Genomic DNA, 56,595 nt, shown 5'->3' on the forward strand with positions numbered 1-56,595 from the left:
GGCATCGCGTTGCAGATCCGTCCCTACCGCTATTGGGACCCCCAAGGGCTTCTGGACGCGGCGCTGGCCGGCGAGAACCCGCCGCTGATCATCGCCCTGGACGGTGTCACCGATCCGCACAACCTGGGCGCCGTCGCCCGGTCGGCCGCGGCTTTCGGCGCCAACGGCCTGCTCATCCCCGAGCGTCGTGCGGCCGGTGTGACCATGGCTGCGTGGAAGACCTCGGCCGGGACACTGGCCCGGCTCCCGGTCGCCCAGGCGACCAACCTGACCCGTGCCCTTGAGCTTTACAAGGAGAACGGTCTGTTCGTGGTCGGCCTCGACGCCGACGGCGACACCCGACTCGACGAGCTCGAACTCGCCACCGGCCCCTTGGTCGTCGTGGTCGGTTCCGAGGGCAAGGGGTTGTCCCGCCTGGTGCGCGAGACCTGCGACGCGGTGGCCAGCATCCCCATCAGCGGAGCGGAGTCGCTCAACGCGTCCGTCGCGGCCGGTGTGTCCCTCTACGAGGTCGCCCGCCGACGCTCGTCCGCGAACTAGGGCCTTAGCCTGTACCATTCCACTTGGTGTTCCGACACCGGCCGGCGTGGCTCAATTGGCAGAGCAGCCGCCTTGTAAGCGGCAGGTTAGGGGTTCAAGTCCCCTCGCCGGCTCGTCGGACGGGGCCGGCACCCTGGTCGGCGATTCCTCGCGGAGTCGTCGACCAGGGTGCCGGCCCCGTCGTTTTTTCGGTGGGTCCCCGGTGAACGGTCCTGCACCGGAGTCGCGTCGGTGCCCGGTCAACGTGCCCGGGGCAGCCGCTCTCGGACTACGGCCGCCCCGACGTCCCCATCGTGCGTCCCGGCCGTCAGAAACCGGTCGGAGCCGCGCTCGATGCCGACGGCCGCGGCCCTCGGAGACCTCCTCAACGGCTGCGGAGCGCTCTTCGATGTCCCATCCGGCCGACCTCCATGATCATCGTGCGACGACCGGCGCCCGAGCCGCTCGCGCGGAAGATCATTTCACCGGTGCTCCGCGGTATGTCGGTCCTTGCCGTTCATGCTGATCAGAGGTGTTCTGATCGATGATCGAAGCGGTCCGTCCCTTGTCATCGCCGGCGCCGCTGTGCCGGCACGGTTTTTATCGGGCTGAAAAGGTCTGTCCGAATTTTCTCGTGGTGAGACGCAACCTCCCCCCGGGTATTCGAGTTGGTGGGGCTGGTCGAAAGCAAGGAGAGCGTGTGCGGGACGGCGATTGGGTTGCGCAGACCAGCACGGAATTGCGTGGGGTGCTGAAGGTCATGGTGGACGCCGGATGGCTGCCCGGTGGGGCGGCGGTGGTCGGTTCCGGTGGGACATGGGAGTTCGTTTCGGTCGGGCAGGTCGGGATCGAGTGTGGGGAGGCTCCGACCGCCCCTGACGTTCACTACGACGTGGCGAGTCTGACGAAGGTGATGGCGACCTGGGCGCTGGCGGGCCGGGCCGTCACAGAGGGACTCCTCGACCTGGACACGCCTGTAGCGGCCTACTACTCGGGGGGACCCTACCCGGGCGGCGGTGTCACGGCTCGGCAGATCCTCACGCACACGTCCCGGCTCAACCCGGTGACCTGGCTGGAGCGCTATGCCGGGACCGAGCAGGACCTGGCCCTGGCGATCCTCGCCGAGGAGTTGGAGGAGCCGGGCTACCGCTACATCGATCGGGGTTTCATCCTGCTCGGACTGCTGCTCGAGCGGTTGCACGGACAGCCTTTGGACGTCCTGGCCGGTGAGGTGTGGAGCGCCGCTGAGATGTCGGCGACCCAGTACGGGCCGCTCCCGCGCTCGGTGTCGGTCGCGCCCACCGAGCGCCGGATTCCCGGAGCAGCCGCCATCTGGGGGGTGGTGCATGACGAGAGCGCCGCGTTGATGGGGGGCGTCGCCGGGCACGCCGGAGTTTTCAGCACGGCCACCGACCTGGGTGTCTTCGCCCGCGACCTGCTGTCGCGCTACTCCGGGGAGCACGGTGCCAACGCCTTCACCAGCTTCGTCCGGCAGAGCTGGCGACCGCACGAGCGCGTGCACAAGGACTACTCGCGCGGACTGGCCTGGCTGACCACCGACGACGGGCTGGTCTACCACAACGGCTATACCGGGACCAGCCTCTACCTGCATCCCGAGACCGGACGCTACGTCGGGATGCTCACCAACGCCGTGCACTTCGGCCGCCGCCGCCCGGGACTGTTCGATCTGCGGGCGACCATACGGGGAGCGTTCTTCAGCGACTGATCCGGCGTCGTCCGCCGCGCGGGGGACGGGGGCGGCGCTCCGGCTCCGGCAGCGGTTCGCGCGGGGGCAGGCCGTAGGGGTTGGACATGCGCTTGCGCAGTACCAGGATCCACACTACGACCAGGACGCCCAGCAGCACGGCGCCGCCCGTCCACAGCGCCCACACCGGCACGAGCGGTTGCTCGTCGGCCTCCTGGGCGAGTTCGGGATCGAACGCGGGTGTCTCTGCGGCGATCAGTTCGGCGGCCGCCAGCGCGCCCGGCGCGTTCAGGGTGCCCGACGCGTCCTGGGTCAGCGCTTCGACGACCTGCTCGGGGCGCAGTTGCGGATGCGCCGAGCGGATCAGTGCGGCGACCCCCGAGGTGAATGCCGCTGCTGCGCCGCTGCCGGTGACGGTGGGGTACGCGCCGTCGGTGCCCGTGGTGACGATCTCCTCGCCCGGTGCGGTCAACACGACGTGGTCCTGGCCGGTGGAGACGGCCGAGGGCTGACCGTCCTGCCCGACGGAACCCACCGCCAGCACGCCCTCGTAGGCGGCCGGGTAGGTCGGTCCCCCGGATTCGTCGGCGCCGCCGTCACCGCCGGAGGCGATCACCACCACACCGCTGGTGAGGGCGTAGTCGATGGCGGACTGCTCGGCGTCGTTCCCGCCGGTGGTGGTGTTGGAGTCGGCCAGCGGGATGCTGATGACCTGCGCGCCCTCGGAGACCGCGGTGCGGATGCCTTTGGCCAGTGCTTCGGGGTCGGGGGCCTGCCCGGTGGCGCCCCCGTCCTGGGCGACCCGGATCGACAGGATCGCGGCCTGGGGTGCGGCGCCGAGGACACCGCCGGTGTGCTCGATACCGTGCCCGTTGGCCGCGATGATCCCGGCCATCGCGGTTCCGTGTTCCCCGTAGCCCGCGCTGCCCGGGGCGAGGTCCTGGCCGGTGAGATCGGGGCCCACGGTGACCCCGGCGAGGTCGGGGTGCTCGGTGTCCACGCCGGTGTCCAGAACGGCGACGGTGACGCCCGCACCCCGGCCGGTCGACCATGCCTCGGTCGCGCCGATGGAGTCCAGTCCCCACTGGTCGTAGGCGAGCTCGGTCGTGTCGGCGGACGCGGGGACCGCGGTGAGGAGGTGCCCACCGAGCAGTGCCGCGCAGGCCCCGAGCCCGATGGACGTGCCGGTCAGTGTGCTGCGCATGGCGACGCATCCTCTCCGCGTACGGCCCGGTTGACCCCGTGCGACCTGGCCGAAAAGCCGCTCGGACGCTGGTCATTGTGTCATGGGGCCCACGTGGTGCGCGGGCGCGATCGGATGGTGCGGTCCGCGGGGCCCGGGAGGTCAGACGGTGAGGTCCACGGGGTCACCGACCGACAGGTCCAGGGTACGGGCGGCGTCACCGCCGTTCACGGCCAGCGAGAGGCGCCCGGCGGAGTCGGTCAGCACCAGGGGAGCCCCCGGCTCGACCGCGCCGAAGGTCGGCGCCAGGGGCAGTGTGTGTGCGCTGCCCGGCAGGCCGACGGCGAGGTGTTCCGGTTGCGGCGAGCCGGCCAGGGCCGCACGCAGGTCCTGCGCGCTCAGCGACAGTTGACAGTTCCCGAAGCGGTCCACCGCGTGCACCTCGCCGTACGCGGCTCCGGGGCGGACCTCGCGGCGCGGGCGGGGCAGGCGCACCAGATCGGTCGGAGCCAGGGCGCGCCCGACGTCGGCCAGGGGGGTACCCGCGGCGATCTGTGCCCCGACCGGCGCGTAGACGTCGCGACCGTGGAACGTCGTCGACACGGGGTGGCGCCATAGCGTCTCGTTGGTGAGTTCGTGCACCGCTGCGACCCCGCCCAGGGCTTCGGCAGCCCAGACCAGGAGCCCGTTGTCCGGGCCGACCAGGACGTGCCCTCCGGCGGCGACGGCGACACTGCGGCGCCGGGTGCCGACCCCCGGGTCCACCACGCACACGTGCACTGCCCGGGGGAGTTCGGGAGCGGTATCGGCGAGCACCGTCGCCCCGCGTCGGATGTCACCGGGCGGGATCTGGTGCGTGATGTCGATCACTCGTAGGGCCGGGGCGTAACGCAGCATCTGTGCGTGGCAGGCGGCCACGAAGCCGTCGGTATTGCCGTAGTCGGTCAGAAAGGACAGGCAACTGTGGCCCTCCGGGGCAGTCATCGGGATACTCCTCCTCCTTGCTCAGCTTCAGTCGCTACGATAAGTCGCGCCAATCCGGACGAGGAGGCGCCCAATGTCAGATGTCGGGCCAATAGACCAAGAAGCGTCCGATGCGTCGGCCGTCGGCCCCAACAGTGTGGACGAGACCGGCCTGAACGAGCGCGAGCGCCGCATCCTTGAATTCGAGGGTCAGTGGTGGAAGTTGGAGGGCTCCAAGGAGCAGGCCATCCGCGACCGGTTCGGCTTCTCCGCGACCCGCTACTACCAGCTCCTCAACGGTCTCATCGAGCGCCCCGAGGCGCTCGTCTTCGACCCCATGACCGTCAAGCGGCTGCGCAGGCTGCGTGCCGACCGCCGCCGTCAGCGCACCGCGCGTAAGCTCGGCCTCCAGCTCTAGCCGGACGGCCGTCCGCGGGAACGCGCAAGCCCTCGGGCGCCGCACGGTCGTCCTCCACCTCTTGTCCCAGCATCCGACCGGGAGCCGAGCATGACCGTGTCCACCCCGACGACCGAGGACGGCCGTACCGGTCTCCACCGCATCCGCACGGAGCCAGGTCGTGCCCTCCTCGCTTTCGACTTCGACGGCACCCTGGCCCCGATCGTTGCCGATCCCCGGGATTCCAGGGCGCATCCCGGGGCCGTTGCCGCGTTGAGCGCACTGGCCGTGCACGTGGGGCGGATCGCCGTCGTCACGGGGCGCCCGGCGGGGGTCGCCGTGGAGTACGGGGGCCTCGACGCGGTCCCCGGTCTGGTGGTGCTCGGCCAGTACGGCCGGGAGCGCTGGGAGGACGGCCGCCTTACGGTTCCTCCGGCTCCGGCCGGTGTCGCCGAGGTCCGTGACGCGCTCCCCGGGATGCTCCAGGACCTCGGCGCACCAGAGGGGACGTGGGTCGAGGACAAGGACCACGCGATCGCGGTACACACCCGACGCGCCGCCGACCCCGAGGCCGCGCTCGACCTGCTGCGCGCTCCGTTGGCGGATCTCGCCGAACGGGCCGGACTGGCGGTCGAGCCGGGGCGAATGGTCATCGAACTGCGCCCGCACGGCATGGACAAGGGGGCCGCGCTGACCGCCCTGGTCGGTGAGGTCGGCGCCGCCTCGGTTCTCTACGCCGGCGACGACCTCGGCGACCTTCCGGCTTTCGCCGCTGTCGAGGAGCTGCGGGCCACCGGGATCGAGGGAACGAAGGTGTGCAGCGGATCGACGGAGGTCGCCGAGCTCGCCGAGCGGGCCGACCTGGTCGTCGACGGTCCCGACGGCCTGGTGGATTTTCTGGTCGAGCTGGCGGGCGCACTCGACGCCTGACCGAGGTAGCGAGGTGCGGTCCGGCACACGGATCGCATCGAACGGCACGGGGCCCCGACCGGGAAACGATCGGGGACCCGTATGCGGACGAATCCGGGGATCAGTCCAGCGCGCGCAACTGGTCACCGAACCAGCGCTGCGGGGGCAGCGCCACCGCGGCCTCGACCAGGCGAGCGTTGCGTTCCTGGCGCTCCGCGTCCTGCATGTTCAAAGCGTCGTGCAGCGCCTGGGCGGTCTCAGTCACGTCGTAGGGGTTGACCAGAAGAGCGTCGGAGCCCAGGTCGTCCGCCGCGCCGGCCTCGGTGGACAGCACCAGCGCGACCCCGTTCTCCGAGAGCACCGGGCCTTCCTTGGCGACCAGGTTCATGCCGTCGCGGATCGGGTTGACCAGCAAGACGTCGGCGATCTGGTAGGAGGCCAGTGAACGCGCGTAGTCGTCCTTGACCTCCAGGATCACCGGTGTCCAGTCGTCGGTGCCGAACTCGTCGTTGATCTCCTGGGCGGTCCGGCGCACCGCCTCGGTGTAGGCGCGGTACTCCGCCACGTCGCCACGGCTCGGGTAGGCGAACGCCAGGTGGGTGACCGCCCCGCGCCACTCCGGCCGGTCGCGCAGCAGTTCGCCGAACGCCGCCATGCCGCGCACGATGTTCTTGGACAGCTCGCTGCGGTCCACCCGCAGGACCAGTTTGCGCTCGCCCACCGTCTCGCGGAGTCGGGACCGCCATTGGGCCACGTCCTCGGCCGCGGCCCGTTCGCGCAGTCCCTCGGCGTCCGCGCCGAGGCCGTGCACGCCCACCTCCACGACGCGGCCGCCGTAGTCGATGGTCCGGTTGTCCCAGTTGACGTCGGCCCGCAGGAAGGTCGCGCAGCAGCGCAGGAAGGCATCGGCCCAGCGCGGGCTCAAGAACCCGATGTGGTCGGCGCCGAGCATGCCCTCCAGCAGTTGCCGTCCGACGTCGCCGGGCAACATGCGGAAGTACTCCGGAGGGGCCCACGGGGTGTGGGAGAAGTGCGCGATGCGCAGGTCGGGTCGGCGGCCGCGCATCATCCTGGGCACCAGAGCCAGGTGGTAGTCCTGCACGGCCACCTTCGCGCCGTCGTCGGCTCCGGTCAGCAGGGCTTCGGCGAACGCCGCGTTGTAGGTGCGGTAGTCCTCCCACTCGGCCCGGAAGGCCGCGTCGAAGTGCGGTTTGTTGGGGGTGTCGTAGAGCATGTGGTGGACGAACCACAGCGTTGAGTTCGCCACGGAGTTGTAGGCGTTGGTGAAGGTCTGCTCGGGGATGTCGAGCATCCGCACGCTCGCCCCGCCCAGGTCGTAGCCGGCTCGGTCGAGTCGCCCCTCGGGGGCGGCCGAGGCGGCCTTGCGGTCGGCGTCGGACAGTGCCGCACACACCCACAGGGTGTCGGTCTCGGCGGCCACGGAGCTCAGCCCGGAGACGAGCCCGCCGCCACCGCGCCGGAAGTCGATCGTCCCGTCGTCCCCGATCGAGAAGGACACCGGTCCCCTGTTGGAAGCGACGAGGATCTGTGCCTTGTCCACCTCTTGGTCCACCTCTCCACCGATTGAGCGCGAACGTCCATTTGACTACACCGCCCGTATGTCAACGAGAGGCGGGGCGGTTGATACTGCCGTTCTCGCCCCGTGCGGTGGACCGCAAACCCGTACTTTCCGCCCGGCGCGTCTTTTCGGTCGGTCGCAAGGGTGGTATCAGGGCAGGTGGGTGGTGCGGGAAGCCGGTCGGGGCGCGGCATGGTGTCAGGTGGCTCACCCCGGCTGGAGAATCGGACAGGCCGTCGGTTACAGTAACCACCAGGTTCGGTCACCGGGCCGTTGACAACTTCATATTGCTCATCCAGAGGGGTGGAGGGACCGGCCCTACGAAGCCCCGGCAACCATCTCGGTACACGTTTCTCGTCAGGTGCGAGGCGGCCGAGGCAGGTGCCAACTCCGGCCTGTGCCAAAGCGGCTCAGGCGAAGATGAGGGGAGACGCCTCATGGCGATCGTTGCCGAGCAACCCAGCACATCCGCCACCCACTCCTTCGGCCCCGCCGTCGCGCTGTCCTGTCGCGAATGCGGCGAGCGCTACGAACTCGGCCCGCGCTTCGCGTGCGATTTCTGTTTCGGCCCTCTTGAGGTCGCCTACTCGTTCGGCACCGTCACCCGCGCGTCCATCGAGCAGGGCCCCAACAACATCTGGCGCTACGCCGCCCTCCTCCCGGTCCCGGCCAACGTCCGCGACCTGCCCAACATGAACCCCGGCATGACCCCCCTGGTGCGCGCCGACCGTCTCGCAGCCGAGCTCGGCCTGCGGTCGCTGCACGTCAAGGACGACTCCGGCAACCCGACGCACTCCTTCAAGGACCGCGTTGTGGCGATCGCGGTCGAGGCCGCCCGCACCTTCGGTTTCACCACTCTCTCCTGTTCCTCCACCGGCAACCTCGCCGGCGCGGTCGGCGCCGCTGCCGCGCGGGCGGGCTTCAAGTCCTGCGTGTTCATCCCGGCGGGCCTTGAGGAGGCCAAGGTCGTGATGGCCGCGGTCTACGGTGGCCGCCTGGTGGCCATCGACGGCAACTACGACGACACCAACCGGTTCTGCTCCGAGCTCATCGGCGACGACGCCGGCCAGGACTGGGGTTTCGTCAACGTCAACCTGCGCCCCTACTACGGCGAGGGTTCCAAGACGCTGGCCTACGAGATAGCCGAGCAGCTGGGGTGGCGCCTCCCCGCGCAGATCATCATCCCCATCGCCTCGGGCTCGCAGCTGACCAAGATCGACAAGGGTTTTCAGGAACTGATCGCGCTCGGCCTGGTCGAGGACACCCCCTACAAGATCTTCGGGGCGCAGGCCACGGGATGCTCACCCGTCGCCAAGGCGTGGGAGAACGGCCACGACGTCATCCAGCCGGTCAAGCCCGACACCATCGCCAAGTCGCTGGCGATCGGCAACCCCGCGGACGGCCCCTACGTGCTCGACATCTGCAAGCGGACCGGCGGCGCCGTGGCGCACGTCGACGACACCGAGATCGTGGACGCCATCCGGCTCCTGGCCCGCACCGAGGGCGTCTTCGCCGAGACCGCGGGCGGTGTCACCACCGGGGTGCTGCGCAAGCTCCTGGCGGACGGTCTGCTCGACCCCGACGCCGAGACCGTGGTGCTCAACACCGGTGACGGTCTCAAGACCCTCAACGCCGTCCAGGGCGCCGGGGTCACCGCCACGATCAAGCCCTCCCTCGACGCCTTCCGGGCCGCCGGACTCGCCTGAGTCCGCCGCCGTACCCCGACCCCGTTCTCCGACCCGAGCCAAGGAGTCCCCTAGCCATGAGCGTCAGCGTTCGCGTGCCCACCATCCTGCGGACCTACACCAAGGATGCTGCCGAGGTCGCCGCTGAGGGCGCCACCCTCACCGAGGTCCTCGCCGACCTGGAGGCGAACTTCCCGGGCATCCGGCCGCGCATCCTCGACGACAACGGCCGGATCCGCCGCTTCGTCAACGTCTACGTGGGCGACGAGGACGTGCGTTTCGCCCAGGGGCTCGACACCCCGATCCCCAGCGGGAGCCAGATCTCGATCATCCCCGCGGTCGCGGGCGGCTGCTGAAGCCGGCCCCGCGGCACCGGGGGCACCGACGGCCGGAGCGCGCATCGCGCCTCCGGCCGTCTCCTTTTTGCTCGCAGAAGTGCCAATCTCGCTGGTGGACGCCTGATTTCGGCGCTCTGACCTGCGGGTAACTCCCTGTGGAAAACTCCGTGGGCGTTTGCACTCGACAGGGGAGAGTGCTAAAAAGAAGACCGTTAGCACTCTCATTAGTCGAGTGCTAATCGCGGATCGAGACGATGAGGTCGCGGCCTCCGGCAGACGGGTTGCCGGTACCGGGCGCGGCCGTCCGTCGCGGGCGTCGCCTCGTTCCTTCGCGTATCAGCCCGGTCCCGGGAGGACAAACTCTATGGCAGCCAAACTGATCGCGTTCGACGAGGAAGCCCGGCGCGGCCTCGAGCGCGGCATGAACCAGCTTGCGGACGCCGTCAAGGTGACGCTCGGCCCCAAGGGTCGCAACGTCGTCCTGGAGAAGAAGTGGGGCGCCCCCACCATCACCAACGATGGTGTCTCCATCGCCAAGGAGATCGAGCTCGAAGACCCGTGGGAGAAGATCGGGGCCGAGCTCGTCAAGGAGGTCGCCAAGAAGACCGACGATGTCGCCGGTGACGGCACCACCACCGCCACCGTGCTCGCCCAGGCCCTGGTACGCGAGGGCTTGCGCAACGTCGCCGCCGGCGCCAACCCGGTCGGCCTGAAGCGGGGCATCGAGGCTGCCGTTGCCCGCATCAGCGAGGAGCTGGCCAACCTCTCCAAGGACATCGAGACCAAGGAGCAGATCGCCTCCACCGCCTCGATCTCCGCCGGCGACCCCCAGATCGGCGAGTACATCGCCGAGGCCATGGACAAGGTCGGCAAGGAAGGCGTCATCACCGTCGAGGAGGGGCAGACCTTCGGGCTCGAGCTCGAGCTCGCCGAGGGCATGCGCTTCGACAAGGGCTACATCTCGCCCTACTTCGCCACCGACCTGGAGCGCATGGAGACGGTGCTGGAGGACCCCTACATCCTCATCGCCAACTCCAAGATCTCCAACAACAACGAGTTCCTGCCGGTCGTGGAGAAGGTTCTCCAGGCCGGTCGTCCGCTCGTCGTGATCGCCGAGGACCTTGAGGGCGGCGCCCTCCAGACCCTCGTGGTCAACAAGATCCGCGGCACCTTCAAGTCCGTTGCCGTCAAGGCCCCGGGCTTCGGCGACCGTCGCAAGGCCCAGCTCGGCGACATCGCCGTGCTGACCGGCGGCCAGGTCATCACCGAAGAGGTCGGCCTCAAGCTGGAGAGCACCGAGCTGGAGCTGCTCGGCCGCGCCCGCAAGGTCGTCGTCACCAAGGACGAGACCACCATCGTCGACGGCGCCGGTGAGGCAGCCTCCATCCAGGGCCGGGTCAACGAGATCCGCTCCGAGATCGAGCGCACCGACTCCGACTACGACCGCGAGAAGCTCCAGGAGCGCCTCGCGCGCCTTGCCGGCGGCGTTGCCGTCATCAAGGCCGGTGCCGCCACCGAGGTCGAGCTCAAGGAGCGCAAGCACCGCATCGAGGACGCCGTCCGCAACGCCAAGGCGGCCGTCGAAGAGGGCATCCTCCCCGGTGGTGGCGTCGCGCTGCTCCAGGCCAGCGTCCCGGCCTTCGAGAAGCTGGAGCTGACCGGCGACGAGGCCATCGGCGCCGAGATCGTGCGTCGCGCCGTCGAGGAGCCCCTGAAGCAGATCGCGATCAACGCCGGCCTCGAGGGTGGCGTCGTCGCGGAGAAGGTGAAGAACCTGGAAGCCGGCGTCGGCCTGAACGCCGCCACGGGCGAGTACACCGACCTGTTCAAGGACGGCGTCATCGACCCCACCAAGGTCACCCGCTCCGCTCTGCAGAACGCTGCCTCCATCGCGGGTCTGTTCCTGACCACCGAGGTTGTCATCGCCGAGAAGCCGGAGAAGGCCGCTCCGGCCGCTCCGGGCGGCGACATGGGCGGCATGGACTTCTAAGTCCGCGCCCGCTCCACCGCCTCTGAGGGCGGCTCCCGTTCGCGGGAGCCGCCCTTTCGGTCTTCCCGGTCCCGACCGTCAAGCGGCCAGTAGGCCCCGGGCCGTCAGTTCTGCCAGGACCCGGACCCCGGCGGGCGCACACCGGTCGGCGTCATCCGGGCCGAGCCAGGCCAACTCGGCGATCTCGGCGCTGGGAACGGGATCACCTGCGGCCTCGGCCGTGTAACAGGCCAGTCGGACCCTGGTCCCGGCCGGATAGCCGTGTGCGGCCTCGTCGATCACCGTGAACAGCGCGATGGTTTCGGGGTCGAGGCGCACCGCCAGTTCCTCGGCGACCTCGCGCACCAGCGTCTGGGCGTCGGTCTCACCGGGTTCGCGTTTGCCGCCCGGAAGGTAGAAGGCGTCCTTGCCGTGCGCCCGGACGTTGAGCACCCGGCCCTCCCGCACGCGCACCCAGGCGATGGCGTCGATGACCGGGGCGGAGGGGAACCGATCGGATGGTGTCATGCTTTCGACTCTAGAGCGCCTGCTTGACCGGGGACGGCCGGTTCTCACGTGAGCCGCGCCATGGCCGCGCGGTCCTCCCGCCCGAACTCCTCCTCCAGTTCCTCGGGGGCCGCGTCCACGTCGATGTGCTCCACCGGTATGCCGCGGGCGGTCCCGATCGCACCGAGCCTGCGCGTCGCGCGGTCGACCGCATAGCGCGTCAGCTCCCCGGGTGGCAGCCGGTGGGCCGCATCCTGCTGGTCGTCGGCCTGTCCGCCGTCGTACTCCACCGCACTCGACAAGTGCGGCAGCAGCTCTTCGAGGCGCTCGTTGACCACCTGCCAGTTGGCGTCGTCGGCCGCGACGTGCCGCCGGCAGGTGAAGGTGCCCCACGCCATGTGGCGACGCTCGTCGTCACCGATGCGTCGAACGATCTCCCGCATCCCGGGAAAGATGTCGCGGACCGTGCAGATGTGGTTCCAGGTGTAGTAGCCGGTCAGCGCAAGAGACCCTTCGATGACGTGGTTGTAGGTCACCGACGCGCGTACCTGGTTGCGCGGGCTCGGATCGCGGTTCAGCGCGTCCAGTGACGAGGGCAGCTCCTCGTAGAACAGTGCCCGATAACCGGGACTGCCTTCGACGTAGGAGTTCAGGTCGTGCTCGACGCCGATCGCGTCCAGCCAGAGACGGAACACCTGGGTGTGTCGGGCCTCCTCGAATGCGAACTGGGTCAGGTACATCTCGTCGCCCAGACGTCCTTCCACGGCCATCGCCCGGATGAACGGTTGGATGTCCTCGGTGACGGCCTCCTCGCCGCCGGCGAACTGTGCGCACAGCCGCAGCACCTGTTGCCGAGTGGCTTCGGGCAGTGCCGCCCAGTCTTCCCGGTCCCGGTCCATGTCGATGTCGGCGGGGTCCCAGAACCGGGCGTTGCCCTTGGCGAAGAGCCGAAGGGGCAGAGAATCCCAGTTCAGGCCGCCCGCGCGCAGAGAGTGGAATCCTCGGCCCTCTCTGCGGGTCCGGGCAGGGACGGTCGACGCGCCGATGCTGGAATCGGGCTGGCTGATCATCAGGGCACCCTCCGGATTGGTGGACTCCTCTCATGATCATCACTGATCGTGCTCGCGTAAACACTCCTTCGGCGATGGCTCGTGGTCCGGCCGATGCCGGCCCTGTGGGGAAGCCGTTCACGGGCTGCCGAATACCGGCCGGAAGCGGGTACGGTCAGGGGGTGCTGTCCGGGCGTGGTCGTTTCGGGCCGACACGGGCGGGGAGTGCCGCCGTGCTCGGTGCCTTGGCCGTGAACGTTCTGGCGGCGACGGCATATTCGCTGCTCGTTTTCACTGAACCGGGAGACAAGGTGTTCTGCGGCGACCCGCTGACCCAGGGCTATGAGAAATGCGTCGACCAGATGGCGCTGTTCGCCATCGCCTCGCTGATCCCCGCGATGCTTGCCCTGATCCTGATGATCGCCGCATTCGCCACCCCCGGTGTGCGGGAGCGGCCCGGGCTGCGCGCCCAGACGCTCGGCTACTCGCTGGTGGCCTGGCTCATCGCCGGCGGCACGCTCGTGATGGGCGGGCTGCCCGCCATCTGACCAGCACGGCGCCGGCGAGGCGCAGTGAGCCGTCGTCCGCTGCGCCCGGTATCCGGTCAGTGCTAGATCTCGTTGCCCGACAGCACGTCGTGGGCGTCCACGATCCGGTAGGCGTAGCCCTGTTCGGCGAGGAAACGCTGCCTGTGGGCGGCGTAGTCCTGGTCGAGGGTGTCGCGGGCGACCACCGCGTAGAAGCGGGCGGTGCGCCCGTCGGATTTGGGGCGCAGCACCCGGCCCAGGCGCTGGGCCTCCTCCTGGCGGGAGCCGAAGGACCCCGAGATCTGGATGGCCACCGCGGCCTCGGGCAGGTCGATGGAGAAGTTGGCGACCTTGGACACCACCAGGGTGTTCAGCTCTCCCGAACGGAAGGCGTCGAACAGCCGCTCGCGCTCCTTGATCCGGGTCTCGCCCTTGATGACGGGTGCGTCCAGTGCGGCCGCGACCTCGTCCAACTGGTCGATGTAGGAACCGATCACCAGGACCCGTTCGTCGGGGTGCCTGGCCACCAGTTCCCGCACGAGCGTGGTCTTGGTCGCGGTCGAGGAGCAGAACCGGTAGCGGTCCTCCGGTTCGGCGGTTGCGTAGGCCAACCGCTCGGACTCGGTCAGGTTGACCCGCACCTCCACGCAGTCCGCCGGGGCGATCCACCCCTGCTGCTCCATCTCCTTCCACGGAGTGTCGTAGCGCTTGGGGCCGATCAGGGAGAACACGTCGCCCTCGCGGCCGTCCTCGCGCACCAGGGTCGCGGTCAGCCCGAGCCGGCGGCGGGCCTGGAGGTCGGCGGTCATCCGGAAGATCGGTGCGGGCAGCAGGTGGACCTCGTCGTAGACGACCAGGCCCCAGTCACGCGCCTCGAACAGTTCCAGGTGCGTGTACACGCCTTTTCGGCGTGCCGCCATCACCTGGTACGTGGCGATGGTGACCGGCCGGATCTCCTTGCGGGTCCCCGAGTACTCGCCGATCTCGTCCTCGGTCAGGGAGGTGCGGCGCAGCAGCTCCGAACGCCACTGGTGGACCGAGACGGTGTTGGTGACCAGGATCAGCGTGGTGGCCTTGGTCATCGCCATCGCAGCCGCGCCCACGATGGTCTTGCCGGCCCCGCAGGGCAGCACGACCACGCCCGAACCACCGGCGTCGAAGCTCTCGGCGGCCTCGCGCTGGTAGCCGCGCAGCTCCCAGCCGTCCTGGGCCAGGTCGATCGGGTGTGCCTCGCCGTCCACGTACCCGGCGAGGTCCTCGGCCGGCCAGCCGAGCTTGAGCAGCGCCTGCTTGAGGTTGCCGCGCTCGCTGGGGTGCACCAGCACGGTGTCGGTCTCGACCCGCTCGCCCAGCATCGGCTTGATCTTCTTGGCCCGCACGACCTCCTCCAGCACCGCCTGGTCCACGGCTTGCAGAGCCAGGCCGTGGACCGGGTGGGCGAGCAGCTTCAGGCGGCCGTAGCGGCCCATCGTCTCGGCGATGTCCACCAGCAGCGAGTGCGGGACCGGGTAGCGGGAGTACGTCAGGAACGCGTCCACCACCTGCTCGGCGTCGTGCCCGGCGGCGCGCGCGTTCCACAGCGCCAGCGGGGTGACCCGGTAGGTGTGCACGTGCTCGGGTGCGCGCTCCAGTTCGGCGAACGGGGCGATCGCCCGGCGGCACTCGTCGGCCGACTCGTGGTCGACCTCCAGCAGCAGGGTCTTGTCTGACTGGACGATCAGGCAGGACACGCGTGCCTCCCGAGGGGCAGAGGAAACTTCCTGTTGGAGTGTACGCAGTGACCAGGTCCGACGGGGCGCTCTCCCCTGCCGCGAGCGCGTCCCGGGGCGGGTCAGCTGTTCGTCAGGCTCAGGAAGAGGACCAGGAGAAGGATCAGGATGCCGATGTGGATGAAGTTGCTCAGCCACGCCCAGCGCGTGTACTTCTCGAACTCGACCGGGTCCTGCTCCTTGCTCAACGCGATCGCGGCGAACACGATTCCGATGATGTTGGTGAATCCGAAGCAGGACAGCGTCACGATGATGGCGATGATCAGTGACAGGATCGCGTTTCCCCGGGCGGGGGGCGGGCCGGGGTGCGGGGGGTAGCCCGGGGGCCGGCCGTAGCCGGGCGGGGGCGGTGGCGGATAGCCGGGCTGCCAGGGCCCGCTGGGTTGGCCGTATCCGCCGTCCCAGCCGGGTGGGCGCGGTTGTCGCGGGTCGCCCCAGTAGTCGGGTGGGCCAGACCACTGGCTGCTCATGAGCTCCTGCCTTTTCTACGGTTCACGGACACGCGACCAGGACCACGGCACCGCGGGGGATGGGGGCGGGTCAGTAGTTCAGCCCGGGGTTGACTCCCTCGAACCACGAACCCGCCTGGGTGAGGATGACGAGAAAGGAGACGGCCATGACAACGAACATCACCGCCGCCGCGCCCAGGCAGTACCAGGAATAGCGGGTGAGGGTTTCGGCCTGAGTGTAAAGCCCTCGATCGCGTTTGTGTGCGGCGCGGACCGCGAAGACGATCCCGACGATCCCGAACAGCCAATTCGCACAGCACAGAAACGTCAGCGCGTGCACGATCAACGCCATGGTGGAGCTGCTCGCACCGGTGGCTCCGGCCTGCGGTTGGTCGCCGCGGGTGGTGGCCTCCCGGTCGTGGCCGCGGGGCCGGCCGGTCGGCTCGTCACGGGGGGCCGACGCTCCAGGGGGCAGCGACTGGTTGCTCATGGGGGAGAGGGACCTCTTTGTCTTCCGTGCTCCGAATGGCAGCCTCTATCTCACCAGAAGGCGGGCCCCCGTGACGAGGGCATCGATACCCACGACTCGGCTTTTCCGTCCGCCTCGGGGTACCCGGGATCTACCGGGCGGGCTCGGAGTCCAGCGGGGAGACCCCCGTTATCCGGTGCACGGCGAACCGCCGAACGGCGGCCTTGGTCGCGTCGTAGGCGGTCAGGTATCCACCGTCCACGCTCGCGGGCTCGACGATGCTGCTGCTGGCGATGCCTTCGGAGTCCAGATAACCGATCCACACCCGGCCGCCGGCCCGCGCCGCCGCGCTGAGCACGGCCAGGGTCGTGGCGGTGGGGGAGCGCGGCGGTTCGGAGCCGGGGGTGTCGACAGGGTGGCGCACCGCGGTCTCGGCCTCGTCGCCGGCCCGCAGCGCCCGTACCGCAGCCATCCGCAGTTCCGGGCCGGGAACGGGCGGTCCGGCCAGTTCCGAACCGGCGGCCCGTCCCACGGACCGACGCGCCTGGGGGTGGCTGATCTGCACCGATCCGTCGACTGCCTCGGGCACCGGGTGGTAGCCGAGTTCGCCCAACCGGTCCAGGAGGATCGGTCGGCTGGCCCTCGACGCGACGACCGTCGGGGCGAGCCCGAACAGACCCAGGTCGGTTGCCCGGCGGTCGCTGAGGAGTTCACTGAGAACAGCGGGATCGTCGCAGCGCAGGTAACTGGACGCGGTTCCCACACGCAGTCGGCCGTGCTGGCGTGCGACATCGGCCACGAGGTAGCGCAACGGCTGGGGCAGCGGCGTGCGCGAGTGCCGTTCCAGCAGCTCGACGAGTTCCTCCGCGCCGCGCCCGGCATCCAGGGCACGGCGCACCGACGCCGCGCTGAACCGGTAGACGGTCGCCCCGCCGGTGGACTCGACGTCGGCGGCCAGGGCGAGTTCGCGGGCCAGCGCAGGGACGAGCGGTCCGGGCGCGACCGCGGTCAGATCGCCCTGGAGCAGGAAGTGGTCCAGGGGGACGGGGAGTTCGGCTGCCAACCGGGCAGCCGTTACGGAATCCGCTGCTCCTGAGGGGGCGGAGGCGAAGGAGTCGGCGGTCGCCTCGGCCGCGACGGTGACGGCGAAGGGCGCGAGGACAAAGCGCCCGGTCAGTCCAAGCGTCTCGGCCTCGGTCAGTGTGTCGCGCACCAGTTCGTCGAAGGCCGCTCCCTGGCGCCGCGGCCGTAGCCAGGCCAACCGGGCGGACACCGTTTCGGGGTCGGGGGCGCACCCCGCGGGCGCACTGGACAGGGCGGCAAGGACGTCCAGGCGCACCTCGGGTGCGAAGCGGCGGTCCAACCCCTCGCCCAGCACGTTGCGGGACCGGCCGCGTGCGTCCTTGCCCCGACCCAGGCCGGCCGCTCGGGGGGACCGCAGCCAGGCGCCCACCAGCCACAGCCAGCGGCGTGCCGGATCGCATGCCCGCCAGACGTCGTACTCGACGGTGGGCAGCCACTCCCCGTCCACCTCGCTGCCGGGGGCGATCAGGCCCCCCGCACGGGCGGTCTCCATGAGTAGGGCAGCCCCGGCCTCGTCGGTGTCCATGAGGTGAGCGGCGCGCTTGAGATCGCGCACCCCCAACCCCCCGTTGCGCAGCACCCCGGGCGGGTCCGCGGTCCAGGCGTCCAAGAGCTCTTCCAGCGAGCGGAGCACGGTGAACACCTGCCCGGCCGCGGCACGGGTCGCCAGCGCTGCGTCGACGATGGGGCCGGACACGGGGGGTGGTTCGGCTTCGGTCGGGGAGAAGAGCCGTCCGTCGCGCAGGTGCAGGGCGACCTCGCGGGGCAGGGCGACGGTGTGGTCGTCGGTGCCGATGATCAGGCCGAGGGCCAGCAGTCGGTCGATGGGGGAGACCGCCGTCGCCAGGCTGGTCTCCCGCTGGGCGTTGGAGACGCTGCCGTGTGCGGGGCCCCAGGCCATACGGTCCAGGACGGGACGGGCCGCGTCACCGGCCACGGCGAGCAACTCCTCGATGCGGCCGGGGCGGGTGAGGTCGGCGCCGATCCGCTCGGCGGGCGCTCCGTCGGCGTAGCCGGTGGGCAGGCCCAGATCGGCGGCCAGCCGGTTGAGCCGGTCCAGGGGAAGAGCCCCGATCAGCGCCGTCACCGGTGGGCCCAGGGCCGCAGGTTCGACGAGGATGTCGCGCAGGATCGCGATCGGTCGCAGCAGGCCCGCGTCGTCCCAGACCAGGGCAGTCGTTCGCAGTTGGCCGAGGGGTGCGTCCAGTGCGTCGCACGGGACGCCCAAGGCGACGGCGAGCTCTTCGCGACGGGTGCCCTCGGGGGTACCGGAGAAACGTGGATCGCCCAGCGCCAGCAGCCCCTCCAGGACCTGGAGCCCGAACCGGTCCAGTTGATCCAGCGCGCGCAGCACGGTGGGCTTGGAGGTGGCGCGTGCCGCCAGGGCGGCGATTCCTGCCGGCACGGGGGCCATGAGGTCGGGGCGTGCCGCGAACAGTGCTGTCAGTTCCGGGTTGGAGAGACTTCGTAACCAGGAGGTATAGGTCAGAGCGCGCCCCGATTCCAGGCGCGCCGCGGGCCCTGCGTCGTCGGTCATCGCAACCAACGCTAATCCATACCGGGACCTTCGGGGGGCGCCCGTCCCCGGCCCCCGGGGCAGGCCCCGCACCCGTCGCGGGGCGCCCACGCCGGGGCCGAGGGCGGACGCAGGGGTCCGTCGACCTAGCCGGGGAAGGTGACGCGGGCCGAGCGCACGCCGATCAGCGGGGGAATCCACTGGGTCTCGTCGAAGCCGAAGCCGAGGACCTGGCCGGTGCAGTCGGGGCCGCCGTAGAGCAGGTACTCGCCGTTGTTGCTGGCCTTGGCCAGGGTCACGATGCGCGAGTCCAGTGCGTAGCAGCCGCTGCCTCCTTTGACCTCCTCGTAGCCGGGGAGGGAGTGGACCGCGAAGGAACCGGTGGCGGCGTTGGCGGGGGCTGCTGAGGCCAGGGTTCCGCCGATCGCGGCCGCGGCCACGAGGGCCACGGCGGTGCTGCGCAGGCGCATGGTGCTCCTTGAATCAGAGTCGGGTTGATCGGGTTGTGCGGGGGATCACTTCCATCCTTTCAGTACTTAAAGTAGTGGCGCCAGCACTTTGGGTTATGTGGTGGATTCCTTTTCGGCGGCCCGCAATTTCTCGCTATCTGTTGGGAGCTCCCATTCCCGGTTGTGCGGCACGATGGCCCAATGACCCCTCGTGCGGAACAGTTGGTCTTGGAGTACCTCGCCAGGGTCGGCGGTGTCGCGTCCGCTCACCTGCCCCCGACCCGGCGCACCGTCTACCTCTCCGGGCTGCGCGCGCGGATCACCAAGGACTGCGCCACGGCCGGGGCGACCGAGTCCGAGCAGGTGGCACGCGTCCTGCGTCGGCTCGGCGATCCGGCCGAACTCGTGCTGCGCGAGTGCGGGCCGCAGGGAGAGGACGTCCCCAAGGAAGAGGTGGAGGAGCCGAGCACCGTCGGTGGTCTCACCCGCCCGGCCGTCTACCGTCGCGACCCCCCGCCCTGGCGCGGTGGCCCCCGGCGCGGACGGCTGCGTCGGCACGTACCCGCGCGGGGGAGCGGCACGAGTGTCGCCGGCGGGAGGGCACCTGCCGCCAAGAGCACCGCTTACTGGATCCTCGCCGGCTCCCGGGCCAATCCGCTCGAAGCCGCGGCAGTGCTGCTCTACCTCGCGAGCGGCCTCTCCGAAGCGGTGGTCTTCCTCTGGCTGGTCGGTGTGGTGCAGGTGGGATTGAGCCGGGTGTGGAGCACCCGCGACAAGTGGGCGGGCGTCGCCATTCCGCTCCTGGGGACGGTGATGGGAATGGCGACCTGGCGGTCCGATGTCGTCTACATCTACATCGACGAGATCATCGGACTGTCCCTCATGGGGCCGGGCCTGGTCGGTATGCGGTTCGCCGCCTTCGTCGGCGGTTGCTACCTGCTGGTGCGCCTCTCCCGTATCGCCCGCGAGGACGCGTCCTGACGGCGGATCCGCGTGGGTCATCTCCTGGCAAACGCTCGGGAATATCGTCGTTGACCTGTGTTTTTTGTGCGTGCGCACCTGTTTCTCTCGGGTGATGATGGCATCAAGTCCCGCCGCCGCTCGTAGGCGGGGCGCGATGGCCGGCCGGGGCAAACCCGTCATCGGAGGGCCATCTACCGAGACGGTGTCCCGGACCGCTGGGTCCCGTCCCACAACTCCGCAACCAGCGGTGCGCGGGATGCTGTTGTTGAGGAGGCCCGGGAACACCGTCCCGGGCCTCCTCGTCGTGGGGAGCGCCTGCGTTCGCCGGTCAAACCTGGTTCCCCGGTCCTCTCGCTGGCCGTTTATGGCCCGGTGTTTTGCGCATTTTTGTAATGATTGGCGGATTTATTAAGTCGCCTGTCCGGAGTGTTCCGCACTAGCCTGAAACAGCCCCGATGCGATACCGGGGCAGGAAGCTCAGCGTCGTGTGAGTCCCTTCGAGGGAGAGCGCGAGCGGGCTTCTTTCGTGTTTCGACGGTTAGCGAGCGAGAGCGAAGAGGTCACACGTGCCCACCGGCAAGGTCAAGTGGTACGACGGGGACAAGGGTTTCGGCTTCCTCACCGATGACGACGGCGGTGATGTCTTCCTGCATTCCTCCGCACTCCCAGCCGGCACGACCACCCTGCCCCCGGGGCAGCGGGTCGAGTTCGGCATCGTCCAGGGCCGCAAGGGCGCGCAGGCGCTGCACGCCCGGCTCCTTGACGCACCGCCCTCGATCGCCAAGGGGATGCGCAAGAAACCCGAAGAGATGGTTCTGATCGTCGAGGATCTGATCACGCTTCTCGATCGGGCCTCCAACTCCTATCGTCGTGACCGACATCCCGATCGGCGCGAGGCGGCGAAGATCGCGCAGGCGCTGCGCGTCGTGGCCGATGACCTGGAGGCATAAGGCTTCCCGACATATGCCGCGGTCCTGTTCCGCGGGCATGGCGCGCCCTGTCGCGCTGTCGTGACAGGGCGTGCGATGCTGCCCCAAGACACGTAACGGTCCTCTATCGATCGTCAACATGGTCAACTTGGTGCCGGTAATCAGCGAAAATGGAACCGTGAGCCGTACCCGTCGTTCTCCCACACCAGATCAGGCATGTATCGAAGCGGAAGGGCAGGCACGCGCCGCCGCCGCCGAGATCGGGCGCCCGGAGTGGGTTGGTGAACGTATCGAAGCGCAGGTAGAGGGTGATCGCTTGGTCACCCACCTTTTCGCATGCCTCGATCCCGCCTACCCCGGTTGGCACTACGCCGTCACTGTGGTCCGCGCCTCGCGGGCCAAGCACGTCACGGTCAACGAGTCGGTTCTGCTTCCCGGCCCCGAGGCCCTGCTCCCGCCCGAGTGGCTTCCCTGGAAGGAGCGGCTGCGCCCGGGCGACCTCGGCGTGGGCGACCTCCTGCCCAGCCCCGAGGACGATGAGCGCCTCATGCCCGGCTACGCCCAGGTCTTTGCCGGCAACGAGGCCGACGAGGACGGGCACGACAAGCAGATGGTCTGGGAACTGGGGCTCGGACGCGCCCGGGTCCTCTCCGAGTCCGGCCGCGAGGCGGCCGCGGAGCGCTGGTACACCGGAGAGTCCGGTCCCGACAGTCCCATCGCCAATGCCGCACCCGGCAAGTGTTCGACCTGCGGGTTCATGACCCCGCTGGCCGGTGAGTTCCGTCAGATGTTCGGGGTGTGCGCCAACGAGTTCGCACCCGACGACGGCAAGGTGGTCTCGCTGGACCACGGCTGCGGAGCCCACTCCGAGGCCGAGGTCCCCGTGACCCAGACCGAACCGCTCACCCCGGTCGTCGACGAGATGGGCTACGACGCCCTCGTCTTCGACGAGGAGACCGAGCCGGTCGAGCACGACACCACCGACCGCGAACTCGTCGCCTTGGGTTCCCCCACGGAACCCAAGCCCTGACCGACAGGCGACAGCGCACGGGACCGCACCGGCGGCCGAAGCCGGGTGTCCACCGCTTCTCGACGCCCGTGCCCGATTCCGGGACACCCGGACCCGGGTACCCCTGGACCGGGCGCAGGCAGGGGCTGACCCTGACCGCGTTCCTGCGGTCACCGGTCGAAGCCGACCAGCAGCGTGCGGCCGCCCGCGGCATCCCGCTGGCGTTGTCGAAGGACGGCACCCCTGCTTTTCGGTCGGGCGTCGCCGCCGGACTCCGCACACGTCGGTGGTCCCACCGGCCCGGCCCGGTTGCCTGGGGTGAAAGATTCCTCGGGCCTGCCGGGGCGGTGGAAGAACTGCGCTCCCCGCTCTCCTCGCCCCGGACCGAGCACTGCCCCTTTGCGGACCGGCCCTTTCCACCGAGTCCCCGCCGGGCCGGGGACCGCCCCGGCCCCGATAGAAAACACCCTTTTCCCGGTCCGGGTGCGGCCTGCCCCCGGATCGTAGGGTGGCGCCCGTGACCCTCGATCCCGACGTGGCCCGTGCCCGGTTCGCCGCGGCGCGGGTCGCCCGCCTGGCGACCGTGTCCGCCGACGGCCGGCCTCATCTCGTGCCCGTCACCTTTGCTGCCTACGGCCACACGGTCGCCGTCGCAGTCGATCACAAGCCGAAGTCCGGGACCGGTCTCAAACGGCTCGCCAACATCCGGGCCAACCCCGAGGTGTGCCTGATCGTCGACGAGTACAGCGACGACTGGCACCGCCTCTGGTGGGCCCGCGCCGACGGTGTCGCACGTGTCGAGCACGAGGGAGCGGACCGGGCCGACGCCCTCGCCCGGCTCGCCCGGCGCTATCCCCAGTACCGGGAGAATCCGCCGAACGGCGCGGTGATCCTGATCGGGGTCGTCCGATGGCGGGGGTGGTCCTTCGGCTAGGTGCGCCATCGGCACGAGGGCAGCGGAAAAGGGCATAAGGATGTGGAACGTCGTGAACCGGTTCAAGTAGCGTTCTGGGCATGCCGCCTACGGAGACCCGTGAACTCACCGATCCCGCTCGCCAGCACGCCGCGCGCAGCGGCCCGCGCCCCGTGCGGCTGCACCTCTGGCGGCCCGCTGGGACCAGGGACCCGCGCCCCACCGTGCTGGTGTCCCACGGCACCGGTGGTTCGGCCGGGCAGATGGACTGGTTGGCCGAACCGCTGGCCCGGGCCGGGTTCCTGGTCGCCGCGGTCGACCACCACGGCAACAACCACGTGGACGGCTACCTCGCCACGCAGTTCGCCGCCCTCTGGGAGCGGGCCCGCGACCTCTCCTTCGTGCTGGACCATCTGGCCAGGGGAAACGAACTCGGTCCGGTCGGTGCGGCCGGCTTCTCCGCCGGCGGCTACACCGCAGCCGCGCTGCTGGGCGCCCGGATCAGCGAGGAACGCTACCGCGCCATGCTGGACCTGAAGGTTCCCGTCCCGGAGGTCCCCGAGTACCCCGGTCTGATCGGGGAGATCCGCCGGCTCCCCGACGCCGTCCTGCACTCCTGGCCGATGACGGCTGCCGCCGACTACTCGGACTGGCGGGTGGAGTGCGCCTTCCTGATCTGCCCCGGCGCCGGGCCGTTGATCGACGAGAACAGCCTGGAACGAATCAACCGCCCCGTCGCCGTGCGCTGGGGCGACGCCGACGACGTCACCGTTCCAGAGGAGAACGCCCGGCACTATGCCCGGTTCATCCCCGGCACCGACGCCAGGTCGGTCGGGTTCGACGTCGCCCATTACGACTTCCTCGGTTCCGAGCCCCGTGGGGGGAAGATCCGCGTCGAGGTCGCTTCCGAGGCCGTCGCGTTCTTCACCAGGCACGTCGGCGCCCCGTTCCCCTGACGGTCACACCTCAGTGGCATGATCCCGATACGGAACCCGGGCGGGTTCTTTGACGTCGAACGACACGTCCACGAACGCGGTACCACGAGTAGGAGCGACACTATGCGCAGCAACCTGTTCCAGCAGGCCCAGGAGTCCCAGCAGCCGGGGATGAGCCTGCAGAACCCGCGCATGCTGCGCGTCGGCTTCAACGGCGAGTTCTACGCGCGACAGGGCGCGATGGTCGCCTACCAGGGCAACGTTGACTTCGCCTACCAGGGCGCGGGCAGTATCGGCCGAATGTTCAAGAAGGCGTTCACCGGTGAGGGCCTGCCGCTGATGAAGGTCAGCGGGCAGGGCGACGTCTTCCTGGCCCGCGACGCCTGGGAGATCCACATCATCGACCTGGAGGGCGACTCCGTCACGGTCAGCGGGGAGAACGTCCTCGCCTTCGAGCCCACCCTGGGCTGGGACATCCGCCGTGTCGAGGGGGTGGGCATGGTGGCCGGCGGCCTCTTCAACACCGTCTTCACCGGGCACGGGCGTCTCGCTATCGCCTGCCACGGCACCCCCGTTCTGTTGAACGTCGACCAGCCCACCTTCGTCGACACCGACTCGGCCGTGGCCTGGTCCACTTCGCTGCAGACCAGCGTGCGCAGGACCGCGAAGATGGGCGCGCTGATCGGCCGGGGCAGTGGTGAGGCGTTCCAGCTCGCCTTCCAGGGGCAGGGCTTCGTCCTGGTCCAGGCGTCCGAGGGCCCGCAGGTCGTCCAGCAGTCCTCTTCCTGACGCGGCCGTCGGGGCGCTGTTCAGTCCAGGTCGGCCTCGGCGAGCAGTTCCGACAGGGTCTGCGGGTCGCGCAGCAGTGCCGCGACGAGGTGGCGGCGCGGCCACTGGCCCGCGGACCAGCACAGCGCACGCGCCAGACCGTCCGGGGTCGAGGCGTGCAACTGGCCCCCTGTGTCGCGCCACTCCACCGACGACCCGCCCAGCAGCAGTTTTTCGTGGTGCAGGTAGGTCAACGGCCCGGTGTCCAACAGGGACTGCACTTCGCCGGGGACCGTGCGGACCTCCCCGGAGGAGGTCACCCGGCCCTCCACCGATTCCGAGGCGAGGTCGAGGTCGAGCAGATCGGCCAGGGCGGCAGCGCACCCGGCGGGCGCCAGGACCACCGGCCGCCCCACCAGCAGAGGGAGTAGATCGGGGGTGTCCAGTACCACGGTGTCGTCGGCGTCGGCCACCACGATCGAACCGTCGCGTACCGCGCGCACCGACGAAGGGGGCGAGACCCGATCGGTCGGAACCTCGGCCAGGGCAGCCCAGATCCGGCGCAACGACTCGCGGGTGACGTGCCGCCGAGGGTCGCCCAGGCGCTCCAGGAGGTCGTCAGCGCCGTCGGGGTCGGTGAGCAGTTCCGTCAGGTCCGTGTGCACCCCCAGCGCGCGCGCCAGCTCAGGATCGAGCGCGGCCGGGGCCTCGTCGTACAGTCCGGTCAGCGCCGCATCGGCGTCGGCGGAGCGCAGCTCCACCGGGGCCTGCCCGTCCAGGAGCGCACCTGTGCGCAGCCACCACGCCGTGTAGGACGGGACATCCACCGAGCGCCCGTCCGGCCCCAGGACCCTGGTGGGCTCGGTCACGATGGAGCGCGGCCCGGGGACCGACAGCAGCTCCAACGCCCGCTCCCAACGGTCCTCCCGCACGAACTCCAGGTCACGCACGCCGGTGAGCTCGGGGACCACCGGCGGCAGTGCGGGGTCGCCCAGTCGCGCCGACACGTCGGCGGCCCATTCCTCCAGGCTGTCCAGCGGCAGCTCGTCCTGGGCGTGGACCAGGGCCTCACCCAGTGTCACGTCCTCGGCGCGACACACCGCGAACAGTCGAAGCACGCCCACGGCCTCCAGGGTGCCGGGGTCGTAGTCCTCGGCCAGGTCCTCGGCCAGCACCCCGAAGGGCGCGTCGTCGGTGAAGACGTCCAGCAGAGGACTGTCGGGCAGCAGCAGCTCGCTCGCGGGGCCGTACTCGCCCTCGTCGTCGCGCAGCGCCAGCTCCGCCAGCCACGGCGCGTCCTCCAGGGTGGTCCCCGAGGCCGCGACCAGTTCCAGTACGGCGCGGGCGATCTCGTCGGGATCGTCGGCGTCCAGCGAGTTCTCCACCGCGGCGCGGGTGAGCGGATCGGTGAGTACGGCGCGTTCGTTGGCCTCGATCGCCCCGAGACGGACCAGCAGGGTGTCGGCCGCCTCCGGATGGACGATCCGCAACCCCAGCGGAGCCAGGGACTCCGGTGTCAGCGCCCCGGAGACGAAGGAGTCCCCGGTGGGCAGGAGCAGGCCGCGCGGCCCGCGCACGAGGCGCCCGTCCAGCAGGGGCACCGGTAGCGCACCGAGGTCGCCCAGGTCGCACCCCTGCTGTCCGGCCGCGCGCAGCGCAGCGTAGAGCCGCGCCCACCAGGCCGGTTCCCGGTCGAGGTCGCCGAGCAGGTCGGCGAGGTCGGCCAGCGCGATCGCGCGCAGTCGCAATGCGCGCAGCCCGGGGTGGCGCAGGTTCCAGTCGCCGGGAAGCGCGTTGGGGGCCAGGCCGGAGAGGACCCCCACGAGTTCGGGGCCGCCCTCGATGGCCACGGCGTCGCGCGGACGCACCGGCTCGCCCGAGGCCGTCACCAGGAACGGGGAATCGCGCAGCGCCGTGGCCGCGGCTGCCCGGAACCGGGCGTCGAACTCGCCGCCGCGCATCAGGTCCTGCGGGATCAGGTCCCAGGTGGCCCGGGCCTCCAGGAGGCACAGCAGGTCGGCGTAGGCTCCTGCCGCCGCGGTGATCAGGGCGTCGGCGGCCGGACCGGAGGCGACCCGGCGACGATCGGGGGACAGTGGGAACGCACCGATCAGCAGTGCGGGAACGTGCAGTTCCTCGTCGCTGGGGGTGGGGGCGTGCACGACCCGCGGGACATCGCCGGGCAGGCCGGCCATTCCGCCGTCCGGATCGACGACGACCGCCCAGGTCAGCGACCAGTCGACCCGGTCGCGTTCCTCGGTGGGCCGGTCGGCGAGCTGCTCGGGGGTGAGGCGCCCGGTGCGGGTGAGGGTCCGCCAGTGCCGGACGTGTTCGCCCGATCCGTCGGCGACCCGGGTCACCACCCGGCCGTCCTCGCCGCGTCGGGCGCTGAGCAGCCGGGTCACCCCGTCGGCGTCGATCTCGATCTCGGCCAGCCACGGCAGGGCCAACAGCAGGGTCTCCCCGGTCTCGGCGAGTTGTGCGGCGAGGACCGAGGCGGCGTCGGAGTCGCGAAGGCGCAGGACGACCGATGTGTCGTAGCCCTCGGGGACCTCGGCGTGGTCGGGGAACGGCAGCCGCAGCAGGGGGACCCGGCCGCCCCGCCGCCCGAGTTCGTCGGCGAGTTCGGTCCCGGCCCGGCCGGTCCCCACCAACTCGTCGCCGACCACCGTCTCGGCCCGTTCCCGGCTCCAGCGCACGGCACCGCCGCGGGAGGCGATCACGACGTCGTCGCTGACCGATGCCACGGCCGTGAACCCTACGCCGAACCGGCCCACCAGCCCTTCCCCGGTGTCGCGTTTGGCCGAGGCCCGCAAGGTGGCGAGGGACTGCACGCCCTCGGCGGTCAGCGCGGCCCCGGTGTTGGCGGCGCTGAACTCGCCGTCGTGCAGCCGCAACCGCAGCCGTCCGGGCGACCCGGCGCGCCGTGCGGCGTCGGCGGCGTTCTGGGCGAGCTCCACGATCACGCGGTCCCGGTACCCGCCGAGGGCGTAGTCCTCTTCGGTGTTGGCGTCCTCGCGGAACCGTGCCGCGGAGTTGGCCCAGCCGTCGAGGACGTGGCGGCGCAGCGTCTCCAAACCGTACGGATCAGCGGTGGTGCTGCTCATCGGGACCCTTCCAGAGATAGTGGCTGCACTACCGTACGCGACCTCCGACCGCTGCGGTCGTTAATGCGCGTGGTCGCCGGGCGGTGTCCCGAAAGCACCGCCGCGGCTGCCGTCCCACGAGGTCAGCGGGCGACCCGGAAAAAGCCCTCGGCGATCAGGGCGCGCAGCACGTCGGGGGTGCGTGCCCGCAGCTCGTCCTGGTCCTGGCCGGTCAGGTCGGCGATGGCATCGAGCAGCGGCCCCACCGGCATGGTGCCGTCGCACACGCTCGCCAGGGCGGCCTCGACCGTACCGACCTGGGCCACGCGGTGCAGGCCCTCGCTCTGGCGCAGCAGGATGCGCTCGGGGTCGGGCGCGCCAGGGGCGCCGATGCGCTCCTCCTTGACGTCCGGGGCCAGTGCCACGTGTGCGGAGAGCAGTGCGGCGTCGGTCAACCGGTGCGCGGTCATCGCCCCGTCCACCACCTCGGGCAGATAGGGGCCGACCGGTTGGGTGATGGAGTGGCGCAGTTCCTCCACCCGCACGGTGGCGTCCTGGGCGACGTCGTTGCGCAGGCAGATCCAGCCGAAACCGATGCCCTTGATGCCTTCGCGCTCGAAGTAGTCCAGCCACGCGTCGTAGCGCCGGGTGTACTCGGGGGTGCCGTGCTCGCAGGAGTCGCGCAGCCACAACTCGACGTACTCGGCGGGATCCTGCACATCGCGTTGGACCACCCACCCCGAGCACCCGGTCCCGGTCACCCATTCGCCGACCCGGTCGCGCCAGTCCTCCCCGCCCACGTGCAGCCAGTTCGCCAGCAGCTGGCCCCAGCCGCCGTCGGTCAGGTGTGCGGGGGCGCCGCGCACGATCTCGGCGCATACCGAGTCGCCCGCGAGGTCGGACTCCCGGTAGGTGTAGCGCGCGGAGTCCGGTGTGATCACGAACGGCGGGTTGGAGACGATCAGGTCGAACCGCTCCTCCTTGACCGGCTCGTACAGCGACCCCTCGCGTACGCGCACGTTGTCCAGCCCCGAGAGGGCGCAACTGATCTCGGTCATCCACAGGGCGCGCGGGTTGAGGTCGGTGGCGATGACCTCGCCGGCCCGCGCGGCCAGGTGCAGGGCCTGGACGCCGCAGCCGGTCCCCAGGTCCAGGGCGCGCTCGACGGGACCGTCCACGATCAGTTTCGACAGCGTTGCCGACGCCCCGCCCGCACCCACCACGTGGTCGGGGCGCGGGGACCCCTGTCCTGGGCGCACGGTGGGGTCGGAGACGACGTAGCCGGGAAGGCCCCCGTCCAACTCCCAGGGGCCCAGGTGGACGAGCGCGCGCACCCGGCCGTCGCGCACGGTGAGCAGGCCGGCTCCGGCGAGCTCGGTCACCGGGAGGATCGTGCGCGCGGCCTCCTCGGACACCGTCTCCTGCAACCACCACAGCCGCAGCAGCAGCCCGAGGCGTTCGTCACCACCGGTCGCGCGTAGTGCGGGCACCAACTGTTCACGGGCCAGCGCCTTCGCAGCGGTGTCGCCCAGCCGATCGCGTACGCCGGACACGGTGTAGTCGGCGTCGATCAGGGTCTGGCGCAGCCGTTCGGCGAGGTGGCGCGGAAAGGGGCGAAGCGAATCAGGCACGGACCCATTATCGAGTACATGTGCAAAATGCTGGGACGGGTCATTATCCGTGCTGGTCAGGGGTGTTCTGGGTGGTGCCGTCCGGGGTGTTCGGCCGCCTCGGCCCGGGCGGTGCGCTTGGCGACGGCCCGTTCGTCGGCTTCGGTGCGCTTGCGCAGCAGCCGGGGAATGTAGAGGAAGGCGAAGACGCCCAGACCGATCCCGGTGACGCACACCCAGATCCACCACCGCTCGTCCGGTGCGAGGGAATCGCCCGATGCGAGGAGCACGACCAGCGCGACCGCCCAGGCGAGCGAGCCCAGGGCGGTGGGGACGCGGTAGTCGGTTTCCAGGACCTCGGGGTCGGGCTGACGGGGTGTGCGCACCCTTTCAGGCTAATCGATCCGCGGGCGGTCCTCTCCGGCGCCCGGCTGGTGGGCCGGCGTCTTCGGCGGCCGGGCTTCGGGCGCCGTGCGCGCGGGTAGGAATCCGCAACGGTGTCGTCTCGACTCCGTAATCCCGGTTTGTCAGGATCGGTTGGGTGAACGAGACGCCCACGCCCGCATCCGAGGCCGATCCGGAGCCGCCTGCGGCAACCGGGTTCAGAGCAACCCTTGACCGCTACTTCCAGGTCTCCCGGCGCAAGTCCGACTTCGCGCGGGAGATCCGCGGTGGTCTGGCCATGTTCTTCGCGATGGCCTACATCATCGTCCTCAACCCGCTGATCATCGGAACGGGGACGGACGGGGACGGAAACCTGATCGGGGGAGCGGCCGACGCGGGCATCTCCATTCCGATGGTCGCCGCGGCCACCGCGCTGGTCGCGGGCGTGATGAGCATCCTGATGGGGGTGATCGGCCGGTACCCGTTCGGGCTCGCCGCGGGAATGGGGCTCAACGTCATCGTCGCCGTGACGCTGGCCCCCCAGATGACCTGGGCCGACGCAATGGGACTCGTCGTCCTTGAGGGCCTGATCCTGCTGGTGCTCGTCCTCACTGGTTTTCGCACCGCGGTCTTTCGCGCGATCCCCGCTGAGCTCAAGACCGCGATCGCGGTGGGGCTGGGCCTGTTCCTCACGCTGGTCGGCTTCGTCAACGCCGGGTTCGTGCGACGCGTGCCCGACGCGGCGGGGACCACGGTCCCGGTCCAGCTGGGCGACGGCCACCTCAACGGCTGGCCGATCCTGGTCTTCGTGGTCGGGTTGGCGCTCACCATCGTGCTCATGGTGCGCGGGACCAAGGGCGCGCTTCTGATCGGAATCATCGTGGCCACCGTCGTCGCGATCGTCGTCGAAGCGGTCGCCAAGGTCGGCCCGATGGTCGACCCGGTGAGCGGTGCGGTCAACCCGAACGGCTGGTCGCTCAACGTCCCGGAGCTGTCCGGCCCGGTCGTCGCCCTGCCCGACTTCGGGCTGCTCGGCCAGTTCACCCTCTTCGGCAGCCTGGAGCACATCGGCGTGATCACGCTGATTCTGCTGGTCTTCACGCTGATCCTGGCCGACTTCTTCGACACGATGGGCACCATGGTCGGGGTGGCGGGCCAGGCCGACCTCCTCGAAAAGAACGGCGACCTCCCGGGGGCGCGTGAAGTGCTGGTCGTCGACTCCCTGGCAGCGGTGGCAGGCGGTGCCTCCTCGTCCTCCTCGGCCACCGTCTACGCGGAGTCGGCAGCGGCGGTCGGTGAGGGTGCGCGGACCGGTATCGCGCCCATCGTCGCCGGGGTGCTGTTCCTCGTGGCCACGCTGTTCTCGCCCCTGGTCAACCTGGTGCCGTTCGAGGCGGCCACCCCGGTGCTGATCGTCGTGGGCTTCTTGATGATGACGCAGATCACCAAGATCGACTTCACCGACTTCGGTGTCGCGATCCCCGCGTTCCTCACCATCGTGGTCATGCCCTTCTCCTACTCCATCGCCGACGGTATCGGCGCGGGTTTCGTCAGCTACGTCCTGCTGCGCACCGCGCAGGGGCGGGCCGGGGAGGTCCATCCGCTGATGTGGATCGTGGCGGCGGCGTTCCTCGTCTACTTCGGGCTGGGGCCGATCCAGGCGCTCATCGGCTAGGTCTCCTGTGGCCGCGCTACGCTCCAATACCGGGTGCCCCGTCCGCGCAGCGGCCGGGGCGCCCTGGTTTTCCCGGCCGATTGTGATCGAGACCATGGTTTCTCGAGTGGTGCGAGCAGGAATGCGCGACTTCGAGATATCGTTAGCAAGAGTAATGAGTCATGCTAATGAAGCACCCCGACGTTTCCCAGCAGACCAGGACTGACGCGGGCCTGGCGGCCGAGCTCCGCATGGCCGTCGGGCGACTTGCCCGGCGGCTGCGCGCGCAGCGGCCCGACTCCTCCCTGTCCCTCGGTCAGGGGGCGGTGCTGTTCGCACTGGCACGGCACGGGCAGATGACGCCCGGTGGCCTCGCCGAGTACGAGAAGGTGCAGCCGCCGTCCATGACCAGGGTGATCTCCGCCCTGGAGGAGCGCGGTCTGGTGCGCAGGATGAAGCACCCGGACGACCGCCGCCAACAGCTCGTGGAACTGACCGATGAAGGCGCCCTCCTGGTGCATCAGGACCAGGAGCGCCGCGAGGCGTGGTTGACCCTGCGCCTGGCCGAACTGACCCCGGCCGAGAAGACGACGCTGCGCAAGGCGGCGCAGATCCTCGGAAGGCTCAGCCAGTCCTAGCCCGCGCCGTCGGGGTGCGCATCTGATCGAAGGAGCACGCCACGGCTACCGCCATCCGCCCCCAACCGCCCGCCGTCACCCCGGCCCGACCCGCTGAGGCGCTCGACGAACGCCCCCGACCGATCGACTCAGCGCCGGCGCCTCCGGTGCCGGCGTCCGACGCCAAGCCGACCATGTTCCGCTCGCTGCGCGTGCGCAACTACCGTCTGTACGCCATGGGTCAGATCGTCTCCAACAGCGGTACCTGGATGCAGCGTGTCGCCCAGGACTGGCTCGTCCTCCAGCTCAGCGGCGGCAGCGGCGTCGCCCTGGGCGTCACCACCGCGCTGCAGTTCCTGCCGATGCTGTTCTTCGCCCTATGGGGCGGAGCCATCGTGGACCGGCTCTCCAAGCGTGGCCTGCTCATCACCACCCAGGCGCTCATGGGCGGCCTCGCCCTCGGGCTCGGACTGCTCGTCACCCTCGGCGCCGCGCAGGTCTGGCACGTCTACCTGTTCGCTCTCGCCCTCGGTCTCATCACCGTCCTGGACAACCCCGCACGCCAGACCTTCGTGATGGAGATGGTCGGCCCCAAGGACATGTCCAACGCCGTCGCGCTGAACAGCGCCAGCTTCCAACTCGGCCGGGTCGTCGGCCCGGCGGTCGCCGGCCTGCTCATCGCCGCGATCGGCAGCGGACCGGTGTTCCTGGTCAACGCGCTGTCCTTCCTCGGTGTGATCGCCGGCCTCGCGATGATGCGCCCCTCCGAACTCAACGTCACCGAACCCGCCCCCCGCGCCAAGGGCCAGATCAGGGAGGGCCTGCGCTATGTCGCCGGACGCCGGGACCTGGTGCTGCTGCTGGTGATGATCGCGTTCGTGCAGCTGTTCGGCTCCAACGGTCAGAACCTGATCGCGCTCATGGTCAACAACGTCTTCCGGGCCGGCGCCCAGGCGTACGGGGTGGCCGCCGCCTGCTTCGCCGTGGGCGCGCTGGCCGGTGCGCTCATCGCTGCCCGCCGTGAGGCTCCCCGGCTGCCGGTACTGCTGGCCGGGGCCTTCACGTTCGGCCTCTGCCAGATCGTCGCCGGCCTCATGCCCACCTACCTGGTCTTCACCCTGGTCCTCATCCCGCTCGGCATCGCCTTCATGACGTTCACCGCCACGATGAACGCGTTCTTCCAGCTCAACGTGGACGGACAGATGCGCGGCCGGGTCATGGCGATGTATATGTTGGTCTTCCTCGGGGTGGCGCCCATCGGCGCACCGATCGTGGGGTTCCTGGCGGACGCCTTCGGCCCTGCTGCGAGCCTGATCACCGGGGGCGTCGTGGGCGTGGTGGTGACCACCGTCATCGCGATCGCCCTTGGACGTACCCTCGGTGTCGGCGTACGGGTGACCCCGCTGCGTCGTCCCTTCGTCGAGCTGACCCGGCGGCCGTTGGCCGAGTCGGCCTGAGCACGCCCCGGAGCCCTCGTTGCGCCTGTTCGCAGCCGTCGTGCCGCCGCCCCCCGTCTGTGACGAACTCCGGCGCGCACTCGTCCCCGTCCGCGAGCGCGCGCCCGAGGGCCTGCGCTGGTCGCCGCGCGAGCAGTGGCACGTCACCCTGCTCTACCTGGGAGAGGTGCCGGAGGAACGGGTCGCCGCGCTGCGCTGGGAGCTGGAGCGCTCGCTGACCCTGCACAAACGGTGTGTGCTCGGACTGGCCGGTGCCGGGACCTTCCCGGGCGACGCCGGCGCCGCCCGGGTGCTGTGGGCCGGGCTGACCGGTGAGACCGGTGCCCTCGCCGGGATGGCGGACGGGATTCGCGCGGCCGCAGCCGCCGCCGGGGTCGAGGCGGGGGAGGAGCGCGACTACGTGCCCCACCTCACCCTGGCCCGCGCGGGCGCCCCCACCGATCTGTCGCGTACCCGTGCCGACCTGGCCGGTCCGGTCGGCACCGAATGGACCGCCGACCAGGTTCACCTCGTCCACAGCCGCCCCGGGCACACGCCCCGGTACCACACCGTTGCCAGCTGGGGGCTAGCCTGAAGACCGATCGCACCAGCAGAGGAGCCGGGCCGGCCATGAGCATGCTCACCAACAACCGCAAGCAGCGCTGGCTGCTGCCGACCGTTCTCGCTGCGATCATGCTCATCGTCATCATCGGTGCGCTGCTCCAGTAGCGAAAGACCACCTCTCCCCGCACGCTCTGCTTCGCCGGTGCCGTGTCTGCGCGCAGTCGCCGCCCACGGAGCCGCTCAGCGTTCGGCCCGGACGCGGGCAGCCGCCTCCCCGACCAGGGCGGTGTTGTCGGTGGCCTCCGCGCCGTCGGGGGTCAGCAAGCAGTCCTCCAAGCCCATGCGCACGTCGAGGTCCAACGCCACGGCCTTGTCCAGGAGCGGCCACGCGGTCGCGTCCCGGCCGTGCAGCATCCGCGGCACAGTGCTCCGGGCACGGTCCAGTACGGAGGCGATGCCCGAAAGGGTCCGCAGGGCCTCGTCCGTGCCCTGCTCCACGGGCTCGATCAGCACCGATGAGCACACCTCGATGACATGCGAGGCAACCAGGACGCGCGCGGCCTCCACCGTCCAGACGCCCGCTTCGACCGCCACCCGGTGTCCGGCCAGCACCCGGGCCACCTCCAGCGAACCGGGTTCGTGCATGTTCACCGTCGCGGAATCGGGCAGCGTCCCCCACCTGCCGACCAGGTCGAGCCGTCGCCACGCGTCCGGCTCGGCCGACAACGAGGTCGTCACGCTCACCGGGACGCCCGGGACCCGGTCGTGCAGTCGGTCCAGCAGCGCGGTCACCAACTGGTGGTCCAGAGACTCCCGCCCCCGGCCGTCACGCGGGTGCACGTGCACCGCGGTCGCCCCCGCCCCGACCACCGCGGCAGCGTCCGCTGCCAACTGGTCCGGTGAGATCGGTAACGCGGGATGCTCGCCGGGGCGGCGGTCCCCGTTCAGGCAGGCGACGATTCTCATGGTCCTCCTCCGCTGGTGGAGCGGTTTGCCCTCCTGAGAGCCTCCCTGCCCCGACTGCGGGTCGCATACCCCCGTGCCCTGGACACGGGTGAAAAGATACGAACATGACCAGAAGCGCCGCCGCGCGGTGGGTCGCTGCCCTCGCGCTGCTTCCGGCGGTGCTCGGCGCCGCTCCTGCCCAGAACGCCACCCCCGAACCCGACCCCTCGGCCGCCGAAAGCCTTCCTCCGGGTACCGAGCGCGCTTTCACCATCACCGATCCCCGCATCGCCGAATCCAGCGGCCTGGCTGCCTCGGTGCGCCACGAGAACGTCTACTGGACGCACAACGACAGCGGGCCCCAGTACGGGCCCGACATCTACGCGGTGAACGATCAGGGCGAGACGCTGGCCACCGTCCGCCTGGTGGGGGAAGGGGTCGAGGCCCGCGACTGGGAGGCCATCGCACTGGGGACCGACGACTCCGGGGAACCCGCCCTCTACGTCGCCGACATCGGCGACAACTTCCAGGGTGGCTGGCCCTCGGTCCGGGTCTACCGGCTTCCCGAACCGGCGGAGCTCGTCGACCAGACCATTCAGGCCACCACGTTCACCTTCGGCTATGCCGACGGAGGCCGGGACGCGGAAGGCATCCTGGTCGATCCGCGCGACAACCGGCTCTACGTCGTCAGCAAGGAGATCGGCGGAAGCGTCTACGCCGCCCCCGAGCAACTGGACGCGACCGGCACCAACACCCTCACCCGGGTCGGCCCCGCGCCGCTGTTCGCCACGGACGCCGCGTTCTCCCCCGACGGCTCGCAGTACGCCATCCGCACCTATTGGGGCGCGGTCCTCTACGACGCCTCCGACGGTGTTCCCGGGCCGAGCACCGACCGGATCCAACTGCCCACGAGCGACCAGGGGGAGTCGCTCACCTACACCCGGGACGGCACCGCACTGCTGGTCGGCACCGAAGGGGAGCAAAGCCCCGTCTGGCGGATCCCGTTGGCCGAACCGGTGGAGCCCGCCGAACCGACCGCCGAGCCGGGCGCGGAACAGTCGTCGGCCCCCGAATCCGACACGCGGGACGAGCCGGCGCAACCCGTGGGGGCCGGGGTGTTCATCCTCGGCGGGGCCGTCCTCGCCGCTATCGTGATCGCGGGCATCGTCTGGTTGGCCCGGACCGGGTAGGGCGCCGGCGTCCCCGGATCACCCCTCTTCCATGAAGATCTCCCGGGCGAGGAAGGCGTGCCGGGAATGATCGGTGAAGACGCCGTCCACGCCCGCCACGAAGAAAGCGTCGTACTCGGTGGCGAAACCGCCGTAGGTCGTGGCGTCCGTTCCCGAGCGCAGCGTTTCGGGCAGGAAGTGGTTCTCGCTGCGAAAAGTGTAGGGGTGCACCAGCAGGCCCGCCTCGTGGGCGTCGTCGACCAGCGCGGTGGGCTCGCCCAGCTTTCCCTCATCGGTCACCGCGATGATCATGGACTTGTGCGGGCCGATCGCGTCGGCGAACTCCGCGACTTCCGCCAGCCCTTCGGGAGTGGTGAAGTGGCGCCACTTCTCCTCGGTCCCCATCAGGAAGACCAGGGGGAGTTCCAGGTCGCGCAGTTTTTGCAGGCTCTCGGCCTCGAAGGACTGTAGGAAGACCGGAACTTGCGGTTCCGGGCCGGCCAGGCCGTGCTCGCTCAGGGCACGGATCAGCGGCGGCTCCAACTCCAGTCCGATGGAGGCGTGGTAGGCCGGGTGCTTGGTCTCGGGGTAGATCCCGATCGGGCGGCCCAGCTCCTTGGTCAGGGCCTTGGCCAGCGCGATGATCTCTTCCAGCGTCGGCACCGGATAGTCGCCGTCGTGCGCGGTGTTGTCCGGACGCACCTCGGGCAACCGTTCGACGGCGCGCAGTGTCTTGATCTCGGCGAGGGTGAAGTCCTCCGCGAAGAACCCGGTCACCTCCGCCCCGTCGATGGTCCGGGTGCCCGCGCGGTCGGCGAACTCCGGGCGCGTGGCGACGTCGGTGGTGTGTCCGATCTCCGACTCGTGCCGCGCGATCAGATGACCGTCCTTGGTCGAGACCAGGTCGACCTCGATGAAGTCGCCGCCGTAGCGTGCGCCCAGCGTGTAGGAGGCCAGTGTGTGCTCGGGGCGGTGCCCCGACGCGCCGCGGTGCGAAATGATCTTGATGTGGGGAAGCTGTTTGTTCCTGCGCAAAGCCGAGGTCCGTCCGTACCGAGGGGTCGCCGAGAAAGGGTGCGGCCGGCCCGGAACACATCCGGACCGGCCACTATGTCTATCCGCTGGGTGGCACTCAGGCCAACCGGCCCACCACGTGGTCGACGCACTCGGTCAGCGCCTGCACGTCGGCCGGCGTGATCGCGGGGAACATGCCCACGCGCAACTGGTTGCGGCCGAGCTTGCGGTAGGGCTCGGTGTCCACGACGCCGTTGGCCCGCAGTACCGTGGCCACCGCCGCCGCGTCCACCTCGTCGGTGAAGTCGATCGTGCCCACGACCTGCGAGCGCTGCGCGGGGTCGGTCACGAACGGCGACGCGAACGCGGACTTCTCCGCCCAGCCGTAGAGCACCTGCGACGACTCGGCGGTGCGGTCGACCGCCCAGCCCAGGCCGCCCTGGCCGTTGATCCACTCGACCTGCTCGGCGAGCAGCAGCAGCGTGGACACGGACGGCGTGTTGTACGTCTGGTCCTTGCGGGAGTTGTCCACGGCGGTGGGCAGCGAGAAGAACTCCGGGACGTAACGGCCGCCGTCGGCGATCTCGGTGACCCGCTCCAGCGCCTTGGGCGACATGATCGCGATCCACAGCCCGCCCTCGGCCGCGAAGCACTTCTGCGGCGCGAAGTAGTAGACGTCGGTCTCGGTGATGTCCACCGGAAGCCCGCCGGCACCGCTGGTGGCGTCCACCAGGACGAGGGCGTCGTCGTCGGCGCCGCTGACGCGCGCGATGGGCGCGGCCACACCGGTGGAGGTCTCGTTGTGGGTCAGCGCGTAGACGTCGACGCCGGGCTCGGCCACCGCGACACCGTGGGTCCCGGGGTCGGAGGCGACGACGGTGGGCTCGCCCAGCCAGGGAGCACCCTTGGTGACCTTGGCGAACTTCGAGGAGAACTCGCCGAACGAAAGGTGCTGGGACTTGGCCCGGACCAGGCCGTGTGCGGCGATGTCCCAGAAGGCGGTGGTCCCGCCGTTGCCGAGGACGACCTCGTAGCCCTCGGGCAGGGAGAAGAGGTCGGCGAGGCCGGAGCGAACGCGGCCGACGAGCGATTTCACCGGCTTCTGGCGGTGGGAGGTGCCGAGGTAGGAGGCACCGGAGGAAGCCAGTGCGCTCAACTGCTCGGGACGGACCTTGGACGGGCCGCAACCGAAGCGGCCGTCACTGGGCAGGAGGTTCTCGGGAATGTGGATCTCGGTCACATCGGTCACCCTACTCTTGCCGTTCGGTCCGGCGCAGGCACGGGGGCAAACCTTCGGGCGGTCGGTTGCTGTGTCCGATATCGGCCAGGGCCAAAAGGTGACGAAAGACGTCTATTGGTTCAAGACTTTCGATGACCCGACCGTGCGCACCTCCGTGCACGTGCAGCCGATCGCGAGACCGGGAACCGCCCGACCGCAGACCTCGACACACGGGCGACCACGGTTCCCAGACGAGGAATCCATGACTCCATCCCCTCACGAGGGCGACAGGCCGAGCGGAAGGGAGCGGCGTTCGGACCCGCTCGCCTTCGTGTCCCTCTTCGACGCGCTCCGTCGTCCCCCGAGTCTGCTGGAGCGAAGCCAACAGGCCGCGGCCGACCGCGCGCTGCGCAAACGCGGCGACGCCGACCGCTACGACTCGCGCGAGGGCGTCTTCGGGCTGGGAGACACCCCGCTGCCGGTGGTCGAGTTGGTGGTCGCCGAGCCCGCGACCGGAGGGAAACCCGCCCAGGATCACGGCGTACGCAGGGCTCAGGAAGCGCGCAGGCTTCGGCGCGGCGGCTTCCGTTCCTGGCTGCCGAGCCTGCTCTTCCCGCGCAGCTCCCTCCCCGAGTACGCCGAGCAGGGGGTGTCCCGATCGGGGGCGGACAGTCCCACCGCCCAGCAGTCGGTCCCGTCGCCGGGGGTGTCGAGCAGCGAGCCGGACCGCACCGGGACCGACGCGGACCTCGTCACCCGCGCGCTGGTCGTGCGCGCCGCCAACCAGCCGATGGCCCTGCTCCACCAGGCGGAGGACAAGTACCGGACCTCTCCCGAGGGCTTCGTCAAGGAGAGCGGCCCGCTCTTCCAGACCAGAATGGACGTCCAGGCCCTCGTCGACGCGATCAAGGGGACGCCCAGCGGAGTACCGGAGGAGCAGGCCCGTGACCGGGCCGCCCCGGAGCCGCCCTCCTTCCCGCGGGTGGAGTCCCTGTTCCGACTGTTCGACGTCTTCGCCGCCGACCGGTTCGAACAGCAGGGGCAGTCCGACCAGGGCGGGCGCCTGGGCACCGGCCAGGAGATCGCGCAGGCACTGCGCCTGCACGAGCTGGGTGCCTGGCGGGTGGGCAGGACCGCTGCGATTCCGGGACGACCGTTGACCCGTTTCTGGCGATTCGTGGTCAGCACGATCGGTTCGTGGATCTATCGGCGGTTCTACCGGGTGCTGTACGAGGGGCTCAGTTTGTTCTGGCGCCCGCGCCGCCAGGGCGACAACGGAAAATCCTCCGGCCGGGCCGATCTGAACTTCGACCTCTTCGACGCCAAGGTCCTCACCCCCCTGGGGGTCGTGCTCAACATCAGCATCCTCGGCCTGCTGGTCACCGGAGTCACCCTCAACCTGCCCAAGGACCTGGTGGAGGGCTTCACCGCCATCCTCCTGCTGCTGGTCCTGGGGGTCTACCGGCTCATCGGCTACGTGTGCTGGGGCTATCCCTGGCAGCCCTACCGCTGGCTGGCCAGACAGCCCTACCGATTGGACACCGAGGCCGACCGTCGGCAGCGGTGGGGCAGCCGCCGCGCCTACCGGGCCGTCGCCGAGCGGGCCGGCAAGGAGTACGCGGAACTGGTGTTGTCGGAGACGGGGCGGACGAGCGCCGACCGGATCCACCAGATGCGGCTGCTCATCGTGAACGCTTTCCTCACCGACCTCGACGCCGCCTACGGTCCTTTCCCCTGGTACCAGTGGAGGCGCGCGGCCCGCGCGCGCGGCCTGCTGCGCCCCGCGCTGGTCGTGGACCGGGCGCGCACACGGTGGAACGGCGGCGACACCGTCCAGGATCCGACGGTCAGCACGGCAGTGGGGACGGCCCGCGCCGCGGACGTACTGTTCCTCGTCGAAGAGATCCGCACCAGCCAGTACTTCCCCGACCCGCTCGTGGTGGTCGTGCTCCGCGCGGAAGGGATGCCCCCGACCCGGTTCGGCTCGCGGGTGCCCAGCCGGGCGGAGGCTCCGGGACGGCTGGCCGACGACGTCGTGGCGTGGCAGCTGTTGCGCCGCCGGCTGGGGCGCCTGGGAGCGGGACGGACCCTGTCCTTCGACATCAGTGCCTCCGCCGACCAGCGCAGGGGTGAGAACGCGGTTGCCGCCCCCACCTTCCTGCCGACCCGGTCGATGCGGGTCAGATCCGCGATGCCCGCCGCGGCCCTTCTCCTGGCGCTGGTCCTGCTGGCCGGGGTGTCCGTGGTCGCCTATGACCAGTCCACCGGAAACGAGTGCTGGTGGGGCCGCCGCTTCGCCGAGCAGCCCGACCAGATCCTGCAACTGCCCAAGCCCGAGGGGGTCCAGGGCCCCAGCCCCTTCGACTGCGTCGGTTTCACCGACGGCTCCTACGTCTTCCACGAGCGGTTGGGGGCTGCCCAGGAGACCATCGCCGAACAGAACGTCCAGGCGGAAGCGGGACCGCACGTCACGGTGGTGTACTTCGCCGCGCTCTCGGTCGACGACGACACCGCCCAGCGCGCGCTCCTGGCGGGGGTGCACGGCGAACTCGTCGGGCTTGCCCTGCGCCAACGCGAGTACAACGCGCTGCGCTCGGACGACGAGCTGCGGATCCGTATCCTGCTCGCCAACGCGGGACCGGTGCTGAGGCACGGGGTGGAGGTGGCCGAGGCGGTCGCGGCCGAGGCGGCTCGCGATCCCGGAGTGGTCGCGGCCCTCGGTTTCGGCCAGAGCCGCCAGTCCACCAGGGACGCGATCAGCGTCCTGGCCAAGGCGGGAATCCCGATGATCGCCACGACCCCGACCTTCGACGACATCGACCTCGTCAACGGCCGGCACAGCGACTTCTTCTTTCCCCTCGCACCGTCCAACACCCGCATCGCCACCCAGGCGGCCGCGTGGGCACGGGAAGGGGTGACAACGGACAAGGGGCAGCTCCCCAGGGCGGAAAGGGTCGCCGTCTTCTGGCAGCGCTCGAAGGAGGACCTCTACGGCGGTCAGCTCGCCAGCGTGTTCATGGGCGAGTTCAACCGCCCCGGCGCACTGGGCGGGGGGATTCCCGGCGGGGTCGCCCTCGACGCGGGCTACGACCCCCAGGGCACCGGCCTGCGCGACACCGTGCGCTCCGTCTGCCAGGAGGAGCCGGACATGGTCTACTACGCCGGCCGCTCCGACCAGTTCCCGCTGTTCCAGGACGAGTTGCTGCTGGCCGACGGCTGCCAGGGAGGGGTGTCGATCATGGCCGGTGACGACATCGTCAAGTACGTCTCCGACCAGGGAGCGAGCGACTCGGACTTCCCGTTGTACTACACCCCGCTCGCCGCGGACGGCGGGTGGGGCGCGGTCACCGAGGATGACGCCGGGAAGGGCGCGTTCTACGGGAAGTTCGCCGACCTGGTCGCCGCGATCCCCATCCGGTCGGCCACCCCGGCGGAACGTCCCTCGGTGCCCCACGGGGTGATGGCCTACGACGCCCTGACCGTGATCGGCGAGGCACTGGCCGACGCCCGCCGCAACCAGGACCCCGCCGACTCCGCGGCGCTGCCGACCGGTCTGGCGCCCTCCTTGCTGTCGGGGCGCCTCGGTGTTCCCGGGGTGAGCGGCTACATCTCCTACGGCACCCCCGGGGAGAGAGGCAACTGGATCGAGGACAAGCTGATCCAGCTGGTCCTGGCGCGCCTCGGGGCCGAACCCGTCACGATCGCCGCCTGCGGCCGGGTCAGCGACCTCGACGACCAGTCCGAGGCCAACCTGGCGGCGAACGGGTGCGTGCGCTAGGCGTTCGGCACCGTACCGACCCCACCGGTAGTGGGTTCCGCCGGTCGCCATGGCGACCGGCGGAACCCACTACCGCCTCAGCGGTGGTGACCGATCAGGCGCCCTGCTCGATGGCGGCCGCGGAACCGTCGACGGTGGTGATGTCGCGCTTGGCGGGCCCGGTGTACCGGGCGCTGGGGCGCACCAGGCGGCCGGTCCGCTTCTGCTCCAGGATGTGCGCCGACCAGCCGGCGGTACGGGCGCTGGTGAACATGGAGGTGAACAGCGACGACGGGATCTCTGCGAAGTCGAGTACGACGGCGGCCCAGTACTCCACGTTGGTGGCCAGGACCCGGTCGGGCTTGCGGGCGTGCAACTCCTTCAGCGCCGCGGTCTCCAGCGCCGCCGCGACCTCGTAACGGGGCGCGTCGAGCTCCTTTGCCGTCCGGCGCAGCACGCGGGCACGCGGGTCCTCCGCGCGGTACACGCGGTGGCCGAAGCCCATCAGACGTTCGCCCTTGTCGAGGGCCTGGGTCACGTACGTGCCGGCGTCGCCGATGCGCTCGGTCTCGTCCAGCATGTGCAGCACACGCGCCGGTGCACCACCGTGCAGCGGGCCGGACATGGCGCCCACGGCTCCTGAGAGCGCCGCCGCCACGTCCGCGCCGGTCGAGGCGATGACCCGGGCGGTGAACGTCGAGGCGTTGAGGCCGTGCTCGGCAGCGGAGGTCCAGTAGGCGTCCACGGCCTTGACGTGCCGGGGGTCGGGATCGCCGCGCAGTTGGATCATGAAGCGCTCGACGACGGTACGGCCCGCTTCGACGCGCTCGCGTCCCACCTCGGGCTGGTCGCCGCGTGCGGACTGGGCGATCACCGAGAGAGCGGCCGCGGTGGCCCGGGCGACGTTGTCGCGTGCCTCGGCGTCGTCGATGTCCAGCAGCGGTTTGAAGCCCCATAGTGGAGCAAGGGTCGCGAGCGTGCTCTGCACGTCGACGCGTACGTCACCGGTGGAGACCGGCCGGGCGAACGGGTCGGCGAAGGGAAGCCCGGGGTCCAGGTCGTCGTCGACCAGCAGGCCCCAGACGCGTCCGAAGGTCACGTGACCGACGAGGTCCTCGATGTCGACACCCCGATACCGTAGGGCGCCGCCCTCCTTGTCGGGTTCGGCGATCTCGGTCTCGAACGCCACGACTCCTTCGAGTCCGGGTTTGAAGTCCGACATACCGGTTTCCTCCGTCTCCTCGATCCAGGGGCAAGGGTGGCCCCGTGAACCGCTTGGGATTTTTCCAATGACACGCGAGGTGTCGTCAATGGCGGTGCCGCCACGATGGCGTGCGCCCCACAGGTCGTGTGAGGATGCAGCACTGTGAACCATTGTGACCCTGCTGAGCTGCGTGAACCTTATGACGGTACGCCGTTGTCCGGTTCTGGGTTGTCTCAGCACCCTATGGAGCAGTTTCATGCCTGGTTTACCCAGGCCCGCGACGCGGGCCTCGTCGAGCCCAACGCGATGGTTCTGACGACGGTCGATCCTTCCGGTTCCCCCCGTGCGCGGACCGTCCTTTTGAAGGGTTTCGACCGCTCTGGCCTGCGGTTTTTCACTAACTACCGATCGCGCAAAGGGGTGGCCATGGCCGGTGATCCGCGTGTCTCGGTGGTCTTTCCCTGGCACCAGATGCGCCGTCAGGTGATCGTCTCCGGCCGTGTCGAACGTCTCACCGATGGAGAGAACGACACCTATTTCGCACGACGTCCCAGGGGTTCACAAATCGGGGCATGGGCGAGTGAGTACCAGTCCTCGCCAGTGGCCGATCGCGCGCAGCTCGACGCCCGCTATGCGCGCCTCGCGGCGAAGTGGGCACCGGACGAATCGATCCCCAGGCCGCCCTACTGGGGAGGTTTTCGCATCCTCCCCGAGGAAGCGGAGTTCTGGCAGGGGCGCAACGATCGAATGCACGACCGTTTCCGCTATCTCCGTACGTCGGGTGAGGGCGACGCGGAATGGGCGATCGACCGCCTCTCGCCATGAAACCCCGGCTGGGCGGGGATTTTTGTGTCCGATTCGTTAAGTGTCGTGCGTCACACTTGGCGGAATTGGGGTGGCCGTCGCCACGCTATGATTGGACCCATCGGTGGCCGTTTCCACGGCCGGGGCGCATCACGGTCGAACCGGTGCAACACCGCTCATCCCAGGGTGCGCGACCTTGCCGGAACAGTCGCGCACTGGCCCGTGTTGAGACAACTGCCGCGTTGACTGCTCTCAACGGGCCCACGGAGGGAGGGAGAGTCTTGACCGCACACGGACTCATCGACACCACGGAGATGTATCTCCGTACGATCTTCGAGCTCGAAGAAGAGGGCATCGTCCCGCTTCGGGCGCGCATCGCCGAACGGCTCCAGCAGAGCGGCCCGACGGTCAGCCAGACGGTTGCACGCATGGAACGCGACGGACTGCTGCGCGTCGAGAACGACCGTCACCTGGTCATGACCGAGGAAGGCCGCAGGCTGGCCACGCAGGTCATGCGCAAGCACCGGCTCGCCGAGCGACTGCTCGTGGACGTCATCGGCCTCCCCTGGGAGGACGTGCACGTCGAGGCGTGCCGTTGGGAGCACGTCATCTCCGAGGCGGTCGAGGAGCGTCTGGTCGGCCTCCTCAAGGGGCCGTGGGCCTGCCCGCACGGCAACCCGATTCCCGGCCTCGACGAGCTCGGGCTGGAGGATTATTCCCCCGAACCCTTCTCGGGCACCACGATCGTCCCTATGGTCGACATCGCCACCGGCGCGGAGTCCACGGTCACGGTCCGCCGTATCAGCGAGCAACTCCAAAGTGACACCGAGGTAATGCTCGTTCTCAAGCGCGCTGGGGTACAACCCGAAGAGGAAGTTACACTCATCGCGAGTGATGACGGCGTGCGAGTGATTGGTGGTACCACCGAGGATGGCGAGTCGACCGAACTGCCCAGGCAGGTCGCAAGTCATATCTTCGTCGCCAAGCCGTAGCCGGGGGACGGCAGGTCACGTGGGTGCTCCGCGAGATGTCATGTTGCTCTGCGGATGTGTTCCCGCTGTTGCTACGCTCGCTGCATGGCGTGGGCCAGTCGGCATGAAACTGCAAACGCCCACTACGCGGGGGCGATGCGGGTTGCGTGGGTCATCATGAGTACGTTCCGTGACGGCGAGGTGGCTGCGCTATGAAGCGTTGGGGGGAAGCCTTCTACGGCGACAACGCGCTTGCTGGAGCCGAGGTTCTGGAGCAGGCGCAGATCGCCGTAGTGGTACTGGACCGCTTCAGTAACCTCCGTTACTGGAACGAATTCGCGCGCGACCTCTTCGGGTTCGTCGGCGGACGCGACTACCTGGGCGCCTCGCTGCTGGACATCGGCATCCACGAGGCGGACCACGAACAGGCCGGACAACTGGTCCGCCGCGTTCTCAAGGGCGAGTCCTGGGAGGGAACCTTCGCCGTCCTGCGCGGCGATTCCACCTGGATCCACGTCCGGGCCACCGCCGTCCCGACGAAGCACCCCTCCGGTGCGGTCGAGGGCGTGATGCTCTTTGCGAGCGAGGCCCTGCGCAACGGTCGGGTGGAAGAACAGTACGGCCTGCTCGACCGGATCGGCCGACGCCTCGCCGGTTCGCTGGAGTTCAGCGCCACCCTCAAGGCCGTGGCCGAGATCCTCGTCCCCCAGTTCGCCGACCACTGCTTCATCGACCTCTACGACCACGACCGCCTGGTGCGCCGTGTCTCGGTGCACGCCGAGGGGTGGAGCCCGCCACCGGCCAGCTGGGTCGACGTCGGCGAAGAGGTCCGCTATCCCGATCACCACTTCGTCTACAAGGCCATCCGGCGCCTGGAGACCGTGGTCGTGGGCGACTACGTGCACAGCAGCGACGTGGCCCCCAACGAGCGTTCGGCCCGAGTCTCGGAGCAGGTGGGGGTGACCTCCGCCGTTGCCGCGCCGCTGCGGGCCCGCGGTGAGGTGCTGGGCGTGCTCACCCTCGCCCTGTCCGCGCTCAGTGCCCGCGACAAGACCGACTACGACGGTTTCGACCGTGACCTGGTCGGTGCGATCGCCTCCCGGGTTGCGCTGGCCATCGACAACGCCCGGTTGTTCGAGGAGGAGCGCACGACCGCGCTCGCTTTCCAGAACAGCTTGCTGCCGCGCGACTTCCAAGATTTCGACGGCCTCTCCATCGCGCACCGCTACACCCCCGCCAAGCCGCTGGAGGTCCACGGACACGGCATCCAGACCCAGGTCGGCGGCGATTTCTACGATGTCATCCCCCTGTCCGCGGGCCGCGTGGGAATCGTCATCGGCGATGTCGAGGGCCGCGGACCGCACGCCGCCGCCGTCATGGGCCAGTTGCGCGCCGCACTCCGCGCCTTCGCGCAGGCCGACCGCGAGCCGGGCGACATCCTGCGCGCGCTCGACGAGTGGGTACGCCAGCTCGGTACGCCCGACGACGAGGGCGGAACCTGGGTGCCCAGCGTCAGCTGTCTCTACATGGCCTACGACGCCTGGTCCCGGGAGCTCTCCTACGCCAACGCGGGCCACTCGCCTCCGTTGCTGATCTGCGACGGTCGGGTCGAGGACCTGGAACTCCAGTTCCGGGACAAACTGCTCGGGGCCAAGCACAAGGGCGTCCCCGGGGAGTCCGTGTACCAGCAGGCCACGCTGACCCTGCCACCCGGAGCCACCCTGCTGCTCTACACCGACGGGTTGGTCGACCGCCGGCTGCCCGGGCGGGCCGTCAACGTCGAGCACTCGCTGGACATCCTGCACGAGCGGGTCCGTGAGGTCGCCGACAAGGACGTCGAGCAGATCGCGGTCGTCGCCGACAACGCCGTTCCCGGTGAGATGGAAGACGACACCGCGCTGCTGGTGGTGCGCTCCCACCCCGAGGAACTGGCTCTGCAACAGGGATGGTTCCCGGCCGAAGCCCCCACTGTCGCCGAGGCGCGTCATCTCGCGTCCACCACCTTCAAGGAATGGGGAATGGACCGCGACCAGGCCGAATTGGCCTGCCTGCTGGTCTCCGAGATCGTCACGAACGTCGTCATCCATGCCACCCCGCACCCGGTCAGCCGCGAGTTCACCGAGAACGGTGTGAAGGACTCCGACGGTCCGCCGGAGCTCGACGGCTTCGACGACTTCGACGAGGACTGGTCGGATCTGCTGGAGGAGAGCTCCGCCGGCGAGCCCGAGGACTCGTCGAGCAGGGAGTTCCTGATCCGGTTGCGCCGCGGCGGAAACTCGGTGTGGGTCGAGGTCTTCGACCACGACCTGCGGCTGCCCCGCATCCGCAAGGCAGGGGCCGACGACGAAGGCGGCCGCGGTCTCTACCTCGTCGACCAGTTGGCCTCGCGCTGGGGATCGCGTCCCACGCCTGAGGGCAAGGCCGTCTGGTTCGAGATTCCGATGCACGGCGAGGACGAGTAGCCGACCCCCCGGACGCCGGCCCCGTTCCAGGGGCCGGTGCCCCGCGAAAACCCTCCCGGGGACGGGCTTCCTCCCGCGTTGCTCGGCGGTGGGGTGGTCCCGGGTGCGCTGGGGCGGATCTCCGCGGGGCGAGTTCCGGTCGTCATGAAGTGAAACTGACCTGCCGGCGGCCGATGAGGAACCACAGCAAGGCTCCGATCAGGGGGGCGCAGATGATGAAGATGATCCACACCACCTTCATCCCGCCACTCACCCGGGACCCCAGGATGCTGATCAGGGCGGCGATGATCAATCCGATAACGACCACGGCCGCTGCCAGGGTTCCTACCATGGCGAGGACCACGAGGGTGGTCTCGGCGGGGGAGTTGGTCGTCAACGCGGTGAAGAGCATATAAATCCCTTTTTCGTTCGGAGCCGGCATGCGGGGGCGACGCCGTCGTCGACGTGGCGTCGCGATGGGTGATCGTCGTGTGCGGGCGCAAGGTGCGGGTTCTTCGTCGTGGGAACGGGCGGTGGTGGCCGCGCGGCCGGGCCGGTACGGGTAGGCCCGCGGCCCCGTGTCGCCGTTGACCCGGGGTCATGAACGGAGGATCCTTGTTCATGCATGACAAAGTACCCTGTAACGCAAGGTACCTTGCAGGAGACACGCCATTAGTGTGACATGTTGTCACAGTTCGTGTTCGCTGGGGGGCAGGAGGCGCGGATTCCGCGCTCCGACGGTTCTCGGCCTGCCGCATGGGCGGACGCGGGATGGCAGATCCCGGCCGAAGGGCTCGGTGCGTCCTCTCGGCGGCGCAGTCCTGGCGGAAAGAGGAACAGGGGACCGTCGGCCCCGTGGGCGGGAAAGCCGCCGGAAGGGATGCGGTCCTCTCCGGTCCTTCGGTGGCGTGGCCTGGGAACAACTCTCACCTGGGCCGGTGTCGCCCCACCCGTGGATAGGGCAAACGGACCGCCGGATCGCGGCGACCCGGGCCGACTCGTTGCGTGCCCGCGTGGTCCGCTCGTACGGAGCTTCGCCTCGGCCGACCCAGTTGCGTCGTCGCGCGCGTGCTCATCGGCGTACGACTGCCTCGGGGCGACGCACGTCGGTCAGCGAGTCTGATACGCCCACAGCAGCAGCACCACGATGATGAAGAACAGCACCAGGCCGCCCGTGGTCCACGGGACGTGGACGCGTCTGCGCAGCCAGCGGATTCCCAGGATCACGAAGATGACCAGGAGGCCGAGGACGATCGCGCCGTCGTAGGAGCCGCTCATGTCAGGGGGCCTTTCGCCGGGGCTCGCAGGGGTGTGGCGCTAAAGGCCCAGAGAGCGGCCCACGATCTCCTTCATGATCTCGGTGGTGCCACCGAAGATCGAGTAAACGCGGACGTCCTGCCATGCCTTTGCCACGGGGTACTCCATCATGTACCCATACCCGCCGTGGAGTTGCAGGCACCGGTCCATGACCTTGTTGCAGAGTTCACTGGTCCACCACTTGGCCTTCGCCGCGTCCTCGACGGTGAGTTCGCCGCGATTGTGCAGCGTGATGGCCCGGTCCACGTAGACGCGGGCCAGGTCCACCTCGGTGGCGAGCTCGGCGAGGACGAAACGGGTGTTTTGGAACGTGCTGATGGGGTGGCCGAAAGCGGTCCGCTGGGTGCAGTAGGCGATCGTCGCGGCGAGGGTCTGTTCGGCCGCCGCCGTGGCGGAGACGGCGATGGACAGCCGCTCCTGGGGCAGGTTGTTCATCAGGTGGACGAAGCCCTGGTTCTCCCGGCCGATCAGGTTCGTCGCCGGAACGCGGACGTCGGTGAAGAACAGTTCGGCGGTGTCCTGTGCCTTGAGTCCGATCTTGTCGAGGTTGCGTCCCCGGCCGAAGCCGGGCATACCGCGCTCCACCGCGATCAGCGAGAGGCCGTGCGCCCCCGCGTCCGGCGCGGTCACGGCCACCACGATGACCAGGTCGGCGTTGATGCCGTTGGTGATGAAGGTCTTCTGTCCGTTCAGGACGTAGTCGGCACCGTCGCGCACAGCGGTGGTCGTGATGCCTTGGAGGTCGCTGCCGGCACCCGGTTCGGTCATGGCGATGGCGGTGATGAGCTCCCCGGAGGAGAAGCCGGGCAGCCAGCGGCGCTTCTGCTCGTCGGTGGTCAGCTCCACGAGGTAGGGCGCGTTCACGTCGTTCTGCAGCCCGAAGCCCAGGCCGCTCGCGCCGACCCGGCAGATCTCCTCGGCGAGGACCGTGTTGAAGCGGTAGTCGGTACTTCCCGACCCGCCGAACTCCTCGGGGACGCCGAGCCCGAGCAGGCCCATCTCTCCTGCCTTGCCCCATACCGCGCGCGGCACGATCCCGTCGGCCTCCCACTGCTGGTGGAAGGGGACGACCTCGCGCTTGAGGAACTCGGCGACCGAGTCGCGGAACAGGTCGTGCTCGGTCTCGAACAGCTCGCGCCGCATGGACTGCCTCCTCAACGCCCGTCCTCGTTCTCGGCCACGTTAACCGAATCGGGTTCGGCTTGATAGGGGTGTCGTCTTCGGTGCCGCCGTTCCCCCCGGGGCGTTCAATGCGTCCTTCGGGGGCAGGGACGCGGTTCCCGGTGGCAGTTCACCCCTGTCGCGTAGTCGTGCAGGAGGATTGTCGCTCATCACGGGGTTCGGAATGGGCCGAACGCCGCAACCGCAAAGCCCCTGTCGAAAGACGGGCGGGGTCAAGAGGAGGCGGCCGGTACTCGGGCGCACGGCCGCTGCTGCCGTGCAGGCCCGCTCTCCGGCGGCTTGCCTTCCCCTCTTGGCCGAATATGGTTCGGTTTATTGGGTCCGACCACCACTCTCCAGGAGAAAGCCATGGCTGAGGCATTCATCGTCGGGGCGGTCCGCACCCCCGTGGGAGTCCGCAAGGGGGCGCTGGCCGCCGTGCACCCCGCGGACATGGGAGCACACGTCCTCAAAGAACTGGTCAGGCGCACCGGCATCGACCCCAGCGCGGTCGAGGACGTGATCATGGGGTGCGTCAGCCAGGCAGGACCGCAGGCGCTGGACCTGGCCCGCACGGCGTGGCTGTCGGCCGGCCTGCCCGAGAGCACGCCGGGTGTCACCATCGACCGGCAGTGCGGTTCCTCCCAACAGGCCGTGCACTTCGCCGCGCAGGGCGTCATGTCCGGCACCCAGGACCTCGTGGTGGCCTCCGGTGTCGAGAACATGGGCATGGTCCCCATGGGCGCCAACGTGCAGTTCGCGCTCGACAACGGGCTCTCGCTCTACGGGGAGGGGTGGGCCGAGCGTTACGGAACCCAGGAGATCTCGCAGTTTCGCGGTGCCCAGTTGATGTGCGAGAAGTGGGGCTACGAACGCGAGGACCTGGAACGCTACTCCCTGGAGAGCCACCGCAGAGCGGCAGAGGCCCGCGAGGTGGGGCGCTTCGACGCCGAGATCGTCCCGCTCGCGGGGGTGTCCCACGACGAAGGGATCCGTCCCGACACCACCCTGGAGAAGATGGCCGGCCTCACGCCGCTGCGCGAGGGGTGGGCGCTCACCGCGGCGGTGGCCAGCCAGATCTCGGTGGGCGCCGCAGCGGTGCTGATCGCCTCCGAGCGCGCCGTGGCAGAGCACGGCCTTGTCCCGCTGGCCCGGATCGTCCAGCTCTCCCTGGTGGGCGACGACCCGGTGTACATGCTCACGGCGCCCATTCCCGCCACCCGCGTCGCGCTGCACAAGGCCGGCCTCGGGATCGGCGACATCGACGTCACCGAGATCAATGAGGCATTCGCGCCGGTTCCCATGGCCTGGACCGAGGAACTGGGCGCCGACCCGGCCACCGTCAACCCCAACGGCGGTGCCATCGCCCTGGGACATCCCCTGGGCGCGACCGGGGCCGTCCTCATGACCAAGCTGGTCCATGAGCTCCGGCGCAGCGGTGGCCGTTACGGGCTCCAGACCATGTGCGAGGGCGGCGGGCAGGCCAACGTCACCATCATCGAGCGGGTGTAGCCGGCCCGGCGTGCCGAAGACCGCCCGTGCGGGAGGGTCTTCGGCACGCCCTGCTCACCGGGACGCTGCCGGACGGCTCAGCACTTGGTGGAGCCGGGCTTCGTGGTCGTCCAGGAGCAGGTGTCGACCTTGGCGCCCTTGGCGTTGAGCAGCGTCGCGGTGTCGCGGTCGTTGTTCCAGACGTACTGGCGGAAGTTCCAGTAGCGGGTCGTGGCGGTGTTGCCGCCCGAACCGGTGCGCACCGTCACCGACTTGCCCGCGGCCAGGCTGAAGGACCCGAAGGTGTAGGCGTAGTTCCACTTTCGCCCCTTGCTCTTGTTCGCGGTCGACGGTGCGTCGTGCAGCACGTACCCCTTGAGGTTGACGGCCTTCTTCGTGGTGTTCTTGATGACCACGTACTCCGCGTTGAGGGAGGAGTTCGAGCGGTTGTCGGTGCCGGGACTGTCGTACGCGACGAACGTGAACTGCAGGGCCGGCGCCGCCTCCGCGGGGGTCGCCATGAGCAGCGAGGCGGTCAACGCCATGAGCAGTGAGGCGATGAGGCTGCGGGTACGCATAGGGGGTTCTCTTCTCTGAAAAACCGCTCGCGGGGCTGGGCGCCCCGCGGGATACGTCATCATTGACGCCCGCCCCGACCTGGTGGTTGCCGAAATTTACGCTGATGAGGAGGCCGTATCCGGCCGTGCGTTTCACCAGAAAAGAGGGTGCGCCGCCGGCTCCGACCTGAGTGTCCGTCGGTGTCCGGTTGGGTGGCTATCCGGTTGGGCCTGCCACACCGTTCAGCCCGAGCCACTGGGCCATGCGCCCCAGTTCGGCGGCCAGCGCCTCGGGGGCCTCGGGCGGAGCGTCGGGTTCCAGCGTGGTCCGGCGCACCAGCAGGACCCCGGCAGCGCGATCGGCCTTGAGGTCCACCCGGGCGACCAGCCGCTCGCCCAGCAGGAACGGCAGCACGTAGTATCCGTGCACCCGTTTGGGGGCGGGGACGTAGATCTCCAGGCGGTACCGGAAACCGAACAGGTTCTCGGTGCGGGCGCGTTCCCAGATCAGTGAGTCGAATGGGCTCAGGAGCGCGCTTGCCGTCACCCGGCGCGGGAAGCGGGCGTCGCGGTGGAGATAGGCGGGCTGCCCCCAGCCCTCGACGCCCACGGGCACCAGTTCGCCGGACTCCACGAGATCGGTGACCGCCGCGCGCCCCTCCCCGGCGCTGAGGCGGAAGTAGTCGCGCAGGCACTTCTGTGTGGCCACGCCGTGGGCACGGGCCGCGATCGCGACCAGTTCCCGTCGGGCGTCGGCCGGATCGGGGTCGGGGGCCTCGTGCACCGTGGCGGGCAGTACCCGTGACGTGAGGTCGTAACGGCGCTCGAACTGGGGCGTGCGCCCGTCGGTGGTCACCTCGCCACACCAGAACAGGTACTCCAGCGCCGACTTCACCAGCGACCAGTTCCAGCCCCAGTGCTCCTTGCCCCGTGGGACGTCGTGTTCCAGGGCGGTCTCGATCTGACGGGAGGTGGCCGGTCCGGTCCGCTCGACCTCGCCGAGCACCGCCTTGACCAATTCGGGGTGCTCGGCGGCGACCCGGCGCATCCCGCCCCACGCCTCGTCGCGCGCACGGGCCATCCGCCAGCGCAGCAGTCGGTGCGTCGTGGGAGGGATCAGGCTCGCCTCGTGCGCCCAGTACTCGACCAGGCGTCCGCCGCGGCCCGTGGCGGCCCGGTCCAGCAGGGTGCGGTCGTAGGCCCCCAGGCGCGCGTGGACGGGGAGGTACTGGCTGCGTGAGAGCACGTTCACGCTGTCGATCTGGATGATCCCGACACGGTCGATCACCCGTTGCAGGTGCCGTTGCGTCGCAGCGGAGGAGGGGCGTCGGTCGGCGAAGCCCTGTGCGGCCAGTGCCACCCGCCTGGCCTCGGCCAGTGACAGGGTGGCATCGCGTCTGGGATGGGGGGCCGGTCGTTGTTCGTACACGCGTACTAACTTAGTCGGGGATCTCGGGCGCGGGGTCGTCGAATCCGGGAGGCCCCGACTCGGGCAGCCGGTCGTTCGATCCGGCGGGGGCGGTATCGGGGTCCGGTATGACCGGAAGCGACGGCTGTTCGGGTTGCGGAGCAGGGGACGCGCCGGGCGATGGGTCGGCGGGGGACGGGCTCGGCTCGGGGCTGGGTTCGGGAGGCGGCAGCAGCAAGGGAGCGCTGACCACGGTGACCACGGGAGCGGTCGCCTGGTTGAGGATTGCGCTCAACTGGGCCTCACCCCGCTGGCTGGGGCTGGGCGACGCGGAGGGCGCAGCGGAGCCCGCGGCCCGAGGAGCGGCCGGTCCGGTCGGCTCCGACGGTCCGGCCAGTGCGGCAAGTCCCCAGAACATGCCGAGGACGGTCACCGTTGCCACGGCGGCCGGGGGCGCCCATTTCAGCCGCGGGTGGTCCGTGGCCCAGGAACTTCTCCTGTGCCGTCGGGTCCGACCCGGGCCGGGTGGGACGGAGACGTCAACGCTCATCGAAACGCCTTCTCGAGACGGTCCGGAAGCCTCTGTGCGGGGCTGGGGATCCGGAGAATCTCCTCTCGAACGGTATTTGCCCGGGGAACGCGTGGCCAATCCGGCACGCCGGACGGCCGCCGCGAAGCCGGGCCGAAAAGCCGCTACGCGGCAGACCAGCCCGAGGTCAGGACCCGGCCGGAACCTCCGCAGGACAGGCAGTCCCTGGGGACCAGCATCTCGGCGTGGCCGTCGACACTCATGTAGCCGTAGACCCGCACCCGGTACCCGCTTCCATGGCAGTCCTGGCACACGATCGCTATGTCCATGACGCCAATGTAGCCTCCGGGCCCGAGGACGGTCCGGCCCGGCCGGGGGCGGGAGGCGGGGCCGGCACGATCAGTCCGTTGTCTCGGGCGGGAGGAGCGCGCCGTTGGTCGACAGCCACACCGTGATGGTCGTCCCTGCGCCCGGGGACGACTCGATGCCGACCGAACCGCCGTGGGCGGTCGCGATGGCCTGCACGATCGACAGTCCGAGCCCACTGCCCACACCGGGGGAGCGGTTGCCCCGGTAGAACCGGTCGAAGGCCCGATGCGCCTCGTCGGTGGGCATTCCCGGACCGGCGTCGGCGACCACCAGGACCGTCTCGTCGCCTTCGCCGTCGAGCCGGATCGTCACCGGGGTGCCTTCGGGGGTGTGCTCGCGGACGTTGTCCAGCAGATTGGCCAGGATCTGGCGGAACCGGGGTTCGTCGATCGGCTGGACGAGGCTTTCGGGCAGGTCCAGCACGAGGTTGCGGTCGGGGTCGACCGCGGCGGCGTCGGCGGCCATCTCGCGTACCAGCGCTGCCAGGTCGCAGTCGGCCAGTTGCAGCGACCCGGTGCGGTCCAGTCGGGCGAGCTCCAGGAGTTCGGCGACCAGCCGACTCATGCGCTCCGCCTCGCCCTCCACCCGCCGCATCGCCCCGGGGAGTTCCTCCGGAGGGATCGCACCCTGCCGGTAGAGCTCGGTGTAGCCGCGGATGGTGGTCAGCGGTGTGCGCAGTTCGTGCGAGGCGTCGGCGGCGAAGTCCCGCACCCGGCGTTCCGACGCGGCCTTCGCTTTGAACGCGTGCTCCAGCCGGCCCAGCATGGTGTTGATCGCCATGCCAAGCCGGCCCACCTCGGTGTAGGGGTCGGCGTCGGGCATCCGGTCGGCGAGGTCGGAACCGGTGCTGATCTGTCCGGCGGTGGTGGCCATGCGGTCCAGCGGGGCGAGGCCGCGTACGATCAGCCGCCGCCCGACCAGGGTCAGCCCGCCCAGCAGCATGATCGCGGTGACCAGCTGCACCTGCATCAACTGGCGCGGGTAGTCCTCGCGCTCCTCGGTGGGAACGCCGCTGACCATGATCGCGTCGTCGCGCAGCCGGACCGTGGCCCGGTGCGGGGGAACGGAGTCCTCGGTGCTGTTGAGTTCGAAGAGTTCCTGGGAGCGGCCGTAGGAACGCAGGTCGGCCAGGGACAGCGCGGCGATCCGGTTCAACACCACGTCCTCGCGGAAGGTGTCGCCGTAGATCTGGTTGACCTCCCCGGTCCCGGGGTGGATCAGCACCACGAAGTAGGGGGAGGGACTGGGGGCGTCCACGCCGACCGGCGGGGTGCCGTTGTCCAGGCGCACCATGGCCCGCTCGGCGGTCAGGACCAGTTGTGCGTCCAGCCGTTCGGTGATGAAGGTCCGAAGCGTCAGGATGCTCACCAGGCAGCTCACCAGCAGCCCGACACCGGTCACGACGAGCAGCCCGACCAGGAGCCGGGAGCGCAGGGGACGGCCTGGGTGCACGGGGGCCGTCCCGCTACTTCTCGTCTTTGCTGCGCAGCGCGTAGCCCACGCCGCGCTGGGTGTGGATGAGGTTGGGGCCGAGCGGCTCCAGTTTGCGGCGCAGGTAGCTCACGTACGTCTCCACGATCTGCGACTGTCCGGCGTAGTCCCAGCCCCACACGTTCTCCAGCAGCTGGGCCCGGGTCAGCACCCGCCCCGCGTTGCCCATCAGGTACGCCAGCAGCCGGAACTCGGTGGGGGAGAGCTCGACGGGGGTGCCGCCGCGTCGTACCGTCCAGGTGCGTTCGTCCAGTTCCAGGTCGGCCACCCGCAGGACCCCGTCCGCGGTTGTCTCGGCGGGGCCGGAATCGCGCTTGGTGCGGCGCAGGAGTGCGCGGATCCTGGCGACCAGCGCCTCGACGGAGAAGGGCTTGGTGACGTAGTCGTCGCCGCCCAGGGAGAGCCCGGTGACGGTGTCGGAGGGGGTGTCGCGCGCGGTGAGGTATATGACGGGCACGTCGTCGTCGCGTTCGCGCAGCTGACGGCAGACGTCGAATCCGCTGATGTCGGGCAGCAGGACGTCCAGGACGATGAGGTCGGGGTGGTTGGCGCGGGCCATCGACAGCCCCTCGCCGCCGGTGCCGGCGGTGCTGACGTCGAAGCCGTGGAAGCGCAGCGCCGCCTGGACCAGGTCCCGGATGTTGGGCTCGTCGTCGATCACCAGCACGTGCGGCTTCGTCGCGGTCTCTGCGTCGGTCATCGGTTCACCTTGGTGTAGCGGGCATCGCGATCGCGTGGGCGTGCGTTTCGCGTGGACGGCGGCGTGTTCGACACGCGCTCCCATCATGCCGCAGGGCCGTTCGCCGAGTGGGGGA

50 protein-coding genes, 1 tRNA gene and 1 riboswitch (1 of these 52 running past the window's edge) are annotated in these 56,595 nt (G+C 69.9%); of the genes, 25 read left to right on the forward strand and 26 right to left on the reverse strand.

Going from position 1 to position 56,595, the window contains the following annotated elements; all coding sequences use genetic code 11:
* From rlmB to QSJ59_RS08705, 3 genes are all read left to right on the forward strand, one after another.
* On the forward strand, window positions 1-540 hold the 3' portion of the coding sequence (gene rlmB / locus QSJ59_RS08695; RefSeq protein WP_285758487.1) for a 23S rRNA (guanosine(2251)-2'-O)-methyltransferase RlmB. The gene continues 441 nt to the left of window position 1, outside the view; the window shows 540 of its 981 coding nt (coding positions 442-981); the start codon falls outside the window, past its left edge; its stop codon occupies window positions 538-540.
* 40 nt (window positions 541-580) lie between these two features.
* Window positions 581-653 (forward strand) — tRNA-Thr (locus tag QSJ59_RS08700).
* Window positions 654-1,219: 566 nt separating this feature from the next.
* Complete coding sequence (locus QSJ59_RS08705) at window positions 1,220-2,245, forward strand: serine hydrolase domain-containing protein (protein WP_285758488.1); 1,026 nt, start codon at window positions 1,220-1,222, stop codon at window positions 2,243-2,245.
* Here QSJ59_RS08705 and QSJ59_RS08710 read toward each other — a convergent pair.
* Together QSJ59_RS08710 and QSJ59_RS08715 are read right to left on the reverse strand one after the other, a co-directional pair.
* Window positions 2,235-3,428, reverse strand: coding sequence for a S8 family serine peptidase (locus QSJ59_RS08710; protein ID WP_285758489.1), 1,194 nt, complete (start codon window positions 3,426-3,428; stop codon window positions 2,235-2,237). The two genes, QSJ59_RS08705 and QSJ59_RS08710, sit on opposite strands and share 11 nt — an antisense overlap.
* Before the next feature lie 141 nt (window positions 3,429-3,569).
* Window positions 3,570-4,391 carry an SAM hydrolase/SAM-dependent halogenase family protein gene (locus tag QSJ59_RS08715; protein ID WP_285758490.1) on the reverse strand — a complete coding sequence of 274 codons (822 nt, stop codon included), beginning with the start codon at window positions 4,389-4,391 and terminating at the stop codon, window positions 3,570-3,572.
* A gap of 73 nt (window positions 4,392-4,464) precedes the next feature.
* Between QSJ59_RS08715 and QSJ59_RS08720 the strand changes: the two genes are divergently transcribed.
* The gene (locus QSJ59_RS08720) at window positions 4,465-4,788 is read left to right on the forward strand and encodes a DUF3263 domain-containing protein (RefSeq protein WP_285758491.1); all 324 of its coding nucleotides are present in this window, start codon (window positions 4,465-4,467) and stop codon (window positions 4,786-4,788) included.
* Between the two features lie 90 nt (window positions 4,789-4,878).
* Window positions 4,879-5,697 carry a trehalose-phosphatase gene (gene otsB / locus QSJ59_RS08725; protein WP_285758493.1) on the forward strand — a complete coding sequence of 273 codons (819 nt, stop codon included), beginning with the start codon at window positions 4,879-4,881 and terminating at the stop codon, window positions 5,695-5,697.
* A 100-nt stretch (window positions 5,698-5,797) separates the two neighbouring features.
* On the opposite strand, the gene QSJ59_RS08730 is transcribed toward otsB, so the two are convergent.
* Entirely contained in the window at window positions 5,798-7,237 is a 1,440-nt protein-coding gene (locus tag QSJ59_RS08730) for an alpha,alpha-trehalose-phosphate synthase (UDP-forming) (RefSeq protein WP_285758780.1), read from the reverse strand.
* Window positions 7,238-7,543: 306 nt separating this feature from the next.
* A riboswitch (SAM riboswitch) is annotated at window positions 7,544-7,682 on the forward strand.
* Window positions 7,683-7,692: 10 nt separating this feature from the next.
* Between QSJ59_RS08730 and thrC the strand changes: the two genes are divergently transcribed.
* The 3 genes from thrC to groL all read left to right on the forward strand — a co-directional run bounded on the left by thrC (window position 7,693) and on the right by groL (window position 11,268).
* Window positions 7,693-8,961, forward strand: coding sequence for a threonine synthase (gene thrC / locus QSJ59_RS08735; RefSeq protein WP_285758495.1), 1,269 nt, complete (start codon window positions 7,693-7,695; stop codon window positions 8,959-8,961).
* 56 nt (window positions 8,962-9,017) lie between these two features.
* The gene (locus tag QSJ59_RS08740; RefSeq protein ID WP_285758497.1) at window positions 9,018-9,296 is read left to right on the forward strand and encodes a MoaD/ThiS family protein; all 279 of its coding nucleotides are present in this window, start codon (window positions 9,018-9,020) and stop codon (window positions 9,294-9,296) included.
* 346 nt (window positions 9,297-9,642) lie between these two features.
* A complete protein-coding gene (gene groL / locus QSJ59_RS08745) occupies window positions 9,643-11,268 on the forward strand; it encodes a chaperonin GroEL (RefSeq protein WP_285758498.1) in 1,626 nt (541 codons plus the stop codon).
* Between the two features lie 78 nt (window positions 11,269-11,346).
* Here groL and QSJ59_RS08750 read toward each other — a convergent pair whose 3' ends face one another.
* Entirely contained in the window at window positions 11,347-11,775 is a 429-nt protein-coding gene (locus QSJ59_RS08750; RefSeq protein ID WP_285758499.1) for an NUDIX hydrolase, read from the reverse strand.
* A 44-nt stretch (window positions 11,776-11,819) separates the two neighbouring features.
* Window positions 11,820-12,824 (reverse strand): R2-like ligand-binding oxidase, encoded by a 1,005-nt coding sequence (locus QSJ59_RS08755; RefSeq protein ID WP_285758501.1) that lies wholly within the window; start codon window positions 12,822-12,824, stop codon window positions 11,820-11,822.
* A 212-nt stretch (window positions 12,825-13,036) separates the two neighbouring features.
* Here QSJ59_RS08755 and QSJ59_RS08760 point away from each other — a divergent pair, with 212 nt between their 5' ends.
* Window positions 13,037-13,351 carry a hypothetical protein gene (locus QSJ59_RS08760; protein ID WP_432707449.1) on the forward strand — a complete coding sequence of 105 codons (315 nt, stop codon included), beginning with the start codon at window positions 13,037-13,039 and terminating at the stop codon, window positions 13,349-13,351.
* Between the two features lie 62 nt (window positions 13,352-13,413).
* On the opposite strand, the gene QSJ59_RS08765 is transcribed toward QSJ59_RS08760, so the two are convergent.
* From QSJ59_RS08765 to QSJ59_RS08785, 5 genes are all read right to left on the reverse strand, one after another.
* Window positions 13,414-15,060, reverse strand: a complete 1,647-nt coding sequence (locus QSJ59_RS08765; RefSeq protein ID WP_285758503.1) for a DNA repair helicase XPB — start codon at window positions 15,058-15,060, stop codon at window positions 13,414-13,416.
* 101 nt (window positions 15,061-15,161) lie between these two features.
* Window positions 15,162-15,569, reverse strand: a complete 408-nt coding sequence (locus QSJ59_RS08770; RefSeq protein ID WP_285758505.1) for a hypothetical protein — start codon at window positions 15,567-15,569, stop codon at window positions 15,162-15,164.
* Window positions 15,570-15,639: 70 nt separating this feature from the next.
* Complete coding sequence (locus QSJ59_RS08775) at window positions 15,640-16,038, reverse strand: CD225/dispanin family protein (RefSeq protein WP_285758506.1); 399 nt, start codon at window positions 16,036-16,038, stop codon at window positions 15,640-15,642.
* 130 nt (window positions 16,039-16,168) lie between these two features.
* Window positions 16,169-18,637 carry a helicase-associated domain-containing protein gene (locus tag QSJ59_RS08780; RefSeq protein ID WP_285758507.1) on the reverse strand — a complete coding sequence of 823 codons (2,469 nt, stop codon included), beginning with the start codon at window positions 18,635-18,637 and terminating at the stop codon, window positions 16,169-16,171.
* 125 nt (window positions 18,638-18,762) lie between these two features.
* A complete protein-coding gene (locus QSJ59_RS08785) occupies window positions 18,763-19,086 on the reverse strand; it encodes a hypothetical protein (RefSeq protein ID WP_285758508.1) in 324 nt (107 codons plus the stop codon).
* A gap of 180 nt (window positions 19,087-19,266) precedes the next feature.
* Here QSJ59_RS08785 and QSJ59_RS08790 point away from each other — a divergent pair, with 180 nt between their 5' ends.
* The 6 genes from QSJ59_RS08790 to QSJ59_RS08815 all read left to right on the forward strand — a co-directional run bounded on the left by QSJ59_RS08790 (window position 19,267) and on the right by QSJ59_RS08815 (window position 24,603).
* Window positions 19,267-20,046, forward strand: a complete 780-nt coding sequence (locus tag QSJ59_RS08790) for a hypothetical protein (RefSeq protein ID WP_285758510.1) — start codon at window positions 19,267-19,269, stop codon at window positions 20,044-20,046.
* Between the two features lie 548 nt (window positions 20,047-20,594).
* Window positions 20,595-20,978 carry a cold-shock protein gene (locus tag QSJ59_RS08795; RefSeq protein ID WP_285758511.1) on the forward strand — a complete coding sequence of 128 codons (384 nt, stop codon included), beginning with the start codon at window positions 20,595-20,597 and terminating at the stop codon, window positions 20,976-20,978.
* Between the two features lie 157 nt (window positions 20,979-21,135).
* Entirely contained in the window at window positions 21,136-21,987 is an 852-nt protein-coding gene (locus QSJ59_RS08800) for a DUF3027 domain-containing protein (protein WP_285758513.1), read from the forward strand.
* 496 nt (window positions 21,988-22,483) lie between these two features.
* Window positions 22,484-22,900, forward strand: coding sequence for a TIGR03668 family PPOX class F420-dependent oxidoreductase (locus tag QSJ59_RS08805; RefSeq protein ID WP_285758515.1), 417 nt, complete (start codon window positions 22,484-22,486; stop codon window positions 22,898-22,900).
* Window positions 22,901-22,980: 80 nt separating this feature from the next.
* Complete coding sequence (locus QSJ59_RS08810) at window positions 22,981-23,835, forward strand: alpha/beta hydrolase family protein (RefSeq protein WP_285758516.1); 855 nt, start codon at window positions 22,981-22,983, stop codon at window positions 23,833-23,835.
* A 102-nt stretch (window positions 23,836-23,937) separates the two neighbouring features.
* Window positions 23,938-24,603: an AIM24 family protein gene (locus tag QSJ59_RS08815; protein ID WP_285758518.1), complete on the forward strand. Its 666-nt coding sequence runs from the start codon at window positions 23,938-23,940 to the stop codon at window positions 24,601-24,603.
* Window positions 24,604-24,623: 20 nt separating this feature from the next.
* On the opposite strand, the gene QSJ59_RS08820 is transcribed toward QSJ59_RS08815, so the two are convergent.
* The 3 genes from QSJ59_RS08820 to QSJ59_RS08830 all read right to left on the reverse strand — a co-directional run bounded on the left by QSJ59_RS08820 (window position 24,624) and on the right by QSJ59_RS08830 (window position 29,664).
* Window positions 24,624-27,689 (reverse strand): sacsin N-terminal ATP-binding-like domain-containing protein, encoded by a 3,066-nt coding sequence (locus QSJ59_RS08820; RefSeq protein WP_285758519.1) that lies wholly within the window; start codon window positions 27,687-27,689, stop codon window positions 24,624-24,626.
* Between the two features lie 122 nt (window positions 27,690-27,811).
* Complete coding sequence (locus QSJ59_RS08825; protein ID WP_285758521.1) at window positions 27,812-29,299, reverse strand: DUF7059 domain-containing protein; 1,488 nt, start codon at window positions 29,297-29,299, stop codon at window positions 27,812-27,814.
* 56 nt (window positions 29,300-29,355) lie between these two features.
* Entirely contained in the window at window positions 29,356-29,664 is a 309-nt protein-coding gene (locus QSJ59_RS08830) for a DUF2530 domain-containing protein (RefSeq protein WP_285758522.1), read from the reverse strand.
* 155 nt (window positions 29,665-29,819) lie between these two features.
* Between QSJ59_RS08830 and QSJ59_RS08835 the strand changes: the two genes are divergently transcribed.
* From QSJ59_RS08835 to thpR, 4 genes are all read left to right on the forward strand, one after another.
* Window positions 29,820-31,337, forward strand: a complete 1,518-nt coding sequence (locus tag QSJ59_RS08835) for an NCS2 family permease (RefSeq protein WP_285758524.1) — start codon at window positions 29,820-29,822, stop codon at window positions 31,335-31,337.
* A 167-nt stretch (window positions 31,338-31,504) separates the two neighbouring features.
* Window positions 31,505-31,954 carry a MarR family transcriptional regulator gene (locus QSJ59_RS08840; protein WP_285758526.1) on the forward strand — a complete coding sequence of 150 codons (450 nt, stop codon included), beginning with the start codon at window positions 31,505-31,507 and terminating at the stop codon, window positions 31,952-31,954.
* A 173-nt stretch (window positions 31,955-32,127) separates the two neighbouring features.
* Complete coding sequence (locus QSJ59_RS08845; RefSeq protein ID WP_285758783.1) at window positions 32,128-33,390, forward strand: MFS transporter; 1,263 nt, start codon at window positions 32,128-32,130, stop codon at window positions 33,388-33,390.
* 19 nt (window positions 33,391-33,409) lie between these two features.
* Window positions 33,410-33,964 (forward strand): RNA 2',3'-cyclic phosphodiesterase, encoded by a 555-nt coding sequence (gene thpR, locus QSJ59_RS08850; RefSeq protein WP_285758528.1) that lies wholly within the window; start codon window positions 33,410-33,412, stop codon window positions 33,962-33,964.
* 209 nt (window positions 33,965-34,173) lie between these two features.
* On the opposite strand, the gene QSJ59_RS08855 is transcribed toward thpR, so the two are convergent.
* Window positions 34,174-34,899, reverse strand: a complete 726-nt coding sequence (locus QSJ59_RS08855) for a 3-keto-5-aminohexanoate cleavage protein (protein WP_285758529.1) — start codon at window positions 34,897-34,899, stop codon at window positions 34,174-34,176.
* A 104-nt stretch (window positions 34,900-35,003) separates the two neighbouring features.
* On the opposite strand from QSJ59_RS08855, the gene QSJ59_RS08860 reads away from it, so the two are divergent.
* Window positions 35,004-36,068: a hypothetical protein gene (locus tag QSJ59_RS08860; RefSeq protein WP_285758530.1), complete on the forward strand. Its 1,065-nt coding sequence runs from the start codon at window positions 35,004-35,006 to the stop codon at window positions 36,066-36,068.
* 18 nt (window positions 36,069-36,086) lie between these two features.
* On the opposite strand, the gene QSJ59_RS08865 is transcribed toward QSJ59_RS08860, so the two are convergent.
* Together QSJ59_RS08865 and serC are read right to left on the reverse strand one after the other, a co-directional pair.
* Window positions 36,087-37,082 (reverse strand): glycerophosphodiester phosphodiesterase family protein, encoded by a 996-nt coding sequence (locus QSJ59_RS08865; protein ID WP_285758532.1) that lies wholly within the window; start codon window positions 37,080-37,082, stop codon window positions 36,087-36,089.
* A 97-nt stretch (window positions 37,083-37,179) separates the two neighbouring features.
* Window positions 37,180-38,310 (reverse strand): phosphoserine transaminase, encoded by a 1,131-nt coding sequence (serC, locus tag QSJ59_RS08870; protein ID WP_285758534.1) that lies wholly within the window; start codon window positions 38,308-38,310, stop codon window positions 37,180-37,182.
* A gap of 232 nt (window positions 38,311-38,542) precedes the next feature.
* Between serC and QSJ59_RS08875 the strand changes: the two genes are divergently transcribed.
* Entirely contained in the window at window positions 38,543-42,058 is a 3,516-nt protein-coding gene (locus tag QSJ59_RS08875; protein ID WP_285758536.1) for a type 1 periplasmic-binding domain-containing protein, read from the forward strand.
* Window positions 42,059-42,152: 94 nt separating this feature from the next.
* On the opposite strand, the gene QSJ59_RS08880 is transcribed toward QSJ59_RS08875, so the two are convergent.
* Window positions 42,153-43,259, reverse strand: a complete 1,107-nt coding sequence (locus QSJ59_RS08880) for a citrate synthase 2 (RefSeq protein WP_285758537.1) — start codon at window positions 43,257-43,259, stop codon at window positions 42,153-42,155.
* Window positions 43,260-43,403: 144 nt separating this feature from the next.
* Here QSJ59_RS08880 and pdxH point away from each other — a divergent pair, with 144 nt between their 5' ends.
* From pdxH to QSJ59_RS08895, 3 genes are all read left to right on the forward strand, one after another.
* Window positions 43,404-44,066, forward strand: coding sequence for a pyridoxamine 5'-phosphate oxidase (pdxH, locus tag QSJ59_RS08885; protein WP_285758538.1), 663 nt, complete (start codon window positions 43,404-43,406; stop codon window positions 44,064-44,066).
* A 260-nt stretch (window positions 44,067-44,326) separates the two neighbouring features.
* On the forward strand, window positions 44,327-45,037 hold the full coding sequence (locus tag QSJ59_RS08890) for an iron-dependent transcriptional repressor DtxR (protein ID WP_285758539.1): 711 nt from the start codon (window positions 44,327-44,329) through the stop codon (window positions 45,035-45,037).
* Between the two features lie 191 nt (window positions 45,038-45,228).
* Window positions 45,229-47,478: a SpoIIE family protein phosphatase gene (locus QSJ59_RS08895; protein ID WP_285758540.1), complete on the forward strand. Its 2,250-nt coding sequence runs from the start codon at window positions 45,229-45,231 to the stop codon at window positions 47,476-47,478.
* A 142-nt stretch (window positions 47,479-47,620) separates the two neighbouring features.
* On the opposite strand, the gene QSJ59_RS08900 is transcribed toward QSJ59_RS08895, so the two are convergent.
* The 3 genes from QSJ59_RS08900 to QSJ59_RS08910 form a co-directional block, all read right to left on the reverse strand.
* Window positions 47,621-47,869 (reverse strand): PLD nuclease N-terminal domain-containing protein, encoded by a 249-nt coding sequence (locus QSJ59_RS08900; RefSeq protein ID WP_432707450.1) that lies wholly within the window; start codon window positions 47,867-47,869, stop codon window positions 47,621-47,623.
* A gap of 698 nt (window positions 47,870-48,567) precedes the next feature.
* Window positions 48,568-48,735 (reverse strand): hypothetical protein, encoded by a 168-nt coding sequence (locus QSJ59_RS08905; RefSeq protein ID WP_285758542.1) that lies wholly within the window; start codon window positions 48,733-48,735, stop codon window positions 48,568-48,570.
* Between the two features lie 39 nt (window positions 48,736-48,774).
* Window positions 48,775-49,917, reverse strand: coding sequence for an acyl-CoA dehydrogenase family protein (locus QSJ59_RS08910; protein ID WP_285758544.1), 1,143 nt, complete (start codon window positions 49,915-49,917; stop codon window positions 48,775-48,777).
* A gap of 387 nt (window positions 49,918-50,304) precedes the next feature.
* On the opposite strand from QSJ59_RS08910, the gene QSJ59_RS08915 reads away from it, so the two are divergent.
* Window positions 50,305-51,447, forward strand: coding sequence for an acetyl-CoA C-acetyltransferase (locus tag QSJ59_RS08915; RefSeq protein WP_285758546.1), 1,143 nt, complete (start codon window positions 50,305-50,307; stop codon window positions 51,445-51,447).
* Between the two features lie 77 nt (window positions 51,448-51,524).
* On the opposite strand, the gene QSJ59_RS08920 is transcribed toward QSJ59_RS08915, so the two are convergent.
* From QSJ59_RS08920 to QSJ59_RS08945, 6 genes are all read right to left on the reverse strand, one after another.
* Window positions 51,525-52,004 carry a lamin tail domain-containing protein gene (locus QSJ59_RS08920; RefSeq protein WP_285758548.1) on the reverse strand — a complete coding sequence of 160 codons (480 nt, stop codon included), beginning with the start codon at window positions 52,002-52,004 and terminating at the stop codon, window positions 51,525-51,527.
* Between the two features lie 196 nt (window positions 52,005-52,200).
* Window positions 52,201-53,412 (reverse strand): winged helix-turn-helix domain-containing protein, encoded by a 1,212-nt coding sequence (locus QSJ59_RS08925; protein WP_285758549.1) that lies wholly within the window; start codon window positions 53,410-53,412, stop codon window positions 52,201-52,203.
* Between the two features lie 10 nt (window positions 53,413-53,422).
* Window positions 53,423-53,941, reverse strand: coding sequence for a hypothetical protein (locus QSJ59_RS08930; protein ID WP_285758550.1), 519 nt, complete (start codon window positions 53,939-53,941; stop codon window positions 53,423-53,425).
* Window positions 53,942-54,084: 143 nt separating this feature from the next.
* A complete protein-coding gene (locus QSJ59_RS08935) occupies window positions 54,085-54,249 on the reverse strand; it encodes a hypothetical protein (protein ID WP_285758551.1) in 165 nt (54 codons plus the stop codon).
* A 70-nt stretch (window positions 54,250-54,319) separates the two neighbouring features.
* Window positions 54,320-55,741: a sensor histidine kinase gene (locus QSJ59_RS08940; RefSeq protein WP_285758553.1), complete on the reverse strand. Its 1,422-nt coding sequence runs from the start codon at window positions 55,739-55,741 to the stop codon at window positions 54,320-54,322.
* A gap of 13 nt (window positions 55,742-55,754) precedes the next feature.
* Entirely contained in the window at window positions 55,755-56,480 is a 726-nt protein-coding gene (locus tag QSJ59_RS08945; protein WP_285758555.1) for a response regulator transcription factor, read from the reverse strand.
* Window positions 56,481-56,595 lie beyond the last annotated feature (115 nt).

The organism is Nocardiopsis ansamitocini (assembly GCF_030268225.1).
Taxonomy (GTDB): Bacteria; Actinomycetota; Actinomycetes; order Streptosporangiales; family Streptosporangiaceae; genus Nocardiopsis_D; species Nocardiopsis_D ansamitocini.

What these genes read in the sequence shown, in the direction of transcription:
- QSJ59_RS08710 (WP_285758489.1), bottom strand. Translation starts at nt 3,428, where the DNA reads ATGCGCAGCACACTGACCGGCACGTCCATCGGGCTCGGGGCCTGCGCG.
- QSJ59_RS08715 (WP_285758490.1), bottom strand. Translation starts at nt 4,391, where the DNA reads ATGACTGCCCCGGAGGGCCACAGTTGCCTGTCCTTTCTGACCGACTAC.
- QSJ59_RS08720 (WP_285758491.1), top strand. Translation starts at nt 4,465, where the DNA reads ATGTCAGATGTCGGGCCAATAGACCAAGAAGCGTCCGATGCGTCGGCC.
- otsB (WP_285758493.1), top strand. Translation starts at nt 4,879, where the DNA reads ATGACCGTGTCCACCCCGACGACCGAGGACGGCCGTACCGGTCTCCAC.
- thrC (WP_285758495.1), top strand. Translation starts at nt 7,693, where the DNA reads ATGGCGATCGTTGCCGAGCAACCCAGCACATCCGCCACCCACTCCTTC.
- QSJ59_RS08740 (WP_285758497.1), top strand. Translation starts at nt 9,018, where the DNA reads ATGAGCGTCAGCGTTCGCGTGCCCACCATCCTGCGGACCTACACCAAG.
- groL (WP_285758498.1), top strand. Translation starts at nt 9,643, where the DNA reads ATGGCAGCCAAACTGATCGCGTTCGACGAGGAAGCCCGGCGCGGCCTC.
- QSJ59_RS08750 (WP_285758499.1), bottom strand. Translation starts at nt 11,775, where the DNA reads ATGACACCATCCGATCGGTTCCCCTCCGCCCCGGTCATCGACGCCATC.
- QSJ59_RS08755 (WP_285758501.1), bottom strand. Translation starts at nt 12,824, where the DNA reads ATGATCAGCCAGCCCGATTCCAGCATCGGCGCGTCGACCGTCCCTGCC.
- QSJ59_RS08770 (WP_285758505.1), bottom strand. Translation starts at nt 15,569, where the DNA reads ATGAGCAGCCAGTGGTCTGGCCCACCCGACTACTGGGGCGACCCGCGA.
- QSJ59_RS08775 (WP_285758506.1), bottom strand. Translation starts at nt 16,038, where the DNA reads ATGAGCAACCAGTCGCTGCCCCCTGGAGCGTCGGCCCCCCGTGACGAG.
- QSJ59_RS08780 (WP_285758507.1), bottom strand. Translation starts at nt 18,637, where the DNA reads ATGACCGACGACGCAGGGCCCGCGGCGCGCCTGGAATCGGGGCGCGCT.
- QSJ59_RS08785 (WP_285758508.1), bottom strand. Translation starts at nt 19,086, where the DNA reads ATGCGCCTGCGCAGCACCGCCGTGGCCCTCGTGGCCGCGGCCGCGATC.
- QSJ59_RS08790 (WP_285758510.1), top strand. Translation starts at nt 19,267, where the DNA reads ATGACCCCTCGTGCGGAACAGTTGGTCTTGGAGTACCTCGCCAGGGTC.
- QSJ59_RS08810 (WP_285758516.1), top strand. Translation starts at nt 22,981, where the DNA reads ATGCCGCCTACGGAGACCCGTGAACTCACCGATCCCGCTCGCCAGCAC.
- QSJ59_RS08815 (WP_285758518.1), top strand. Translation starts at nt 23,938, where the DNA reads ATGCGCAGCAACCTGTTCCAGCAGGCCCAGGAGTCCCAGCAGCCGGGG.
- QSJ59_RS08820 (WP_285758519.1), bottom strand. Translation starts at nt 27,689, where the DNA reads ATGAGCAGCACCACCGCTGATCCGTACGGTTTGGAGACGCTGCGCCGC.
- QSJ59_RS08840 (WP_285758526.1), top strand. Translation starts at nt 31,505, where the DNA reads ATGAAGCACCCCGACGTTTCCCAGCAGACCAGGACTGACGCGGGCCTG.
- QSJ59_RS08845 (WP_285758783.1), top strand. Translation starts at nt 32,128, where the DNA reads ATGTTCCGCTCGCTGCGCGTGCGCAACTACCGTCTGTACGCCATGGGT.
- QSJ59_RS08855 (WP_285758529.1), bottom strand. Translation starts at nt 34,899, where the DNA reads ATGAGAATCGTCGCCTGCCTGAACGGGGACCGCCGCCCCGGCGAGCAT.
- QSJ59_RS08860 (WP_285758530.1), top strand. Translation starts at nt 35,004, where the DNA reads ATGACCAGAAGCGCCGCCGCGCGGTGGGTCGCTGCCCTCGCGCTGCTT.
- QSJ59_RS08875 (WP_285758536.1), top strand. Translation starts at nt 38,543, where the DNA reads ATGACTCCATCCCCTCACGAGGGCGACAGGCCGAGCGGAAGGGAGCGG.
- QSJ59_RS08880 (WP_285758537.1), bottom strand. Translation starts at nt 43,259, where the DNA reads ATGTCGGACTTCAAACCCGGACTCGAAGGAGTCGTGGCGTTCGAGACC.
- QSJ59_RS08895 (WP_285758540.1), top strand. Translation starts at nt 45,229, where the DNA reads ATGAAGCGTTGGGGGGAAGCCTTCTACGGCGACAACGCGCTTGCTGGA.
- QSJ59_RS08900 (WP_432707450.1), bottom strand. Translation starts at nt 47,869, where the DNA reads ATGCTCTTCACCGCGTTGACGACCAACTCCCCCGCCGAGACCACCCTC.
- QSJ59_RS08905 (WP_285758542.1), bottom strand. Translation starts at nt 48,735, where the DNA reads ATGAGCGGCTCCTACGACGGCGCGATCGTCCTCGGCCTCCTGGTCATC.
- QSJ59_RS08910 (WP_285758544.1), bottom strand. Translation starts at nt 49,917, where the DNA reads ATGCGGCGCGAGCTGTTCGAGACCGAGCACGACCTGTTCCGCGACTCG.
- QSJ59_RS08915 (WP_285758546.1), top strand. Translation starts at nt 50,305, where the DNA reads ATGGCTGAGGCATTCATCGTCGGGGCGGTCCGCACCCCCGTGGGAGTC.
- QSJ59_RS08920 (WP_285758548.1), bottom strand. Translation starts at nt 52,004, where the DNA reads ATGCGTACCCGCAGCCTCATCGCCTCACTGCTCATGGCGTTGACCGCC.
- QSJ59_RS08930 (WP_285758550.1), bottom strand. Translation starts at nt 53,941, where the DNA reads ATGAGCGTTGACGTCTCCGTCCCACCCGGCCCGGGTCGGACCCGACGG.
- QSJ59_RS08935 (WP_285758551.1), bottom strand. Translation starts at nt 54,249, where the DNA reads ATGGACATAGCGATCGTGTGCCAGGACTGCCATGGAAGCGGGTACCGG.
- QSJ59_RS08945 (WP_285758555.1), bottom strand. Translation starts at nt 56,480, where the DNA reads ATGACCGACGCAGAGACCGCGACGAAGCCGCACGTGCTGGTGATCGAC.